The 54,226-nt window shown below is 63.6% G+C and carries 57 protein-coding genes and 8 pseudogenes; 20 read left to right on the top strand and 45 right to left on the bottom strand.

Annotated features, from left to right (window positions below):
- Positions 1 to 262: 262 nt before the first annotated feature.
- Genes BW967_RS17260 through BW967_RS17220 form a run of 10 tightly spaced genes read right to left on the bottom strand, consistent with a single transcriptional unit; the run spans position 263 to position 11,887 of the window.
- Positions 263 to 2,188: a DUF2793 domain-containing protein gene (locus BW967_RS17260; RefSeq protein ID WP_076486342.1), complete on the bottom strand. Its 1,926-nt coding sequence runs from the start codon at positions 2,186 to 2,188 to the stop codon at positions 263 to 265.
- 21 nt (positions 2,189 to 2,209) lie between these two features.
- Entirely contained in the window at positions 2,210 to 6,175 is a 3,966-nt protein-coding gene (locus BW967_RS17255; protein WP_076486341.1) for a baseplate multidomain protein megatron, read from the bottom strand.
- A 9-nt stretch (positions 6,176 to 6,184) separates the two neighbouring features.
- Complete coding sequence (locus BW967_RS17250; RefSeq protein WP_076486340.1) at positions 6,185 to 6,631, bottom strand: NlpC/P60 family protein; 447 nt, start codon at positions 6,629 to 6,631, stop codon at positions 6,185 to 6,187.
- On the bottom strand, positions 6,628 to 7,512 hold the full coding sequence (locus tag BW967_RS17245) for a DUF2163 domain-containing protein (protein WP_076486339.1): 885 nt from the start codon (positions 7,510 to 7,512) through the stop codon (positions 6,628 to 6,630). Before BW967_RS17245 ends, BW967_RS17250 begins: the two co-directional genes overlap by 4 nt.
- Positions 7,509 to 7,742, bottom strand: coding sequence for a hypothetical protein (locus BW967_RS17240; RefSeq protein ID WP_076486338.1), 234 nt, complete (start codon positions 7,740 to 7,742; stop codon positions 7,509 to 7,511). Before BW967_RS17240 ends, BW967_RS17245 begins: the two co-directional genes overlap by 4 nt.
- 32 nt (positions 7,743 to 7,774) lie before the next feature.
- Entirely contained in the window at positions 7,775 to 8,344 is a 570-nt protein-coding gene (locus BW967_RS17235) for a lysozyme (RefSeq protein WP_076486337.1), read from the bottom strand.
- Between the two features lie 4 nt (positions 8,345 to 8,348).
- The gene (locus BW967_RS19050) at positions 8,349 to 8,480 is read right to left on the bottom strand and encodes a hypothetical protein (protein ID WP_258223578.1); all 132 of its coding nucleotides are present in this window, start codon (positions 8,478 to 8,480) and stop codon (positions 8,349 to 8,351) included.
- Positions 8,473 to 8,823 carry a hypothetical protein gene (locus BW967_RS17230; protein ID WP_076486336.1) on the bottom strand — a complete coding sequence of 117 codons (351 nt, stop codon included), beginning with the start codon at positions 8,821 to 8,823 and terminating at the stop codon, positions 8,473 to 8,475. The genes BW967_RS19050 and BW967_RS17230 overlap by 8 nt, the downstream gene beginning before the upstream one ends.
- Positions 8,820 to 9,446, bottom strand: coding sequence for a DUF2460 domain-containing protein (locus BW967_RS17225; protein WP_076486335.1), 627 nt, complete (start codon positions 9,444 to 9,446; stop codon positions 8,820 to 8,822). Before BW967_RS17225 ends, BW967_RS17230 begins: the two co-directional genes overlap by 4 nt.
- On the bottom strand, positions 9,446 to 11,887 hold the full coding sequence (locus tag BW967_RS17220) for a phage tail tape measure C-terminal domain-containing protein (RefSeq protein WP_076486334.1): 2,442 nt from the start codon (positions 11,885 to 11,887) through the stop codon (positions 9,446 to 9,448). Before BW967_RS17220 ends, BW967_RS17225 begins: the two co-directional genes overlap by 1 nt.
- A 61-nt stretch (positions 11,888 to 11,948) precedes the next feature.
- Between BW967_RS17220 and BW967_RS17215 the strand changes: the two genes are divergently transcribed.
- A complete protein-coding gene (locus BW967_RS17215) occupies positions 11,949 to 12,290 on the top strand; it encodes a type II toxin-antitoxin system RelE/ParE family toxin (protein ID WP_076486349.1) in 342 nt (113 codons plus the stop codon).
- Complete coding sequence (locus BW967_RS17210) at positions 12,287 to 12,577, top strand: helix-turn-helix domain-containing protein (RefSeq protein ID WP_076486333.1); 291 nt, start codon at positions 12,287 to 12,289, stop codon at positions 12,575 to 12,577. The genes BW967_RS17215 and BW967_RS17210 overlap by 4 nt, the downstream gene beginning before the upstream one ends.
- A gap of 21 nt (positions 12,578 to 12,598) precedes the next feature.
- Here the strand turns inward: BW967_RS17210 and BW967_RS17205 are convergent, their stop codons facing one another.
- From BW967_RS17205 to BW967_RS17135, 15 genes and pseudogenes are all read right to left on the bottom strand, one after another.
- On the bottom strand, positions 12,599 to 12,787 hold the full coding sequence (locus BW967_RS17205; RefSeq protein WP_245826608.1) for a DUF7697 family protein: 189 nt from the start codon (positions 12,785 to 12,787) through the stop codon (positions 12,599 to 12,601).
- Between the two features lie 41 nt (positions 12,788 to 12,828).
- The gene (locus BW967_RS17200; protein ID WP_076486332.1) at positions 12,829 to 13,266 is read right to left on the bottom strand and encodes a hypothetical protein; all 438 of its coding nucleotides are present in this window, start codon (positions 13,264 to 13,266) and stop codon (positions 12,829 to 12,831) included.
- 83 nt (positions 13,267 to 13,349) lie between these two features.
- Complete coding sequence (locus BW967_RS17195) at positions 13,350 to 14,249, bottom strand: DUF1186 domain-containing protein (protein ID WP_076486331.1); 900 nt, start codon at positions 14,247 to 14,249, stop codon at positions 13,350 to 13,352.
- Between the two features lie 75 nt (positions 14,250 to 14,324).
- Complete coding sequence (locus BW967_RS17190; protein ID WP_076486347.1) at positions 14,325 to 15,263, bottom strand: phage tail tube protein; 939 nt, start codon at positions 15,261 to 15,263, stop codon at positions 14,325 to 14,327.
- A 24-nt stretch (positions 15,264 to 15,287) separates the two neighbouring features.
- Positions 15,288 to 15,710: an acyl-CoA transferase gene (locus BW967_RS17185; protein ID WP_076486330.1), complete on the bottom strand. Its 423-nt coding sequence runs from the start codon at positions 15,708 to 15,710 to the stop codon at positions 15,288 to 15,290.
- A gap of 21 nt (positions 15,711 to 15,731) precedes the next feature.
- The gene (locus BW967_RS17180; RefSeq protein WP_139327859.1) at positions 15,732 to 16,925 is read right to left on the bottom strand and encodes a hypothetical protein; all 1,194 of its coding nucleotides are present in this window, start codon (positions 16,923 to 16,925) and stop codon (positions 15,732 to 15,734) included.
- Between the two features lie 116 nt (positions 16,926 to 17,041).
- Positions 17,042 to 17,659, bottom strand: a complete 618-nt coding sequence (locus BW967_RS17175) for a DUF6441 family protein (protein ID WP_076486328.1) — start codon at positions 17,657 to 17,659, stop codon at positions 17,042 to 17,044.
- A complete protein-coding gene (locus tag BW967_RS17170; RefSeq protein ID WP_076486327.1) occupies positions 17,659 to 17,979 on the bottom strand; it encodes a head-tail joining protein in 321 nt (106 codons plus the stop codon). The genes BW967_RS17175 and BW967_RS17170 overlap by 1 nt, the downstream gene beginning before the upstream one ends.
- 6 nt (positions 17,980 to 17,985) lie before the next feature.
- Positions 17,986 to 19,008 (bottom strand): major capsid protein, encoded by a 1,023-nt coding sequence (locus BW967_RS17165; RefSeq protein WP_076486326.1) that lies wholly within the window; start codon positions 19,006 to 19,008, stop codon positions 17,986 to 17,988.
- A 25-nt stretch (positions 19,009 to 19,033) separates the two neighbouring features.
- Positions 19,034 to 19,414: a head decoration protein gene (locus tag BW967_RS17160; RefSeq protein WP_076486325.1), complete on the bottom strand. Its 381-nt coding sequence runs from the start codon at positions 19,412 to 19,414 to the stop codon at positions 19,034 to 19,036.
- A 73-nt stretch (positions 19,415 to 19,487) separates the two neighbouring features.
- Positions 19,488 to 20,810 (bottom strand): S49 family peptidase, encoded by a 1,323-nt coding sequence (locus BW967_RS17155; RefSeq protein ID WP_076486324.1) that lies wholly within the window; start codon positions 20,808 to 20,810, stop codon positions 19,488 to 19,490.
- Positions 20,810 to 22,320: pseudogene (locus tag BW967_RS17150) on the bottom strand (phage portal protein). Before BW967_RS17150 ends, BW967_RS17155 begins: the two are co-directional and overlap by 1 nt.
- Before the next feature lie 2 nt (positions 22,321 to 22,322).
- Positions 22,323 to 22,538, bottom strand: a complete 216-nt coding sequence (locus BW967_RS17145) for a phage head-tail joining protein (RefSeq protein WP_076486323.1) — start codon at positions 22,536 to 22,538, stop codon at positions 22,323 to 22,325.
- The gene (locus BW967_RS17140) at positions 22,538 to 24,580 is read right to left on the bottom strand and encodes a phage terminase large subunit family protein (RefSeq protein WP_076486322.1); all 2,043 of its coding nucleotides are present in this window, start codon (positions 24,578 to 24,580) and stop codon (positions 22,538 to 22,540) included. The genes BW967_RS17145 and BW967_RS17140 overlap by 1 nt, the downstream gene beginning before the upstream one ends.
- Positions 24,528 to 25,064 carry a hypothetical protein gene (locus BW967_RS17135; RefSeq protein ID WP_076486321.1) on the bottom strand — a complete coding sequence of 179 codons (537 nt, stop codon included), beginning with the start codon at positions 25,062 to 25,064 and terminating at the stop codon, positions 24,528 to 24,530. Before BW967_RS17135 ends, BW967_RS17140 begins: the two co-directional genes overlap by 53 nt.
- A 123-nt stretch (positions 25,065 to 25,187) precedes the next feature.
- Here BW967_RS17135 and BW967_RS17130 point away from each other — a divergent pair, with 123 nt between their 5' ends.
- The 4 genes from BW967_RS17130 to BW967_RS17115 all read left to right on the top strand — a co-directional run bounded on the left by BW967_RS17130 (position 25,188) and on the right by BW967_RS17115 (position 27,454).
- Positions 25,188 to 25,376, top strand: a complete 189-nt coding sequence (locus BW967_RS17130) for a DUF6900 domain-containing protein (RefSeq protein ID WP_076486320.1) — start codon at positions 25,188 to 25,190, stop codon at positions 25,374 to 25,376.
- Positions 25,377 to 25,390: 14 nt separating this feature from the next.
- Positions 25,391 to 25,612: a hypothetical protein gene (locus BW967_RS17125; RefSeq protein ID WP_076486319.1), complete on the top strand. Its 222-nt coding sequence runs from the start codon at positions 25,391 to 25,393 to the stop codon at positions 25,610 to 25,612.
- Between the two features lie 135 nt (positions 25,613 to 25,747).
- Positions 25,748 to 26,311 carry a DUF3489 domain-containing protein gene (locus tag BW967_RS17120; RefSeq protein ID WP_076486318.1) on the top strand — a complete coding sequence of 188 codons (564 nt, stop codon included), beginning with the start codon at positions 25,748 to 25,750 and terminating at the stop codon, positions 26,309 to 26,311.
- A gap of 102 nt (positions 26,312 to 26,413) precedes the next feature.
- On the top strand, positions 26,414 to 27,454 hold the full coding sequence (locus BW967_RS17115; protein ID WP_139327858.1) for a hypothetical protein: 1,041 nt from the start codon (positions 26,414 to 26,416) through the stop codon (positions 27,452 to 27,454).
- Here the strand turns inward: BW967_RS17115 and BW967_RS17110 are convergent.
- The gene (locus BW967_RS17110) at positions 27,432 to 27,695 is read right to left on the bottom strand and encodes a DNA methyltransferase (protein ID WP_373455196.1); all 264 of its coding nucleotides are present in this window, start codon (positions 27,693 to 27,695) and stop codon (positions 27,432 to 27,434) included. The two genes, BW967_RS17115 and BW967_RS17110, sit on opposite strands and share 23 nt — an antisense overlap.
- A gap of 267 nt (positions 27,696 to 27,962) precedes the next feature.
- On the opposite strand from BW967_RS17110, the gene BW967_RS17105 reads away from it, so the two are divergent.
- Entirely contained in the window at positions 27,963 to 28,352 is a 390-nt protein-coding gene (locus tag BW967_RS17105) for a hypothetical protein (RefSeq protein WP_076486346.1), read from the top strand.
- 155 nt (positions 28,353 to 28,507) lie between these two features.
- Here the strand turns inward: BW967_RS17105 and BW967_RS17100 are convergent, their stop codons facing one another.
- The 11 genes from BW967_RS17100 to BW967_RS17050 all read right to left on the bottom strand — a co-directional run bounded on the left by BW967_RS17100 (position 28,508) and on the right by BW967_RS17050 (position 39,470).
- Positions 28,508 to 29,770, bottom strand: a complete 1,263-nt coding sequence (locus tag BW967_RS17100; protein ID WP_076486316.1) for a site-specific DNA-methyltransferase — start codon at positions 29,768 to 29,770, stop codon at positions 28,508 to 28,510.
- 533 nt (positions 29,771 to 30,303) lie between these two features.
- Entirely contained in the window at positions 30,304 to 31,593 is a 1,290-nt protein-coding gene (locus tag BW967_RS17095; RefSeq protein ID WP_076486315.1) for a 5-methylcytosine restriction system specificity protein McrC, read from the bottom strand.
- A gap of 5 nt (positions 31,594 to 31,598) precedes the next feature.
- Complete coding sequence (locus BW967_RS17090) at positions 31,599 to 32,717, bottom strand: AAA family ATPase (RefSeq protein WP_076486314.1); 1,119 nt, start codon at positions 32,715 to 32,717, stop codon at positions 31,599 to 31,601.
- Positions 32,710 to 33,276, bottom strand: coding sequence for a hypothetical protein (locus BW967_RS17085; protein WP_076486313.1), 567 nt, complete (start codon positions 33,274 to 33,276; stop codon positions 32,710 to 32,712). The genes BW967_RS17090 and BW967_RS17085 overlap by 8 nt, the downstream gene beginning before the upstream one ends.
- Positions 33,273 to 35,504, bottom strand: coding sequence for an N-6 DNA methylase (locus BW967_RS17080; RefSeq protein WP_076486312.1), 2,232 nt, complete (start codon positions 35,502 to 35,504; stop codon positions 33,273 to 33,275). The genes BW967_RS17085 and BW967_RS17080 overlap by 4 nt, the downstream gene beginning before the upstream one ends.
- Positions 35,501 to 36,544: a DNA adenine methylase gene (locus tag BW967_RS17075; RefSeq protein ID WP_076486311.1), complete on the bottom strand. Its 1,044-nt coding sequence runs from the start codon at positions 36,542 to 36,544 to the stop codon at positions 35,501 to 35,503. Before BW967_RS17075 ends, BW967_RS17080 begins: the two co-directional genes overlap by 4 nt.
- 362 nt (positions 36,545 to 36,906) lie before the next feature.
- Complete coding sequence (locus BW967_RS17070) at positions 36,907 to 37,581, bottom strand: hypothetical protein (RefSeq protein WP_076486310.1); 675 nt, start codon at positions 37,579 to 37,581, stop codon at positions 36,907 to 36,909.
- Positions 37,578 to 38,585, bottom strand: coding sequence for a helix-turn-helix domain-containing protein (locus BW967_RS17065; RefSeq protein ID WP_076486309.1), 1,008 nt, complete (start codon positions 38,583 to 38,585; stop codon positions 37,578 to 37,580). The genes BW967_RS17070 and BW967_RS17065 overlap by 4 nt, the downstream gene beginning before the upstream one ends.
- Complete coding sequence (locus BW967_RS17060) at positions 38,582 to 38,977, bottom strand: VRR-NUC domain-containing protein (RefSeq protein ID WP_076486308.1); 396 nt, start codon at positions 38,975 to 38,977, stop codon at positions 38,582 to 38,584. Before BW967_RS17060 ends, BW967_RS17065 begins: the two co-directional genes overlap by 4 nt.
- Positions 38,974 to 39,213, bottom strand: coding sequence for a hypothetical protein (locus tag BW967_RS17055; protein ID WP_076486307.1), 240 nt, complete (start codon positions 39,211 to 39,213; stop codon positions 38,974 to 38,976). Before BW967_RS17055 ends, BW967_RS17060 begins: the two co-directional genes overlap by 4 nt.
- Positions 39,213 to 39,470 (bottom strand): helix-turn-helix transcriptional regulator, encoded by a 258-nt coding sequence (locus BW967_RS17050; RefSeq protein ID WP_076486306.1) that lies wholly within the window; start codon positions 39,468 to 39,470, stop codon positions 39,213 to 39,215. The genes BW967_RS17055 and BW967_RS17050 overlap by 1 nt, the downstream gene beginning before the upstream one ends.
- 572 nt (positions 39,471 to 40,042) lie before the next feature.
- Here BW967_RS17050 and BW967_RS17040 point away from each other — a divergent pair.
- The 3 genes from BW967_RS17040 to BW967_RS17030 all read left to right on the top strand — a co-directional run bounded on the left by BW967_RS17040 (position 40,043) and on the right by BW967_RS17030 (position 42,228).
- Positions 40,043 to 41,308, top strand: a complete 1,266-nt coding sequence (locus BW967_RS17040; protein WP_076486304.1) for a tyrosine-type recombinase/integrase — start codon at positions 40,043 to 40,045, stop codon at positions 41,306 to 41,308.
- Between the two features lie 129 nt (positions 41,309 to 41,437).
- Entirely contained in the window at positions 41,438 to 41,818 is a 381-nt protein-coding gene (locus BW967_RS17035) for a hypothetical protein (RefSeq protein WP_076486303.1), read from the top strand.
- Between the two features lie 38 nt (positions 41,819 to 41,856).
- On the top strand, positions 41,857 to 42,228 hold the full coding sequence (locus BW967_RS17030; RefSeq protein WP_076486302.1) for a hypothetical protein: 372 nt from the start codon (positions 41,857 to 41,859) through the stop codon (positions 42,226 to 42,228).
- A gap of 175 nt (positions 42,229 to 42,403) precedes the next feature.
- Here BW967_RS17030 and BW967_RS17025 read toward each other — a convergent pair whose 3' ends face one another.
- Positions 42,404 to 43,003 carry a hypothetical protein gene (locus BW967_RS17025; protein ID WP_076486301.1) on the bottom strand — a complete coding sequence of 200 codons (600 nt, stop codon included), beginning with the start codon at positions 43,001 to 43,003 and terminating at the stop codon, positions 42,404 to 42,406.
- 666 nt (positions 43,004 to 43,669) lie between these two features.
- On the opposite strand from BW967_RS17025, the gene BW967_RS17015 reads away from it, so the two are divergent.
- Together BW967_RS17015 and BW967_RS17010 are read left to right on the top strand one after the other, a co-directional pair.
- Positions 43,670 to 44,656 carry a hypothetical protein gene (locus BW967_RS17015; RefSeq protein ID WP_245826606.1) on the top strand — a complete coding sequence of 329 codons (987 nt, stop codon included), beginning with the start codon at positions 43,670 to 43,672 and terminating at the stop codon, positions 44,654 to 44,656.
- 2 nt (positions 44,657 to 44,658) lie between these two features.
- Positions 44,659 to 46,257 (top strand): 3'-5' exonuclease, encoded by a 1,599-nt coding sequence (locus tag BW967_RS17010; protein ID WP_076486299.1) that lies wholly within the window; start codon positions 44,659 to 44,661, stop codon positions 46,255 to 46,257.
- 488 nt (positions 46,258 to 46,745) lie between these two features.
- Here BW967_RS17010 and BW967_RS17000 read toward each other — a convergent pair whose 3' ends face one another.
- The 4 genes and pseudogenes from BW967_RS17000 to BW967_RS18590 all read right to left on the bottom strand — a co-directional run.
- The gene (locus tag BW967_RS17000; RefSeq protein ID WP_245826604.1) at positions 46,746 to 47,420 is read right to left on the bottom strand and encodes a zinc ribbon domain-containing protein; all 675 of its coding nucleotides are present in this window, start codon (positions 47,418 to 47,420) and stop codon (positions 46,746 to 46,748) included.
- A complete protein-coding gene (locus BW967_RS18795; protein WP_175610477.1) occupies positions 47,420 to 48,199 on the bottom strand; it encodes a relaxase/mobilization nuclease domain-containing protein in 780 nt (259 codons plus the stop codon). The genes BW967_RS17000 and BW967_RS18795 overlap by 1 nt, the downstream gene beginning before the upstream one ends.
- Before the next feature lie 3 nt (positions 48,200 to 48,202).
- Positions 48,203 to 48,481 carry a hypothetical protein gene (locus BW967_RS18595; protein ID WP_139327856.1) on the bottom strand — a complete coding sequence of 93 codons (279 nt, stop codon included), beginning with the start codon at positions 48,479 to 48,481 and terminating at the stop codon, positions 48,203 to 48,205.
- Positions 48,482 to 48,938: 457 nt separating this feature from the next.
- Positions 48,939 to 49,079, bottom strand: a pseudogene (locus tag BW967_RS18590) (transposase); the annotation flags it as partial.
- On the opposite strand from BW967_RS18590, the pseudogene BW967_RS16985 reads away from it, so the two are divergent.
- From BW967_RS16985 to BW967_RS16970, 5 genes and pseudogenes are all read left to right on the top strand, one after another.
- Positions 49,035 to 49,298 (top strand): annotated as a pseudogene (locus BW967_RS16985) (ATP-binding protein); the annotation flags it as partial. The pseudogenes BW967_RS18590 and BW967_RS16985 sit on opposite strands and share 45 nt — an antisense overlap.
- A gap of 265 nt (positions 49,299 to 49,563) precedes the next feature.
- A complete protein-coding gene (locus BW967_RS18585; RefSeq protein WP_139327855.1) occupies positions 49,564 to 49,983 on the top strand; it encodes a hypothetical protein in 420 nt (139 codons plus the stop codon).
- A 354-nt stretch (positions 49,984 to 50,337) separates the two neighbouring features.
- A pseudogene (locus BW967_RS16980) lies at positions 50,338 to 50,640 on the top strand (helix-turn-helix domain-containing protein); the annotation flags it as partial.
- Positions 50,639 to 50,776 (top strand): annotated as a pseudogene (locus tag BW967_RS18870) (ATP-binding protein); the annotation flags it as partial. The pseudogenes BW967_RS16980 and BW967_RS18870, both read left to right, overlap by 2 nt.
- Positions 50,777 to 51,081: 305 nt before the next feature.
- Positions 51,082 to 51,237 (top strand): annotated as a pseudogene (locus tag BW967_RS16970) (IS5/IS1182 family transposase); the annotation flags it as partial.
- Here BW967_RS16970 and BW967_RS18790 read toward each other — a convergent pair.
- Positions 51,214 to 51,372 (bottom strand): annotated as a pseudogene (locus BW967_RS18790) (ATP-binding protein); the annotation flags it as partial. The pseudogenes BW967_RS16970 and BW967_RS18790 sit on opposite strands and share 24 nt — an antisense overlap.
- Positions 51,370 to 51,600 (bottom strand): annotated as a pseudogene (locus tag BW967_RS18990) (IS21 family transposase); the annotation flags it as partial. The pseudogenes BW967_RS18790 and BW967_RS18990, both read right to left, overlap by 3 nt.
- On the opposite strand from BW967_RS18990, the gene BW967_RS18865 reads away from it, so the two are divergent.
- The 3 genes from BW967_RS18865 to BW967_RS16950 are packed head-to-tail and all read left to right on the top strand — an operon-like array spanning position 51,556 to position 53,891.
- Complete coding sequence (locus tag BW967_RS18865) at positions 51,556 to 51,759, top strand: hypothetical protein (protein WP_076486295.1); 204 nt, start codon at positions 51,556 to 51,558, stop codon at positions 51,757 to 51,759. The pseudogene BW967_RS18990 and the gene BW967_RS18865 overlap by 45 nt on opposite strands.
- 38 nt (positions 51,760 to 51,797) lie before the next feature.
- Complete coding sequence (locus BW967_RS16955) at positions 51,798 to 52,685, top strand: tyrosine-type recombinase/integrase (RefSeq protein ID WP_076486294.1); 888 nt, start codon at positions 51,798 to 51,800, stop codon at positions 52,683 to 52,685.
- A 12-nt stretch (positions 52,686 to 52,697) separates the two neighbouring features.
- Positions 52,698 to 53,891, top strand: a complete 1,194-nt coding sequence (locus BW967_RS16950; RefSeq protein WP_076486293.1) for an IS91 family transposase — start codon at positions 52,698 to 52,700, stop codon at positions 53,889 to 53,891.
- Positions 53,892 to 53,989: 98 nt separating this feature from the next.
- Here BW967_RS16950 and BW967_RS18860 read toward each other — a convergent pair.
- A partial coding sequence (locus BW967_RS18860) for a hypothetical protein (RefSeq protein WP_217696395.1) occupies positions 53,990 to 54,226 on the bottom strand: 237 nt, incomplete at its 5' end.

Raw genomic sequence — 54,226 nt, 5'->3', positions numbered from 1 at the left:
GCACCGGGAAGGCCAAGGTTCCAGGTGGTGACCGACCAAGGATATCCAGGCCACGACGTCGCACGAGGGCCTGATCGCAGGTGCACATTTGTGCCCATTTCGGCGTGCGACAGCGGCGGTGGTCCTGTGTCAACGTATTCGGGCAGCGATTCCCTGCGGCTCATTGAAACCGTGAACCAGCGAAGCGGGCCGGGGGTGCCGGTCGGTCGAGGCGTTGGCGCTTCCTGACCGGCGCTGCCCGGCCCGTCTCGCAAGACGGCCCTCAATAGTCCGTCTCCACATAGACCCCGGAGCAGTCGTAGGCGACGGCCGCGGCGGTGGTGCTGTTGTTGAGGTAGTTGCGCGGGCTCAGAAGTTGGGCCGACGCGGGCATGTCGGTGGTGATCGTGGCCTCGGCCGCCGTGCCGGAGACCTCTTCCACGACCCGGATCCCGACCTCGGTCCCGTTTGGCGCCGCGACGATGGTGAGGGTCAGGACGTTCGTCGTGCTTGCCACCGGAAAACCCGCGCCGAGATCGATCAAGGTCGGTGCCCCCGCGCCATCGTTGTGGACGATCTGCCAGTTGTCATGGGTGCCGCGCTCGAAGCCGATGCCCAGCGCGTTGACGACGGCCGAAAGCGTCAGGGTCGTGGACAGCGCCGAGACCGACCCGATCAGGCCGAAGAACCCCGTGCCGGTGGGTTGCAGGGTGACGAGCGAGAGCCGGTTCACATAGGTGAAGCCGCCGAGCCCATCCGCATTGCCGCGCCAGCAGACCCAGCCTGCCGAGCGTTCCTCGGCCGCAGCCCCGGCGGTGGCGGCCGACGTCATGCGCCAGCGCCGCATCGATGTGGAGAGGTTCGTGGTGGCGAGCGTCGGCGTGGCAGCGGTGCCAACGGCGCTGCGCGGCATGCCGTTGGTGTTGATCGTCGTGCCGCTGGAAGGGGCCCATGTCGCGATGCGGTTCACCCCGAAATGCGGCTGCAGCGGGAAGAACCGCCCCGACGGTCTCTGGACATCGAGCCATCCCGCCCCGGCGCGGTTGCGGGCATAAAGCGCAAGCTTGCCGGAAGGCGGCGGCGTGGGCACGGCATCGAGCGCGGGGAGCACGAGGGGTTCGGGCATCTCGACCCGACCACTCGCGCGGTCGATCTTTATCGCGTCGTAGAAGGAGGAGCCATCCGGGCTGACCTTGATGCTGAAATCGTCGCTCCCGAGAAGCCCGATCAGGGCCCGCGCCGACCAATTGGTCTTGAAGGCGAAGCTGGCGTCATTGGCGGGTGCGGCCTTGTTGACGGTCGCCTCGATGCCCGCGCCCGCGTTGTTCAGCAGCACCGCGGGGGTGTTGACCGAGAGCCGGTTGTAGCTGTCGGCCGCCGCCCCGCCGAGGCCCAAGAGCTGGGCGGTCAGGTTGGCCTGCGGCATGCCGACCTGCGTGACGGCATTGGCGAAGGTGACGGTGGGCGTGTTGACGACGGTCGTGCCGCCAGCACCTGCCGTGGCCGAGCCGATGTTGATGACGGTGGTCGACCCCGACGCGCCGCCGGTGCCAAGGTTCACGGTCTTGGTGACGCCCGTTGTCGTCGCCCCGGTGCCCATCCCATAGGTGGCGGTCGTGGTCGCCGTGCCGACGCTGGCGGAAGCTGCTGAGACAGTGACCGTGCCCGAGGCAGTCAGCGTGCCCGAAAACGTCTTGTTGCCGGTGAAGGTCTGGGTGCCCGCCAAGATCGCGAGTTCCGAGGAGGTGTTCGGCAGGGTGAAGCTGCGCGTGCTGCCCGCGCTGATCCCCGCCAGCGAGAAGGTCGCCTTCTTCGTCGGATCGGCATCGTTCACCAGGCAGAAGACGGCATCCGAGACGTCGCGCGGCTCACCCACCACCTCCCAGGCACTGCCGGTCCAGACCAGAAACAGCCCCTCGGCCGCGACCCAAGTGAGCCATCCGGGGCGCGGCACGAGGCGGATCCACGCGCCGTCGATCCAGAAGGCGATGTTCATGTCCCACCCGGCCCAGAGACCCGTTGCGCCCGAGGCCACCAGATGGCGGTTGCCGTCGGCCGGGCTGGCCGGGGGAGTGGTGTGCGTGCGGTCGAGGACCGAAAGCTGCACCATGGCATCGAGCAGACGGAGCGCTTCGTTGTGGGTGACATGCTTCTGGGCTTGGGCTGCCAGAAGGTAGGGCAGGCCCAGATGGGTCGTGGTGTCGGACATGGAGGTTCCGGTGGGTTGGGGTCAGAAGTGCAGCGTGACCTCGGCAGGCGTGCCGCGGCCGAGGCGGTTCGAAAGCTGGTAGATGCGGAGCGCCAGCGTCTGATCAGGGCCGAGCAGCGCGCCCCAGTCGGTGAGCTGCTGGGCGGCGGTGTAAAGGACGGAGGTCGTGCTGCTGGTCAGCGTGCGCTTGACGGTCGTCCCGTCGAGGATCTGCACATCGTAGCTCTCCAGGTCTTCGGTCAGCGGCACCTCGACCTGTTCCCAGGCATCGGCGACCAGCGCGCGGGATCGCCGCGTCCAGCGGATCGTCAGATCGCCCGGGTTACGCCCCGTTCGCCAGGGCTCTTCGACATGCACCGGCGCGAAGGGCACGAGGCCGCGCCCGGTCGGCGTGAAGCCCAGCGCGGCGAAGCTGTCGTCGTTGACGGCGCGCGCGGCTGGCCCCACACGCCAGTTCCAAGGCAGACCAAGGTCAGTCTCGGCAATGGGCAGCGAGGCCAGCGTGGTGTCCAGTACCACGACCCGCGCCCCGGCAAGGGTGGGATTGCCCATCGCGTGTTCCGTCCCGCGCTGGCCGCGCAGAAGGCGGGTCAGGCGATAGCGGCCCGGGGCGACAAGTTCAGCTCCGCCTGCCTGGACGATCTCCCAGACCCCGGCCGCTGTCTCTACGGCAAGTGCATTGGCCCCGCCGAAGAGGGAGACATCCGTCACGCTCTCCAGCGTCCCGGACAGAAGATCGACCACCAGCGCGTTGCCCAGATCGAAGCGCGAGGTCGGCCCTGGAAAGAAATCGAAGGCCAAGGTGCCAATCCGTGCCCGACTGCCGAAGGTCGTCAGGAGGTTGAACCCGTCGGTGGATGCGCTGCGGAACACTGCGATCTCGCCCGGCCAGGGGCTGGCATGGGCCGCGATCCAGGGGCGATGCGCGGCAACCTCCTCGCTGATCTGCGGCAGATCCAGCATCACCACCTCGGGCGTGCCGAAAACGACGGGGCTCGCAACATTCGCGGGCCGGGGATCGCCGGGCGGCAGGTCGTAAGCGGCGCGGTCCTGGCGCACCGCCTCGATCCCGCGCGCTTCAGCATCGGCAATGGAAACGAGGCGGAACTCGACCTCGCGGCCGTCATGCGCCAGCCGGATCACGTCGGCCGGATCGAGGGCCAGCATAGAGGGCGGCAGGCGGACGGTGGCGCTTTCCCGGCCGATCCAGGCCTCCATCAGCGCGCGGCGGCAGCGCCGTTCCGCCTCCTCGGGCGGGATCGCGATGGGGAAGCTCTCCGAGGCGATGCGCGTCGTATCGACGGTGATGCGCCGGGCCTCGACCTGCGCCGCGTCGTAATCTTCGTCGGCGCGCGCGACCTGCCACTTCAGGGCCTGCGGCAGTTCGGTTTCTTGGCCGCGCGTCAGTTCGAAGGCCTCGCCCTCGCGACTTGAGACCAGATCATCAATGGCCAGCGTCGCGACCGAGGCGCGGCCGCGCATGATGAAACGGATCACGCCCTCGGTCTCGATGGCGTCGAAGCCGAAATGTCGGGCCAGCGTGGAAATCGACGTGCGGGGGGACTCAATGGCCCCGATCACATAGCCCTCGACCGCGCCCCAGAGACCCGAGACGTCGATCAGGCTTTCCGCGAGCCCAGCGCGCAGGCACAGGTGGCGCACGAGGGCGGCGAGCGAGACCGCGCCGAGCCGTCCGGTGAGCCAGTGACCGAGCCGCCAGTTCGCGCCATCGGTCCAGACGCCAGTCAGTTCGGGGAAGAACGGATAGGGCCGCGCGTCCCAGGTCCAGGCGGCGCATTCCGGCACATGCACCATGCGGCCGCCATAGACGGACGAGGTCGGGTTATTGGCCGGAGTTCCCCACCAAAGGTAGCTGGCTTCGAGAGAAGCGCGCTGGATCGCATCGTCGCGCCAGCCCCGCGAAAAATGCGGCGTGGCGCTCTCGGATGACTTCGGATCGAAGAAGACATTGGGCTGGTTCGTGCCCCGATCGATGGAGGGACAGCCGAGTTCGGTGAACCAGATCGGCTTCGATTGCGGCACCCATGCGGTGGGCGGGCCGCTCTCGACCCCGCCCGGGCGGTTGACATGCGAGTTCGACCACCAGGCGCGGAGATCCTTGAAGCGGAAGACCCACGGCTTGCCCGCGGCTCCATCGGTGATCGGGGTCCGAACTTGCGCCGACCGGTCGGCGGCCGAGGCATAGAACCACTCAAAACCCTCGCCACCGGCGATGTTCGCTTGCAGATAACCGCGGTCATAGATCGCTGGCCAGCCTTGGAGGGCATCGGCATGGTCAAACCCATCGCGCCAGTCGGAAAGCGGCATGTAATTGTCGATGCCGATGAAATCGATGTTCGCATCTGACCAGAGCGGGTCGAGGTGGAAATACACGTCCCCCGTGCCGTCAGAGGGCTGGTGGCCGAAATACTCCGACCAGTCGGCCGCGTAGCCGATCTTGGTGCCCGCCCCGAGGACGGAGCGCACATCGGCCGCGAGCGCCTTGAACGCGGTTACCGCCGGATAAGCGTTGGCGCCCGAGCGGATCGTCGTGAGGCCGCGCATCTCGGAGCCGATCAGGAAGGCATCGACCCCGCCTGCGACGGCGCAGAGATGGGCGTAATGCAGCACCATGCGGCGGAGGCCCCAATCGCTCGGCGCGCCGGTGAAGGTGACGGTGTCGCCAGACGGCGAAAACTGCGCCGGGGTGGCTGTGCCAAAGAAGCTTGAGACCTGCGTGGCCGCGGCGGCGGTCTTGTCCACGGTGCCCGCGGAACCTGCGGCCGGGGAGCAGGTGATCCGTCCGCGCCACGGGAAGCTCGGCTGGCCGAGCGTCGCGGCATTGTCGGAATAGGGATCGGGCAGCGTGTTGCCAGGCGGCACATCCATCAGCAGGAATGGGTAGAACGTCACCCGCAGCCCGCGCGCCTTCATCTCCCGGATCGCCTCAACCACCGCGAAATCCGCAGGCGTGCCGCCATAGACGGGCCGATCCTCGGCGTCGCGGCTGACCAGATGGGCCGCCGCGCGGGAGACCCCATTGACCGTCCAGACCTTGGGGCTGGTCGTCTTGGTCGCCACCTCGACGCCCGGCTTGATCGCGCAATCGCCCGCGCGCAGGTCATTGCCGAACCAGGCGACGACGAGGCTGACGCTTTCGACCGCAGGCGCCAGAGCCTGCAGCCGGTCGAGCGCCACCACCATGTCGGCGGTGTCGGAAACCGCGTTCAGGTTCTCGGCCACTTGCGCCCCGGTCTCGCCCTTGCGGATCGCCTCGGTCGCATAGGTGAACTCGCCCGAGGCCGGGATCATCGTCACCGCCTTGATCAGCCCCTCGGCGGTGTCCGGGTCGGCCAATGGCCGGAACACCTCGAAGCTGAGCTGTGGCAGGCGGTTGCCGAAGCTGGCAAGCGGCAGTTCCTCGAAGACGACGTAAGCCGTGCCGCGGTAGGCGGGGGTGTTGGCGGCCCCCATCTTGGTCGCAATGAAGGGATCGGCGGTCTGCGTCTCGCTGCCCGGATACCAGCGCCAGGGGATGCCGGTCATGTCGAGCGGTTTGCCGTCGGCCCAGATGCGGCCGATGCCGGTGATCGGCCCCTCGCAAAGAGCGACGGCAAAGGACGCATAGTAGAGATATTCGGTGGTCTTGACCTTGCCGCCGCCCCCGCCCTTGCCGCCGCCTTGCGTCGTGGTCTTCGTCTCTTCGCGGAAATCTGTGGCCCAGAGGATGTTGCCGCCGATGCGCATGCGCCCGTAAAGGCGCGGGATCACCGCGCCTTCGGTCGAGGAGGTGATGCGCAGCGTGTCGAGCCGCTGACCCTCGATCCGTTGCGCAGGCGCGAGCGACGACACGATCCAGCTGTCGACGACCGAGCCCACGGTCGAACCGACAAAGCCGCCAATGACGGCGCCGGAAAGGCCAAGGATCGTGCCGCCGAAAGCCCCGCCGATGGCGGAGCCGACGGCGCCGAGGACAAGCGTTGCCATTTGGGATTCTCAGCGTGCCGGGAACAGGAAAGCGAAAGCGATGCGCCGCCGCCATGTCGGTGTCAGCGGTTCCTCGATCACGCCCAACCGTTCATAGGCGTGGAGGAAGGGGTCCGGGCCGGTGAGGATGCCGACATGCTTGGCGATGGCGCGGGGCCTCATGCGGAAGAGGATAAGCGCGCCGGGCAGGGCATCGTCCGGGGCAATCTCGGGCATCATGCGGCGAGCGCCCTCGGCCAGCACCTCGCGCGGGCCCATCTCGCCCCAATCCCGGCTGTAGGGCGGGATCGGGAACGGTTCCGGCCCGACGACCTCGCGCCAGACGCCGCGCGCAAGGCCGAGGCAATCGCAGCCCACGCCCTTGAGGCTCGCCTGGTCGTGGTAGGGCGTGCCGAGCCAAGAGCGCGCCACGGCGATGACGCGGGAGGGATCGGCGGTTGGTGCTGTCGCGGTCATAGCACCGTCCCCTCATGGCCGCCGTCCTTCGTCGCGTAACGCAGAACGGCGTCCTGGCCGGGGATATGCGGAAAACCCCGAAAGTTCGCGACATTGGCGAACTTCGCCCGGCAGGTCGCAAAGCTCTTGTCGCAGCCCGCGCGGATCGTGAAGGCATCACCCTCGCTGATGGCCCGCACCGGCGCTTCGAGCAGGGTCAGGACCGCCACGCCATCGAGAAGGACATGCGAGAGCACTTCGGCCTGCCGCCCGGCATTGGCGCCGCTCGTCCATTGGATCCGTCCATAGGAAAACCAGCCCGCAGCATAGGCTTGCAGCCCTTCGGTCGTGAAGGCGCGATCACGCTGCAGCGCGACCACCGTGCCGGTGCCGGTGTAGATCGGCGCCTCGGCATTGATGCCGCAGCGCGCATCGCCCAGCGCCGCGTCGCAGGTTGCCTGAAACGTGCGTCCGACAGTCTGGCCCAAAACATGGGCGAGGCTGCGCACCTCGGCCACGAAGGCGAGCCGCCCGCGCCGGATCTGCCCGATGGCGCCGCGCCGCAACAGTGCGCGCTGCGCCGGGGCCGACCAGTTCACCCGCCAGACCTCGACCGTGCCATTGTCCCAGCGGCCATCGAGAATGTCGGTCTCGGTGATCCGGTCGGAGGTCAACACGCCCTCGGCGTCCTGCGCATCTACCGAGAGATCGGAGCCCGACCGCACCTCGGAGGCGGTCAGCCCGCTCTCCGGCTCGAAGTCGGTCCCATCGAACGACAATGTCCTGTCGTGATCGGTGAAGCCGAAACTCACGCCGTCAGCGCGGGTGATGCGCCAGCACCAGGCGAGCGTTGTCGTGCCCTCGTCGAGGTGGGCCTGAAGGTCTGGCGGGAGGGACTTCATTTGTCCTGCCCGGCAAAGCCGCGCTCGATGCGGTCGCGCAGGCCGATGAGGCCGAGCCCGAGGCTGATCAGCGTCATCGGTGCGGCGTCGCCCGAGCCCGAGAGCAGCGCGACAAGGTGGGCCAGCGCGGCGAGTTGGCCCTGATCGGGCAGGAAGAGCGCGCCGGTGCCGGTGGTGAGGGCAAGGCACCCGGCCCACCAGGTCAGGGATTTGGGGCGAAGGTAACGCATCGAATGTCTCCTTGGGTCAGAAGGGGAAGGGTTCACAGTGTGTTGGGCGGAGAGAGCAGCGCGAGGGCGTCCGCCTCGCTCAGCCGCCGCAGCGGGCGGGCGAACCCCACCCTTCCGTTGCGATCGACCGACCAGACGGTGAGCGGGCCGGTGGGATAGTGGCCGTCGCGGAAGAGATCGCGCTCGGCCTCGCGCCGGGGCCGGATCGCTGCGGGGCGCAGCCAGCCCATGAAGGCTTCGGCCGCGGCGCGGCGATTGCCCGCGTTCAGGTGGCGGGTGAGGGCCGCCTTGGCGATGCCCCCGGTGTTGTAGTGAAAGCTGACCAGCGCATCGAACTCGTGCGGGGCAAGCGGCACCTTCACGGCGCGCAGCACGGCTGCCTCGTAGCTTGCGATGTCAGCGCGAAAGAGCCGAAACGCCTCGCGGATCGCGGCGGAGACATCCGTGGGCAGGCCGCGCGGCATCTTCGCGGGATCAGGCGGCCCCGCCGCCGCGGTGTGGCCGATACCGAAGGTCCAGATCTTGCGCAGATCGAGATAGGGCCCGGGCACGATGCCTTCGTGCCGGGCGAGGGCCAGAAGGCCCCGGTTGGTCATGTGCATGGGATCACCCGAATGTGGAGACGAGAAAAATCAGCGCCGCGACGATCACGCCGATGCGCAGGCGATGGCGGAACGCTTTGACTGGATTGGCAGAATCGCAGCGGATCGTGCGCGCGAGGCGGATGAGCTCATGCATCGGGGTTGCCTCCTTTCTTCGCGTGCAGCCGGGCGAGGGCGACCTCGATGAAGGCCGGGCCAAAGACACCGACGAGATAAGCGGCCGAGCCCGCCGCGCCCCCGGCCGCGATCGCCTCGGGCGGCAGGTTGAGCCAGCGCGCGACGAGCGCCATCGAGAGGCTCCCCATCCCCGCGGCGATCAGCCCGCCGAGAAGCACATGGCGCAGCGCGTCGCGTAGCCGCATCTTTGTGGTCAGCGCATTGGTGGCGCCGCCGAGCGCGCCCCAGGCGGCGAGGATCACCGCTGTCGAGGTGAGCAGATCGCGCAGCACTGCGCCGACAAAACTTGTGTCGTCATTCATGGCCGGATCTCCGTGAGGGGGATGGAGGGGATCGAGCCGAGCCGTTCGAGATCGAGGGTGATGTCGAGCGTGTCGGTGTCGAAACGGACGGGGACGTCGAAGTCGAAGCCTGCGGTGAGGGCGATGCCTGCGGCGGGCGCGGTGGCGAAGGTGATGAGGCCGGTCGTGTTTGAGACCGACCAGCCGGAGGGCTGCGGGGCGCCATTCAGGGCGATGGTAACGGTCCCGGCGACAGGCTTTGTGATCGCGCGCGTCCAGCTTTGCGCTCCGGAGCTGTAGCGCTTCGTCAGCTGAAACTGCGTCGTGGTGCCATCGCCGGTGCCGATGGCCTGATCGGTCGGGCCCGGAATTTGTGAGGGCAGGCAGGATTTGAAATCGGCCCAGTCCTTGAAGCGAAAGCCGTAAAGACGGCCGTTGCGCGCTTCGAAGAAGGCGACGACCGCCGCCAGATCGTCGGCGCGGCGGATGCCATAAGCGACGTCATAGCGGCGGCGCGAATTGGCCCAGCTGGCATTGCGCTCCTCGGCGCCCGAGGCCAGTTCGACGATCTGGGTGCGCCGCTCCGGGCCGCCGCGCGCCCCGCGGCTGATCGCATCGGGGAAACGGATCTCGTGAAAGGCCATCACATCCCTCTTCGGCCGAGCGAGACCGCCCGGGCGATATCGGCGGCGACTTGGGTGCGGGATTGCCGGAAGCTCTCCGCGTCGCGCGCCATGATCGTGACGTTGACGGTTGGTGGCGTTGCGCCGCCGGTCGTCGCCTCCTCGCGCTTCGAGAGCACCCGCTCGCCGCGCTGCAAGATCGCGGGCACTTCGTCGGGACGCAGACCGGCCCAGCCGCCGGAATGCATCCGAGGGGCATTGGCAAAGGCTAAGGCAGGGACCATCCGACCCGGACCCGCGGCGCCGACGGTGCCGCCCGCGTGCAGGATGCTCGCGAAGATCCCTCCGGCGCCGCCCAGCGCACCGGCAAGCACATTGGCGAGGGGGCCCAGAACAAAGCGCCGCGCCGCGAGTTTGGCGAGATCGGCGATCATCGAGGTGACCAGATCGCGGAAGTCGAGCTTGCCGGTCTTCACGAAGCTGCCCACGGCCTCCTCGGCCGAGGAAAAGGCGCCGACGAGGGCGTTGCCGATATCGCCGCCGATGTCGCGCGCCTTGGCGGCATAATCGGCCAGCGCATCGCTCGCGGCACGCCAGAGCGGCACCGCGCGCTCCGCCCCTTCGGCGGCTGCAGTGCCTGCCGCACGCGCGGCGCCACCGGCGCCCCGCGCTGCCTCGGCGGTCTCGTCGAGTTCCGCACCTAGCCCGTCAGCGGCACCGGTCGCGCCGGTCAGAGCCGTTTCCGCATCGGTGCCGGTGCGCGTCACCGCATCCTTCAGCGCCTGCCAGGAGGCGAGCGGGCGCCCGGCCGCGTCAGAAAGCATGCCCGAGGCCTCGCGATAGGCTGCGGCCCGGGAGCGGGCCTCATCGGCCATGGTGCCGAGGCCCAGATCGGGCGCTTCGATATATTTGCGCCCGAGTGCTGCCGAGAAGGCATCGGCGGCCGCCGTGCCCGCGGCCGATGCCGCGCCATCGAACGGATTACCGATGCGCCCCAATTCCACCGGATCGAGCGTGCCGATCTTCACCCCGCCTTCGCCCACGGCCCAGTCGGGCAGAAGGTCCAGGGCGGCGTTGAGCGCGGTGATGAAGCGGTTGATGCGGGTGACGACGCCGTTCAGCATCGCCTCGACCCCCGAGATCAGCCCGTTCGCCGCCTGAAACGCAAAATCACCGATCGCCCCCGGCAGCTTGCCCCAGATCGCCACCGCCGCGTCATAGGCGCCTTGAAACACCGCCGCCGTGCGGTCGCCAAAGCTCACGACCCCTGCGATGGTTCCTTCAAGTGCCGAAAGGGCATCGGCCTTCACCCCCTGCCAGCCCGCCGCCATCCGCGCCAGCGCCGCATCGAGCGCGAGGCCAATGCGCGACCAGACCTCGCGCGCGAGATCTGAAAGCAACCGGAACGCCTCGCCCACGCCCCCAACCCGGGCCGCGAATTCGGAGACCTGATAGACGAGCTCGCCCACGACGACGATCAGCGCCCCGATCCCGGTGCGAATGAGCGCGCCGCGCAAGACGACGAGCGCGGTGGCAAGGCCGCGCACGGAAAGCGCCGCCGCAGCAAGGCCTGCTACCCAGCGTGCCCCCAGGAAGGCGGCGAAGGTCGCGGCAGTGGCGGCGAGCCGCCCGAGGTTCTCGAAGACGAGGCTGATCGCGCGTCCGAGTGGGCCGCTCGCGCGCGCCACATCGGCCAATGCATTGGCCGCCGCCTCGAGCGCGGGGGCGACCGCCACGGTGAGGCGGTTGGTAAGCCCGGTCCAGATCAGGCTCAGCCGCGCGATTGCGTCACCGGTGCGCTCGATCTGCGCCGAGTCCGCAGCGCTCACCGCCACCCCGAAATCTTGCACATCTTTGGCCGCATCGCGCAGCGTGGCGGTGTCGATGCGCAGGAAGGCGAGCGCGGCGCGATCGCCAAAGAGGTCCGAAGCCACGGCCGCGCGCTCGGCCTCGGGCACGAAACGGTTGAGCGCGTCCTGAATGGCGATGATGCGCTGATCGAGCGGCAGCGCCTGCAAACCGGCGGCTGTCAGGTGCAGCTTCTCGAGCGCGCCGACCGCCGTGCCCGAGCCGCTCGCGGCCTCGGAAAGCCGGGTCGTGAGCTTCTTCGTCGCCTGCTCGATCTCGCCCATCGAGACCCCGGCAAGCTCGCCCGCCCATGTCAGCACCTGCACGCTCTCGGTCGTGGTCTGCATCGACTGCGCGAGTTTGGCCTGCGCATCGACATTGGCAAGCCCCGCGCGCACCATCGCCACGCCCGCCGCCGCGGCGGCCACGGTCACCGCCGCGAGCGCAACCCCGGCCTTGCGCGCGAACCCAGCCATGCGCGTGTTGGCAAGCTCCATTTCCGACGAGAGACGCCCGAAGCCACGCGCCCCGGCCGCGCCGATGCCTTCCAGCTCGGCGCGCACCTGCCGCCCGCCCTCCGCCACAAGGCGGACAGACACTCGTTTCTCTGCCATCGTGAGGCTCCCTAAGATGATGCGTCATTGACTTATGCGCCATTGGCGCACATATTGCGCCATGGCCATCGTTACAGTCGTCGAAACCCCGGAATTCGAGCGTCGTGCCCGCAGCCTCATGTCGGAGGCGGAGCGGCTCGAAGTGATCGACTTTGTTGCCCGCAATCCGATGACCGGCGTTGCGATTGGCGGCGGGGTGCGGAAATTCCGCTTCGCCCGCCCCGGCGGTGGCAAGAGCGGCGGCTATCGCGTGATCCATTTCTACAGCCCCGATGACGGGACGCCGATTTTCCTGATCACCGTCTTTGCCAAGAACGAGAAGGCAAACCTGACGGCTTCGGAAACGGCGATGGTGCGCGAACTCGGGGCCGCGCTGGCGGCCAGTTACAGGAGGACAAGATGACCGAGGCATTTGCGAGCATCGAACAGGGGTTGAAGGAGGCGCTGGCCCATGCCCATGGCGAAGGGCGAGGACGGGTGCATGAGATCGACTTGCCTGAGCCCGATGTGCAAGCGATCCGGTCGCGCACGGGGCTATCGCAAACCGATTTTGCGCGCAGCATCGGGGTAAAGAAGGGCACACTCCTGAACTGGGAGCAGCGCCGCCGCAGCCCGGAAGGTCCGGCGCGGGTGCTGCTTGCGCTGATCGACAAAGATCCAGACATCGTTCAGCGGACGCTGGCGCGCTGAGCCCTGCGCGAGGCGCGGCATTCAGGGGGCCGCCTGCGCGGCGATCTGTTCGTTGAGCCTGCGCACCATCACCGCCTCGATCTCGGGCAGGGTTTCGGCGGCGATGAGGCTGTTCACGCCCAGCGCCTCGGCGAGTGCGAGTGCCGCGCCCATGTCCCAGCCGATCACCGCGCCGGGGACGAGCCGCAGCTGCCCTCCAAGGCGTTGCACCAGATCCCAGATCTGTGAGCCCTCGACCGTCTGCGGCTGGTTCAGTCTTGCGGGACAATCGGGGCAGGGGCCTTGGCAGGCCGCGCAATAGCCTTCGCCCCCGCCGAAGGACCAGTCGGCGAGGGCGCGGAAGCGTTTTTTTCGGCATCCAGCATCAGGCCGCGCGCGACGTAGCGGGTCTGAAACGCCTCGAACACCGGCCAGATGTCGAGAAGCGCCTCGATGCCCTCGGGCGTCACCGCCGTCGGGGCGCCAGCTTCGTCGCCCACCCCCTCCCAGTCGAGAATGGCCAGACGCGCCACGGCTTTCGCCATGGCCAGCGCCAGTTCCTCCTGCGTCGCGCCCTCGGGCAGAGCGGCAAGGTCGGGATCGGCGCGCGCCGCCACCATCAGAGCGGTCGTGAGCGGCGCAAGCTTCAGCCGCAGGCCCGGGGCAAGGTCCAGCCATTCGGGCTGGTTCGAGAGGTTCAGACGGATCATGGGACGGCCTTTCTCCAAAACAAAAGCGACGTGCCGGGGCACGTCGCTCAAAGGGCAGGGTAGGAATTCTGCCGCGGGTCAGTTCATTGCAGGCAGCATTTCTTGAACTTCTTGCCGCTGCCGCAGGGGCAGGGATCATTGCGGCCGGTCTTGCCGGTGACGATGTCCTCGAACGGATCCTCGCTCCGCGGCATCAGCGACGACACCACCTTCAGCCCCTGATCGGCCTGCCGCGCCATAAACTCGGGCGAGAAGCAATACCACGAGGACAGTTCGGCGATGGTATCGGTGATCAGCTGGTTGCTGGGCATCTGGGTGAACCAGTCGGGATGCCCGGTTGCAATCGTCTTGCCGAGAAACTCGGTGAAATCCTCGTAGCGGGCATAATCGGGCGTGATCAGCCCGCTGTCGAAGACCGCGCGCACCGCAGTGTCCATCTTGGTCAGCCCAAGTGCCGCGATGCATTCCGCCCAGGGCCACCAGATCTCCTCGCCCGTCACCGTCGCGGTCAGATCGAAGAACTCCGTCAGAAACACTTCGATCTGCGGCCGCAGGCCCGGGGTCTCAAGCGCCAGGATCACCAGCGTGTCGAACATCTCGCCGCGGACGTAAATATCGCTCGCATCGTCGAGCAGGATCTCGAAGATCGGTTGCAAATCGCCATCGAAGACCCCGGCCATGACACGGGCCGAGGCTTCGGTGATCGAATCCCCCAAAAGCGCCTCCAGAAAATCCGGCTCGCGCCGCAAGAGCCGCGCCAAAGGCCGATAGGCGCGGGTTTCGCGCCATTCCGCGAGCAGGAAAAAAGCGAAGAGAAACGCGTCCATGCCGTCGAGGTCGCGCGTGCGCGCCTGCTGTAGCCGGTCGATATAGTCGAGAAACACCGGCACCATGGCCTCGCGCTCGTCTCGCGCCGCCTCGATCGCTGCGCGCGGCAAGGGCCCCTGGCGCTCGAATGTGGCCATGATTTCGGCGGGTGTCATCGGCAGCTCCTCTGGATCGGGACTCAACTGGAGGAATATCGCCAAATTCTGTCCGCCTCCACCGCTTGATGCGCTTCAATAGCTCGTAACGGTGTTCACAAGGGTGGCGGTGCACATGCGCGCGGGGCTGGTGGCCTTCGCCGCCTGCCAGTCGAAGCTCGCCTGAATGCCCTGCGGGCCGGGGATCTCGATGCGGGGCCGCGGCAGATAAACGGCATGGGCGGTAAAGGTGAAGCTTGCGTTGGCGCCAAGGCTCCAGGCGAATTCGAGCTCGCAAGGGGTGCCGTCGATGGCTTGGGTCACCAGCGTGCTGTCGGCAAAACGCACCTCGATCTTGCCTGTCAGCGCCGCCATGCCGGGATCGGCGCCCTCGATCTTGCCGTCGTTGCGGATCGTCTCGATCCGGTCGAGGCCGTTGGCATAGGTGACCTCGGCCGAGACGACATTGCCAAGCGCCGCCCCGTTGCGTTTGACCGCGCCGTTGAAATGGCCAAACCGTTGCAGCGCGAGCGTGGTCGGCGTGCCCGCGGCGGTGACCGTATCGATGGCCTCGCCCTGCGCGATCAGCCGCGCGGTTGCCGTGAGCAGCCCCGATCGGCTCATCTGCCAGCTCAGCTGATCGACCATGCAGCCGGTGTACATCGCATAGCGCGGCACCTCCGGCATCGCCACTTCGATCGCCATCGAGGGCAGGGTCCAGTTCCCCGACTGAAACGTGTGGGTCTTGGGCGTGGTGCCGGTGGTGGTCGGCGCGCCGAAGGTGCCTTTCAGCCAAAGACCGAAGTTCTCGACGTCGATCGGCACCACGACATCGCCATCGGCGGTCAGCGCATCTTTGATCGGCGCCGTCGGGTCACGCCCCTGGCCCAGCAACTCCGAGGCAATGAGCGGCTGCTCGGAGCCGAGCGAAGTGCTGGCGAAGGGCAGCGTGCGAAATCCCGAGGCCGGGGCGGTGCCGTAGACGGATTCGAACGCAAGCGCCATCTGCGCCCGCGCCCCTTGGGCTCTTGCCATCATTCTCTCCTTGAGGTCAGGGGTTTAGCCGAGCGGATCGGCCGTGGTGTACTGCAGAACGACAGCGATCACCGCCGCCTTCAGCGCCGCGGCCCCCTCGATGGTCAGATCGACCGGGCTTGGGGCCTCCGGTTCGACCCAGTCGCACAGGCCGCCGAGCGTCCGGTCTGCGGCGAGCGCCGCGCCGATGGCGGTGATCAGATCGTCAAAGGCGCTGGCCCGGCCGGGGCCCGCCTGCACGACGACCTCCAGCTCGGCCCGGTGCTGGTAGTGATAGCGCAGAGGCGACAGCGTCACTTCCGGCTCGCCCGGCTGGCCGTCGCGCAGGATGATAAGCCCGGCCGCAGGGATCCGCTCGGGCAGCACCTCGTCGCGCAGGGTGAGGGCGGCAAGCGGCTGCAGCCGCGCGTGCAGCGCGGCGAGGACGGTTTCGCGGGTGGTGGGCATGTTTTCTGGTGAGGTGGACGCTTATTCCTTGGAAATCACGTCCCACATTGCGAGCATTTCCCGCATGATCCGTTTGTCGGCGTCAGACACGACATAGTCGTCATAAAACTGCTGCCCATTAAAACGAACGACAGCACGCTTCGACTCCGCAATCTTGCGCGCCAAGGTCTCGGCAATCGGGCCTCTGATGCCCGCGAATTCCCAGATCTCAGTGTCGTTGTCTCGGAGCCACTGTCCCGCGGGTATCTGGCTCGTCTCGCCATCAATGTTGATCGATGCGCTCTCAACGAAAAGCCACCCGTTGCGAGATGTGTAGTTGAAGAACAACTCCATCGTTTGCTGTCCCGACGCGGTTTCAAGCAGATAGAGTGTCACGTAGTTTCGAATGTCTTGGTAGCGCGGCGAAGATGGGTGGCGGGCCCATGACGACCCATCAAATTCAGCGGTCGTACGCACGAGACGGCTCTTGAGTTGGCGAGCCGTTTTCGCCAGTTGTTCACGTTCCGCGGCGATCGCTTGCTCGTAACGGGCGGCCCTTTCCTTGTAGGTCGGATTTTCAGGATTTATTCTTGCAAGAGCTTCATATGCGCGAAGGTTGCGTTCCGCCTGTGACGCGGGGATCGGTCGGGCATAGTTGCTGATCGCTGTTTCGAGCGCATCGCGGTCAGGCCCCGAAGCTGGAGTGAATGCACTATCCGAGACAATATCGCTCACGATCTTGTCCATGTCCGCGTTCTCCTCGCCAACGCGGGCAAGGTATTTCGTCAGTTGCGTGTCCGTTTCGGCGGTGGGTGTCGCTGTATCTGCTTTCTCTTCGCCCGATATCGGCGACAGGCTTCCGCCGCCGACCATCGACGCCGCCCGGGTGCGAGCAACGCTCAGGTCGGCCCCCTCAATCGCTCCCGCGAAAGCCAAGCACAATTCGACTTCTTTGGACCAATCAGGGTTCTGCAAAGGCCCCCAAGCAATCATTGATGCGGCGGCGGAAGTATAGGCGTCGGCATCTCGGGCAAGAAACGCGTCGCGGCAAGCAGAGCGAGCCGCATCAACATCCCCTTGAGATGGCTCTGCAGCTGCTGGAGGGGTGATGAGGGCCAGCAGAGGGGCAGCGAAGAAGAAATTGCGCATCACCTTGATATCTTTCTTACAAATCAGCCAGGAACTTAATCTAACAGGCTCGGCGGCGTTGAGTAAATCTCCGCTTTCTGTTGCCATCGCTGAGGAATCGGCTCCGATGCTATGCGGGGATCGGGCACTGTGTCTCGTTTGTTTGATTCTCCGCTCTATACTGCCGGTTCGCTGATCATTTGAGGATGCTATATCCGCTTGGTCTATTCCCACCCCGCGACGATCCGCCCTTCCACCCCATCCATCACCCGTTCGGCATCCCTCGCCAGATCGAGTCGCTTGCGTAGCTTGACCTGCGGCACCAGCAGGAACACCGGCATCGTCGTCAGCCCCCGGCCGGTCTTCGCGCGGGACGCCACAGCCCGCCCCTTTGAGTTCAACCGCCCCTCGGCCACCAGCAGGCTCGGACCCCTGCGCCGGTAGATGAAGCGGAGCCTCAACCCGGTGCGGCGTTCCCATTCGCCGGGGGTGATCCGCCCGCCACGGGTGGATTTGCCTGCGGCCGGGGTGGGGATGGCGAGCCAGAAGCCGTCTTTCGAACGGATGAGGGGCCCCGTGTCATGCGCGCCGACGATTACCGGGGCGTTCGACCAGACGAGCGCCGCCGCGTTCAGGCTCTCGCCGCCCTTGGGATAGGTCGCAAGCCGGATCGAATTGCCAAGCCTTGTGCCGAGCCCCGATTGCACGATCTGCCCGCGCCAGGCGGATTTCAGGCCCGCGCCTGCCGCGTGCAGCGCGGTGGTGACGGCCTTTTCGCCCGCGCGGATTTCCTCCTGCATCAGGGCCGCCAGATCGGTGCTGATCTCGAGTTTCAGCTTCATCAGGCCCCCTCCGGCCGCAGGTCCAGCGTCCAGATCAGCCGCTCGCGGTCGCGCAGCGGCTCGCCCTGGATCCCGAACCGCTCGGCGCCGATGACGATCAGATCGCCTGGGCGCGGTGCGGGAAGGTCGGCAACCCGCACGTCCACCACAGTCGTGTCGCTGACAAAGCGCCCCGCGCCGAAGTCGGTGATGCGGTCGGGCGCGCGACGGATGATGCGGACCCTGCGTTCCTCGGAGGTGGTGGCCGAGATCCAGAGGGCCGGGGCCGCCATGTCAGCCTGGGTGAAGATGCGGTCCATGGCGGCGGCAAAGACGGACATGACAACTCAGTTCGAACTGTGGATCCGGACGGCGAGGCGGGGCCGCTTGTTCACCGGCAGGATCGAGGCCTCGGTCATCACGTCGATCCAGCGGCCCTTCTCGTCGAGATGCTGGCGGGCGTAAAGCGGCAGGCCGATGGTGTTGGCGGTTTCCAGGAGGTTCGCCGGGCCGCCATAAGTGGTGAAGGTGTCCATCGTGCCCAAGGGGAAGGCGATTCCCTCGTTCGCCGGGACCAGCCGCTCGGTGGCTTTGGTCGAGAGAGTGACGGTGCCGGAATATTCCTCGAAGAGGATCCCGCCGAAAGGGAAGTTGCGCCGCACATCCTCGCGTAGCGGCTGGGCGCCGGTGGCGGCGTAGAACTTGTAGGCCTCTTCCGTCTTCGGATGCGCGATCAGCTTGTCGAAGAACTCGCGGCTGACGAGGGCATGGACCGAGGTCATGGCCTCGCCCAGCAGATTGTCCTCAATGGCGCGCAGCACCTCGCGCACCTTGCCCTGCACGTTCGTGCCTGCCGTTCCCAGCACGAAGTCGACCGAGATCTGCGCCAGGCCGAATTCGGTGAAGTAGTTGTAGAGGGTGGTGCCCGCGCCGTCCTTCACGATGCCGCGCAGCGCGTTCATCTCCATGTATTCCCGCGTCTGGGCATGCTTGCGCCGCATCAGCAAGAGCTTGCGGTTCATCACCTCGACCAGCGGATCGGCCGCGTCGAAGGCGCCGAGCGCAGGTTGCCCCTGGATGTCGGCGGGCAGGATCACGTCATCATGCGGGATCCAGGGCATGGCAAAGCTGCGCATGGACCGGCCTTCCCGGGTGCCGACCGTGGCGGGGCCGCCGAGGGGGACGGAGGGCAGAAGGCTGAGGACGCCCTCGTATTGCTCGATGATCACGGACCGCTGGCTGACGCCTTCAAAGCGGAAGAGGCCGATCTGGGCGAGGCGGGTGTAGAGGTTGGGCAGGATGTTGATGGCCTGCGTCATCTCGGCCAGCGAATAGCCGCCAGCGTCGAAGGGATTGCGGACGAGGGTCATGATGGGGCTCCGAGGGTGAAGGGGGTCAGACGCCGTCGCGGGCGATGATGCCGACGGCGGCCAGCTGGCCAATCTTGGTGGTGATCTTTGCGGCATCATCGACGGTGGCGTCATAGGCGAGCCCCGCGCGCGAGACGATGGCGGGGCCGCGGGCAACGACAATGCCGGTGGCATCGGCGAGAGTTGCATCGACGGCGTAGAGAAGGACGGCCGTCGCGGTTTGCGCGCCATCGGTGCCGCCGCTGGTCGCCAGCTTGTATTTGCCGCTGGCGGTGATTTTGCCCAGCACCGAGCCGACGGGATAAGGCATGCCCGCGAGCAGCGTCACCACTTCGCGGGTGTAGTTCGGGTTGACCTCGTATTTGAGGACGTCGCCCATGCTGGGCGGTTCCGTCAGGACGGGCATGGTTCAGTCTCCACGGTTTCGGGGGATGGGGCGCTGCGCGGTTGGGCGGGCGCGGAAGAGATCGGCTTCGGTATCAGCGCGAGGCAGCGGCCGATTTCTTCGCGGCCGCGACGATGGGGCTGTCCTTGGCGCCCGCGGCCGGGGCGGTGGCGATGATGCCCGCGGCATCGCTGCGCGCGGCGAGATCGGCCAGCAATTTGGCGCGCAGGGCTTCGGGTTTCACGCCCTTGGCCACGGCATCTGCGGCATCAATCTGGATGCCGAGGCGCGCGGCTTGCGCACAGACCTGTGCGACCTCGGCCGCCTCGGCACGGATGGTTTCGGGCGACATGACGGCCGCCGTGGTTTGTGGCGGTGTGATCGCCGCGGGCGAGGCCGGTTCCGGCGGGGTGGTGGCAGCAGGCGCAGTCGCAGGCTGCGCATCGTCTTCAGGGGTGGTGGTCATCATCGGGCCCTTTCCCTTGGGGTTGGATTTGAGGGTGGCTGTGCCGCGGGGTGCGGCGGCGAAAGCGCGGAAGGCGGTGACGGGATCGGCCACCTCATCGGCGAGACCGGCAAAGACCGCCGCCTCGCCTCGAAAGACCGCGGCCTCGGTGCCCAGCGCCCGTAGGGTGTCCAGGCGACTGCCGCGCCCTTCGGCGACGGTTTCGGCGAAGAGCTGACGCAGGTCCTCAAGCTCGCCCGCGATCCGGGCGCGGACGGCCTCGGGCAGAGGCTGGTAGGGGTTCGCATCGACCTTGCGCGCGCCTGCGTGGATCAGCGTGACGGCGATCCCCTTCTGGTCGAGCGCCCCGCTCATGTCGCTGTGCATGGCCACGACGCCGATGCTGCCGACAGCGCCGGTTCGGGGCAGGACGATCCGGTGGGCCTGGGAGGCCAGCGCATAGGCGGCCGAGAGCGCATGATCGGCGACGAAGGCGTGGACCGGCTTCTGCGCCCGTGCTGCCCGGATCCGATCCGCTAGATCAAAGGCCCCCGCGACCTCGCCGCCGAAGCTGTCGATATCGAGGGCGATGCCGCGGATCGCCGGATCGGCCAGCGCCGCCTGCAGCTGCGCGGCGATGCCCTCGTAGGAGGTGAGCCCGGAGGACTGCCCGATCCATGCCCCGCGATGCACCAGCGTGCCTGCGATCTCGATCACAGCAATCCCATCCACGACTGCGAAGGGCTGGCCGCCATTCCTTGCCTGGCGGTTGGTCAGGTCGTCGCCAAAGAGCGAGGCCCGGGCGGGCAGGGTGGCGGCATCCCGATCTTCGGCGGCGATTTCCAGCCCTTCGATGCGGATGTCTCGCCCGGTGATCCGGGGCCCCAGCCCGGTCAGGAAAGCCAGCGCCTTGGCGGGATCGACCATCAGCGGTGTATTGAAGACGCGCTGCGCGATCTGAGTGTGGTGCATCATGCGTCCTCCGCGGGCCGGGGTTCCCGGTCCTCGCCATCCTCTTCCTGATTTCCGTCGTCCTGCTGATCCTGCCGCTGACCTTCGGCATCACTCGGCGCAGAGCTGCCACCCGCCGCCTGCGCGGGCGATCCCGGCCGCCGGAAGTCGAGGCCCAGTTTCGCCTCGCGCTTCCGCTCCGCCGCGATTTCCCGGTCGACCTGTTCGGCGTCGTAGCCGCGCTCGGCGATGGCCTGCGTGCGGGACTTGAGCCCCCCTCGATCTGCAGGATCTCGGCCGCGGCATCTTTGGCCGGATCGATCCAGTCCCACTTCGTGGGGAGCCAGTCGCAGGCAAGGTATGCACGCCGGTCGGTGGCATAGCCCGGCAGGTCGATAGCCCCCGCCAGCACCGCCATGTCCATCCAGCGCGTCCAGACGGCGCGGCAGAGCTGATAGACGATCACCGAATGCTGGAAGGCCGAGATGCGGCGGCGGAAGTCGACCAAGGCGATGCGGGTGTTCGAGAAGTTGCCCTTCGCGGTGTCGCCGGTGAGATAGCCATAGGGCACGCCCAGCGCCGCGCCGATCTGGAGGAGCGTGCGATACTGGAAGGGTTCATAGGTGCTGCCGGAATCTGGCGTCGAAGGCGTGGTGACGTCTTCTCCGGGATCCAGCCGCACCACCTGACCGGGTTCGACCTCCAGATCGTCCTCGGCCGGATCGAGGGCGGTTTCTGGCGCGGGGGAGGTGATGAACATCGCGAACATCGCCGCGGTCTTCTTCCGCTCGAGTTCCGCGTCGTCGTAGAGATCGAGGGTGAAGAGCTTCACCACGGCCGCGGCGAAGCGCGACACCCCGCGCAGCTGGCCCGCCTCGACCGGGTCGAGGATGTGGATCACCTCGGACGCAGGCACGCGCACCGTTTCTCCGGCCAGCCCGGGATCGGTACTGTCGCCCGGATGGCGGCGCAGGAAGTGATAGGCCACGCGGCGGCCGATGCCGTCGAATTCGATGCCCTGCCGGATCGATCCCGCCCCAGGCAGCACGCGGGTCATGTCCTGCGGCAGCATCTCCGAGGGCAACATCTGCAGCTGCAGCGGCACGGTCAGTCCGTCTTCCGCGCGCCGCGTACGAATGCGCAGGAAGACCTCACCCGCGAGGAATACCTCCCGCGCGGCCCGGCGCTGCAGGCCGAAGAAGTCGGTCAGCCCCTCGGCATCGGCCTCGTCCGTCCAGGCGAGCCAGAGCTTTTGCTGCTCCTCCTTCTTTGCCGCATCCGCGACCTTCGACGAGGGCTTGATGCCGTCGCCGACGACATGGTTCGCGAAGGCATCGACCGCGTTCGCGGCATAGCCGTTGTTGCGGACCAGCCAGCGCGCTCTGGCGGTGATGGTTTCGCCCGAGGCGGCGATCAGGGTGTTCACATGTGCGCGGGTGGCGCGGAAGCCGCGCATGCGGCGGTGGGATTGCGCAGCATCAAACCCACCGATGATCGAGCCAAGGCGGGCGCGGAAGGCGTCGAGCACCATGGTCAAAGCCCCTTCGTGGCAATGGTGCCCCAGCGACGACGGCGGGCAGACGTGCCGCTGGCCGAGGCAATTCGCCCCTCCAGATCCCGGATCGCGGCGGCAAGTTCGGCATCCGAGGCATAGGTCACGGTCTTGCCGTCGTAGCTGACGCTGCGCAGCCCGGCGAAGCGGGCTTCCTGCAGCGCCGTCAGCAGGGCCTGCATACGTTCCAGGTCCATCAGTCCCTCATGAAGTTCGGGGTGTAAGCCCGCCGTTTCCGGCGCGGCGTGCTCAGGTTTCCGGCCTTGGGTGCGGCCGATGCCGCCGTTTCCGTCGCCGTGGGCACGGCCACCGGCAGGCGCGTTTCCACGCCCGCCTGCGCTTCCAGCCGCCGCCAGGTCGCCTCGTCCCATCGGTCGGCGCCGAGGATCCACGCCGCGGCGCGGGCATAGACCCGGCAGTCGAGCGCCTCGTTCCGCTCGCGCATCTTCTGCCATTCCTGATGGGCATAACCGCGCTTGTTGCGGATGGTCACCAGCTGTTCGGCCACAAGCTGCTTCAGCCATTCGGTGTCGGCCCAGCCGGGAAGGTGGATGGTGCCGGGGGCATCGAGGACGCCCGAGCCGCGCGCATCATCTGACGGTCGCTCGATCCGCAGGAAGCGGTAGGTCTCCGCCTTGAAGGTCGCCGTGGCGACCGACCATAGCCGCGCGCCCCGGCGCAGGCGTTTGCCGCCGATGGTCGCATCGACGAAGGTCGGGCCGGAGACCGGTGCGGCGCGGTTGAACCCTTCGAGGCCCTTCAGCGGTGCGACCTGTTCGAAGCCCACCTTGCGCGACCAGGCATAGACAGCCGCGGCCTCATAGCCTGTGTCGATGGCGAACTGCGCCACGGTCATGAAAGCGCCGTTCGCATGCTGCCACGACCGGCCGAGCAGGGACGTCAGCTTGTCCCATGCGGCGGGATCGTCGGGCCCGCCCGGAATCACGATGTGATCGATGAGCCAGCTTTCCAAGCCTCGCCCCCAGGCCCAGATGTCGACCTCGATGCGGTCCTTCTGCACGTCGGCCCCGGCGGTCAGGAACAGCCCCGCCATCGGCACCGTGCCCACCTTCCAGGCCTCGCGCCGATCTGCCAGACGCTGCCATTCCGGCGCATCGCCCGACTCGACCCATGTCTCGCCCAGAAGCGTGTTGCGCGCCGCGCGCAGCATTTCCTCCGAGCCCTGCGCCGCCAGCCATTCCCGCGCGACATCGGCCCAGGTCTTCCAGCCAAGCGGCGAATAGAGCGCCGAGAGGTGGAAGCCGATGGCCTTCGGGTCCGCGGACACGGCGGTGGCCCGCCATTCGCCCTTGGCCAGCATCTCGGTCTTGTGGTGCTCGGCGATGGGGCGTTCGCAGCCCTCGCAGTAATAAGCCGCGGTTTCTGGCTTCCCTTTTGCCCAGCGCAGCCGGTCGAACTGCAGCCATTGCATTGCCCCGCAGTGCGGGCAGGGCACGAAGTAACGCCGCTGGTCCGATGCCGCGAATTCCCGTTCGATCCGGCTCAGCCCCCGGATCGTCGGCGTCGAGACCATGAACACCTTGCGCCGGTGCGAAAAGGTGGTCGTCCGCGCCTCGGCCAGCGTGACTGGGTCGCCTTCCTCGTCGGCCGAGGCGGGATAGGCGTCGACCTCGTCGAGGAAGACATAGCGCGCGGGCATCGAGCGCAGCCCGGTCGCTGAATTCGCGCCGGTCAGCACCAGAATGCCGCCGGGGAACTCTTTTGAGAGCATCGAGTTCCCGGCGTCCCGCGACCGGGCCGGGCTCACGCGTTCCCGCAGCGCCGGGCTTTCCGCGATCAGCGGGTCGATCCGGCCGCGCGAGGACCGCTTTGCCATCTCGACCGTGGGCAACACCGCCAGCATCGGCCCCGGTGCATGGTGGATGACGAAGCCGATCCAGTTGTTGCCCGCTTCCGTGGCGCCCACCTGCGCCGCCTTCATGAAGCTGATGCGCTGCGCCGGATGGCCGGGCGAGAGCGCATCCATGATGGCGCGCAGATAGGGCGTGCGCGCGGTGCGATACCGCCCCGGCTCGGCCGAGGCGCGCGAGCCAAGCCAGCGATGCGCATCCGCCCATTCCGACACCGTCAGGTTCGGATCAGGGCGCAACCCCTGCCGCCAGACCCGGAGCAGATCCTCGGCGCCGTCGAAGCCGAGGTCGAGACCCTCTGTCAGATCGTTGTCATCATCCGAGCGAGACCCGAAGATCGGCGAGGGCGTCGAGCTGCTCTCTGACATGGGCTTCCAGCACCCTCTGCAGGATCGCGGTCTCGATCGTCACCGATGCCCCGGATTGCCGTTCCACCTCCGCCATGATCTGCGCCGCCATCAGCGCCGCCACCCGTCCGGGCCAGGTCACCCAGGCATCGCGTTCCTGCCGCGCGAGGCGAAACACCAGCGTTTCCGCCCGCGCCCGATCGACCAGCGCGCCCTTCTTCTTCTGGACGGCCAGCTGACGTTCCTGCGCCGCATAGACCGTGAGCGCCGTGCGCGCCTTGATATACGAAGTCGTGTCGCCGGGGCCGCTGGCCAGCCCTTCGCCACCAAGCGACCGGCGCTGCTGGTCGGGGTCCGTCATCTCCGCCCGCCGCACATCCGAGGCCGCGGCATTGATCGACCCATCGTCAAAGACCACCAGCCGCCCGTTCTTGCGCGCCTTCTGCACCCCGCCGCGCGAGAGGCCGGAATGGGCCGCATACTCGCGTTCGCTCATGCCTTTCATGGTGCTGTTGCTCGGATCAAGTCGTTGAATATAAACGGGAAAGGGGCGATGTTTTCGTTGATTATACTTTCCGCAAGAGCGACTCTGAGATCAGGAACTCACCCCCGGATCGGAGACCGGATCATGACCAAGACCACCTCCCACAACGCCCCCGAAACGCTGCTCCTCGAGATCGCGCAGCGCCATTTCTTCATTGAGACGCTCGAGCCCCAGAACAGCGACGGGCTCGATTTCCACGAGGTCGCCGTCTGGGCGATGCGCGCCGCCCTTGAAGAAGCCTATGCTGCGGGCCTCGCCGCAGCCCGCCGCTGAGGGGGGGCTGCGCGATGACCTGCCGCCGCAATAACGACAAGGCCCTCGACGCCTTCATCGCCGCCAAGGCCGAGATCGACACCATCCTGGAGCGCCTGAACGCTCTGAGCGCCGATCACTTCGAGACACACCCCGACGAGATCCATTGGGGGCATGTGGGCACGCTCAAGCACTACGCGGGCCTGCTGCGCCAGATCACCGACAGCGCCTTCAAGGAAGGCGAACACGCCGCCTGACGCGCCACGCGGCGCGACGGCCGCCCCGTCCGATGCGGGGGTGAGCCCGGACCGTGGCCCCAGTGGGGCCGCGTAAGCCGGGCGAACGTCCGTAGAAGGCGCGCACAGCGCGCGCCCAGAGCCACGGAGGCCCCGATGACCACCCCGTCCGACACCCAATCCCGGATCCTGTCCCGTGCCGCGACCCGGCCGGGGAACCTCGCCCTGCCGCTGCCCGAGGGTTTGGTCGGCGCCGCCGCCAAGATGGTCGTCGGCAAGATGATCGCCCGCGGCTGGCTCGACGAGGTCGAGGTCAACCTGCGGCGCGGCGAACCGATGTGGCGCGAGACCGGTGAAGGCCACGGCACCACGCTGATTGCCACCGAGGCCGGGCTCGAGGCCATCGGGATCGAGCCGCTGGTGGCCAGCGCCGTCGCCAGCGCGCGGAAGGCGAAGCCGAAGCCGGAACCGCTTCAGGCGCCCAGCGACACCGGCACAGTGAAACCCGTCGCCATCCGCGCTGGCACCAAGCAGGCCCAGATCATCGCCATGCTCCAGCGTCCCGAGGGCGCGTCCATCGCCGAGATGGTCGAGGCCACCGGATGGCTGGCCCATACCGTCCGCGGTTCGATCTCGGGTGCTCTGAAGAAGAAGCTGGGCCTGTCCATCACCGCCGAAAAGGCCGAGGGTAGGGGGACGGTCTATAAGAGCGTGCGGTGACAAAGAGGACCTTATTCCTGAACATCGGCATCGATGCGGCTTGCGATCCGAGGCCAAAGTCTGACAGGTGCCAATCGAAGCGCCAGAAAAAGGATCACTTTCGTGTTCGTTCACTACTCCGATGTTATTCTCACCGCAGCCGACCTCGCAGCTTTCACGTCGCGCTTTCCGGACTTGAAGATCAAAACGGACGCGCCCTTGAAAGTACACGTGTTGGGTCGAGATGACGTCGAATTCGGCGAACATGCGGATGTGCTCTCGCAGGAGGCAAAAGATGCACTCACACAGGTGGTATTGTCCTTCGTGGAAGCCCGGAGGATTCCTGACTGGCTAAAGGAGGCGCAAAGGGCGTTCTCCAACGCCGTCCTGTCTGTGCTGAAAGCGCAGGACAGCGTTTTGCTTTGGCACAACCTGAACGGAATTTCTCTGCATGATGAAGATTTTGACGCGACCGTGGCCAGAGTTGAAGGTTCTATTGGACAGGTCCGCAAAATCGATCTTTCGGTGTTTTCGGCACCCTATTCAGATCAGGATTTGGAGGGGGTGATCGAGATCAACCCCGATTGGTTCGAAGTAGCGATACGTAGCTTTGGGAGCGGTGGGTCGAAGATCGCCAAGCTCCGGGTAGATCTAGAAACGCTGTTCCGCGATCCACAAGATCGGTGGAGTGGCGAAATTCGCAATTTCGAACTTGGCTCGGAAAAGAAGAATTTCTACAGGCTCTGTGTCTATCGGTTAGAGGGGGCATCAAACTTTCTGAAGAGTCTGGTCGATGACTTGAATGCGCCATCGGTTGTGACGGGTGACATCGCTCGGAACATGCTCGTCCGCTCTCTGGCGGGAACAGAGCCACAAGCCGCATTAGATATGCTTGGTGCGCTCGGCCTCAAAACCCTTACAGCACCCCCCTTTCAGGATCGGAACCGGGTCGACAGACTCTGCTATGCTTCCGGAATCACTGGCGGCCAGCTCGAAGAGGTGCGCCTCGAGATGAAAGAGGCTTCGATCAGAAAGCCGGACCTGTTTGCCAAACTCGGAAGCCTGGGGCGAAAGCAGGCCCGGAGGGACAAAGAGATCACGGCGTCCTGGCCCTCAAGCGAATACTCCAGACTATGCCAGGCTATCGGCTTACGCTGGCCTTGAGTCCCGTCGACATCTCCCACCGCCGCACCGCGACGTCGCAATAGACCGGGTCCAGTTCCACAGCTAAGCAGCGCCGCCCGGTGCGTTCGGCTGCGATCAGCTGGGTGCCGGAGCCGCAGAAGGGCTCGAACACCAGGTCGCCGGAATCGGTGAAGGCCTCCAGCACCGCCTCGACCAGCGCCACCGGGAACACGGCCGGGTGCGATCCGGCCGCGCCCAGCCCGCCTTTGTGGCGCATGATGCGGAAGACGCTGTCTGGGATGCGGTGGCTCTGGATCGCGTTGCCGGAATCGGTCTTGCGGTGAACCGTGCCGTCGGCCCCGCGCAGGCCGCCGCCGCCGAGGGTCTCGCCCGCGTGTTTGGACAGGGAAGATCAGGTTGCGCGTGCCGTTGCTCGGATGCAACATGGGATCTGTCATGGCAAGGATTGCCGCCCTTGTCGTTGACCAAAGATTGGGGGGGGGGGATAGCCATTTTCAACGAATTTTGTTGCAAAGGTATCCCGCCCATGTCCTTGACCAAGATTACCACCGTTTTCGCCACCACCTTTGCCCTTGCCACTCCTGCACTGGCCGACCCTACCTTGGGTCTGGGCCTGTCTTTCTCTTTTGGGGGCGGCAAGCCGCAGACGGGCATTGGCTTGCGGGTGTTTTCGGATGACGAGCGCGACAGTTTTGTCGGCTCAGTGGGCGTTGATTACATGTTCGGCACGCAATCCTTCCGGGGCACGGTGGGCGGGGCCTATCTGGGCAACGATACCTACCTTGGGTTGGACATGGGGTTTGACTTCAACGGCGGCGGGTTTGGCTTCGGCTTTGGCGCGGGTGGGGTGGGGACGAAGGCTGGGGCGGCGGGTAGTGGCTGCACCCTGTCTGGAGGTGCTGGCTGCTTGGACTGATAGCGTGAAAAGAGCGCCCCGTTCTTTGGCGTTCTAGTTCCCTTAGAAGAGCCCGAGCTGGCGGGGGGCGAACTCCAGATCGCCGGGATCGCCGAATGCCTCAAGGTGCACAGGGAACACGGCCGACTGCGCTTCGGCCACGGAACGGGGCGCATTCATGCAGCGAGCCGCTTGGCCTTGAGGGCGGCGAAGGTCTCGCCGGTTTCCGCCAGCATCGCCTCTTGGCCGCTGAAGGACTGCCAACGTTCGATGGCCACATCCACATATGCCGGGTTCAACTCGACCCCGAAGCAGACCCGCCCCGTCGTTTCGGCCGCGATCAGCGTGGTGCCGGATCCCATGAAGGGCTCGTAGACCACCTGGCCGGGGCTCGAGTTGTTCAGGATCGGACGGCGCATGCATTCCACCGGCTTCTGCGTGCCATGCACGGTGTCAGCGTCCTGATCCCTGTTGGCGATCTGCCACAGCGTGGTCTGCTTTCGGTCCCCGGCCCAATGGCCCTTGCCCTTCGCGCGCACCGCATACCAGCAGGGTTCGTGCTGCCAGTGGTAATCGCCGCGGCTGAGGACCAGCCGGTCCTTCGCCCAGATGATCTGCGACCGGATAGCGAAACCCGCGGCCGCCAAGCTTTCCGCCACGGTCGCCGCGTGCAGCGCCCCATGCCAGACATAGGCGACGTCACCGGGGAACAGAGCCCATGCCTCGCGCCAGTCGGCGCGGTCGTCGTTCAGCACCTTGCCGGTGCGTTTCGTCTTCGCGGCCCCCGCCTGGTTGCGCCAGGAGGGATCGTACTCCACGCCGTAGGGCGGGTCGGTGACCATCAGCAGGGGGCGCACATCACCCAGCAGCCGCCCCACGACATAGGCCGCAGTGCTGTCGCCGCAGATCAGCCGGTGCGCACCTAGCTGCCAGAGATCGCCCGGCACCGACACCGGCGTGACTGGCACCTCGGGAACATCGTCCTCGCCCTCGACCGGACCATCCCCGCCCAGCGCCTCGGGATCCCGCAACAGGGCGTCCAGATCCTCGTCGCTGATGCCAAGTAGCGTCAGGTCGAAATCCTCGGCCAAGAGCCCCGCGATCTCGTCGCGCAGCATCGCCTCGTCCCATTCGCCCAGTTCCGTCAGCTTGTTGTCGGCGATCCGGTAGGCTCGGCGCTCGGCCTCGTCGAGATGGCTGAGCCGGATCACCGGCACCTCGGTCAGCCCAAGCATTGTCGCGGCCAGAACGCGGCCATGGCCCGCGATTAGCTCGCCGTCGTCGGTCACCATGCAGGGAACGGTCCAGCCGAACTTGGCCATGCTGGCGGCGATCTTCGCCACCTGTTCGTCGCCGTGCATCTTGGCATTGCGGGCATAGGGGCGCAGCCGGGCAATCGGCCAGGACTCAACCTGGCTCGGCGCGAAGACGAGGTGCATGGGAGGGGGCTCGGATGTGGGGACAGAAAATAAAAACGCCCGCGAGGGGATCCTCCGGGCGCAATTCTTCGATGATCCAAGGGTAGGTCAAGGAGGGCAGATCTGTCAATCCGAAAAGTGAAGCGGATTCAACGGCTTCTCAGAAATTGGCTTTCGGCGGTGGCTTCTGGCAACCTGGCTTCCCCGGAGGTGGCTTCCCTGGCTTCCCGCCGGGAATCCACCCCGGCCAGATCGTGATTCCGCAAGCCGCTGATCTGACTCAAGAATTCCGGCATCAGCACGCAAGGTGGCTTCCGCCTGGCTTCCCCGGTGAAAATGCCTCACGCTAGCGAACCGCCGCGCTGCGCCCCCCCGCATACGTTCAGGGCCGGGGAGGAACCAGAGGAGGGGGGCGAGCCTGTAGTTCTTGACAGGCGCAGTAGACCCAGAGCATAAAATAACAAGGAAATCAGTAGCAGTGACGCGGTGCTCCGTATAGGTGCCTGCTCTGATCACAACTCGCGCCACACGCCAGTTGAAACACTAGACGCGCATCATAAAACGCGGCGGAGAGCTTCGGTAAAATTTTTTAGGCCACTTCGGCCCGAAATGCCACGCACGCCAACTTCCACCGCTCTAATCAAAATACTATCTGCTTCAACTCTCGAAAATTCGGCAGCGTGGCCGACCTCATCCCTAAAGTGAACCGCCTCCTTGACCGGCCTTGGATAAACAAGCACCACCTCAGAAATTCCAGTCGCGCGAGAGAAGGCCAGAGATTCATAAATGTCCGCATTGGAAATCGATGTGGCGGAGCGATCTACGTGCCCCTTATACTTTGCGTCTACGATGATCCGACGTTGCCCAGAACAATCAGCAACGGTAGCGATAGCGTCAGGAACGACGTTAAGCACTCTGACTGCGCCATCCTGCGTGCGCGTCCCAAGCCTATTTGGTGACTGGAGTAGCACATTCTTGGGCATAAGCGCATTGCGGAGCGATAGCGAAACGAGCTGCTCCCAAACTTGCCATGTCTGCATGACGTAGCCTGGCGCAAGAGCGTTCTTCGGATCATATGCCCCGCCAAGCCCCCGCAGGATGTCGAGAGAAAGATCAAATGTTGGTTGCCAAGCGCGCGAACGGCTCGGCATTCGCCTATCCTGAAGACGTGATGGCCTTTGCTGATGCGGAAGATGTTGCGCAAGACGCTCAAGACGTACGCGGGTTTCGACGTCGGGTACAATGGGCGCAAGACCTGCCGCAGCCGCCCTGATTACAGCATTGTAGGGGTTTTCGCGGGTGAAGGAGGTCACCGATTGCGAAAAGCCTTCCTCCGTTGGAACAGACAGATCCTCGGGATCAAAATCCCCTTCAATGGCAAACTCGCTGTGGGGCAAACGGCGATAGGTTCGCAGTGGTCTACGCTGGTTTTTCCAGTACATTTCGATGAGAGAGCGACCGATCAGTGTCGCAAGATCTGAAGTCGCGGATGCCGATGATTTCAATCCCTCGTTGTCGAGTAGCCGCCCATGGTGTGAAAGCGTGGCTAGAAAGAAGAAGTCCTCACGCCAACCGGGTGCACTGCCGAGAAATTTCGGCGCAATCTCGAGCTCAAGACCTGACGCAAGGACAAGCAAACCTGCCACATTCTGAAACTGAAAGCGGTCGGCATTAATGGATAGCGGAACACTCTCAAGTCCGAGGATCCCGCGTACACGGTCTCCTGCACGGAGCAAAAGCTCGCGCGCGGCCGACGCGGAAACATCGCCACGCTTGGCAATTTCCTCGTGGAGAGCCGAAGGCTTCGCATACTCAATAGCTGTAAAGCGCTGCCATTGGCGCATGACGACTAAACCGCCTTTTGGGACAAGGCGACCAACAGATCATAAACCTGCGAAGCATCAATGCTCACCGGACCATTGATCATGGCACGGGGCGCATCCCCGAAGGACGTCTCTTCCAAGCTGTAGGGGTTTCCGGCAATGCCGCGATCTGCGTTCAAGACGATCGCGGTTCCGCGTACGTCACCGAAAAACGCTTCATCGATGTGATTTTTAACCGTCCGCCATGCTGTCGCAAAATGAGCAAGAGCGTCAGCCACGTTTGAGGGTTTGGCATTGTTGGCCATCAGCACGCCATGACCAATCCTAAATTCCGGTCCTCGTCCAAGCGCAATTCTTTGGTTTATCGCATCGAACGCTTGGATAGCAGCCTCGCTCACATCGTGTGCCGAGCTTGGGCTCAGTGGCAAACTTGCCATCGGTGTCGCGGCAACACCGAAATGCGCTCGCAAGACCGAAGATTTGGGTTCCAGATTGAACGGAGCCCAACGACGAAGGAAGGCTACATCCAGCGGCTCGACCGAGACATCCGCCTGGTTCATTGCTGCAAGAATGTAGAGCCGCGATGGAAAAGCATACTCGATCAGATCACCGTCCACCGGATTGATCAGATCGAAGAACTGTGTTGCAGCCGTCCGCTTGCCGTCCGGCGCAAGGCGCTTGTCGGATTCGATAGCCACGATAGCTCCGCCGAATACTTGTACGGTCGGGCCGCGGTTAATCTCATCGATAATGAGGAGCGCCGCGCTATCCGGCTGCTTTGCATACTCACTGGCACGGTAGAGAATGCCTTCGGTAATTCTGAACGTGCCCGGCGGCGTGCCGACGCGGACGTCAGGCATCACGCCTGTCAGGAAATCCCGGTACTTGCTGGACTGATGAAGAACGCAGCGAAAAACTTTCCGGTTGGCGGACGTCCCGATTGCACCCGGCAGCGTTGTCGTGGGCGTTGGCGGGATGGGGACTGGTGCACCTGGTTGATGCGTCGGCGTGCTGGAGTACCCCTTGGCTTCAAAGAGGCTCGCAACCTCGCTCAGCAGCATGGACTTGCCCGTGCCCGGCGGCCCCGCAATCAGGACGTTGCGGCGGTTCTCAAGCAGGTCCAGAATATCGTTGGCGTCAGCCATGTGGGTATTGCTCTTTTGTTACCAAGTCTAGAAAGGCTGACTTGCACCCGTCGTCGAACCAATCCTGCGCAAACTTCTTGATCTTCGGGTCCCAGTTTTGGGTAAGAAGGCTCGTCTCGGTCGTGAAATACAGCCAAATATCTCGATTGGCTTGCTGGAACATCATGAACACCGAACGACCGCCATTGGGATCGTTTTGGATCAAGCCATCAAGAGCAAACTCGGAGATGCGTGCTATTCGGCATTCATTCGGGCGCGCGTATGTGGCAGGCCATATCTCCATCGTGGCGCTCTTATCGCCAGTCGGTTCATGCCAAGTGACCGTGCCACTCAGAACCTCAATTTGAGAAGTGACCCCTTTTGCCTTGCGGGTCTTGGTTGTCTTGTTCGGGAACATGCGCCGAAAAAAAGGCAAGAACTCGGTTTCCGGTCGAAAACGCAGATCGCGAGCGCCGCCCCCGCTGTCCGCGTCATTTGACTTGGCGATAAACTTCCGGCGATCTCCGTCTTCGATATTTTGAAGGAGAACCCGCTCAATGGTCTGCGAACTACTGCTCACCGCACAACCTCGTTGAATTTTTCTCGAATATTGCTGACGAACTCGGAGCTGACATAGGGTATTGCGCCGAGTTTGCGCGCGGGCTCTACCCGCTGGGCGATTTGTTCATTTTGTTCATTTCCCGCTTCTGCGTTCCGGAGCCAGGCCGAAAGCAGGACGTCTTCTGTGATGGTGGACGATGTCTCGCCATGTATTGCGGGTTGGCCGCGATCCAACAGAGGAAAGTCCTGCAAAATGAGCCTTAGGTCATCCTCGGAACAACCATATGCGCGTGCGACCAGAACGTCCGCTTCGCAGCGCAGTTCGGCAATGCGCCAGACATTCTCGAAGCTCGAATTTTTTGACTGATCAAGCTCATGCAATTTTCGGGCGACGCTAATCAGGCGCTGCGCAGGTAGTGAATTGATATCAAGGTTGGGGAGTCGAAGGGAGAGCAGGACAAAGTAATTTACCGTCGTCGTGACGATGCGCCGAAGAAGCCAATCAAAGGGAAGAGAGTTGACAATGGCCAGCCAAAGGAAAAGTCGATCATCCGATGGGTCATTGGGAAAAGAAATCGTCGGGACCTTGTTTCCGCAGATAACTCCTGGCGGGATCAACGCAGCCATCATAGACCGTTCATTAGTTTGCCCTGTGATATCACAAAAGCCCACGCGCATGCGCCGAGAGCGCCGCGTGGCTTCTGCGGATGCTGCGCTTAACGGCAGCCAGAACTGTGGAGCGACCCGGCTTTGTCCTGGTTGAATATTTTGCCAAACGGCGCTTCGTCCTTCACCAGAGACGTAAGATTTGCACCCTAGACGGTGCGGTTGGACCATTCTGCCCTCAATGACCGGAAGGCATCCTTTTTCTGGCCGTTTAACAAAGTAACGGCGGCCATGCGTCATATCGATCTCACGGCAAAACTCGGGATACCAAGACGAATCCTCTGATGAGATCACCAACCCGCCATTCTGCATTTTCTTGAACAGATACCATTCCTCTGCCGAGCGCACCTCGGGAAGAGTAAGGTCGGAGCGCAAATGCTCGATATCCTTGAGCGCAAGACGTACCTGCGGGGCGGGTTTCACGCGCTCGCTATCGGCGGTTGCATGGCCAATCTTCACTGCCGCGAGCGCCTTGCTGGAACTCGCCTTGCGGCGGTAATTCACGACTAGAAACTTAAACCGCGTGTCGATGGCGAAATGCCGTGCACGATTTTCCATTATGGTGAAGGCAAGATCATCCGTACCCTCTACGAGTGCCCGCCGCAGAGTTTCAGTGCTGAGCGAGCGGATCAGACCCGCCGGAACCAAGAGAGCACCGTGTCCGCCTACCCGCGTCAGCTTGTAAAGAAGCTCGACAAAGGCGACGTAGAGATCAGGCTCGCCCTTTGCCAGGACAGGGTAGCGATCAATAAGTGATCCCGCCATTGCGGCGCGCTCGGTTTTGGCTTCTTCGTACCCAGCAAGCGATTGCAGGCGGTAGCTCGTTCCGTAGTCGCGGGTTTCGCCGTTCGCTTTGGCGTATTCATGCCTTGTAAGCTTGACCTTTTCCCAAGGAGGGTTCGCGATCACAACGTCAAAACCGTCCTCGCTTAACTCAAGCCAACGGGCGTCTGGGGCAAGCAGGCTGTCCTGTGCTCGCCAGTGGGCGTACATCGCTGCAATGGCATCCAGGTCATCAGTGAGCGATGCAAGTGAAAGCCGAGTGCCACGTAGAGCGAACGCTGAAAGATCGGCGGCATAAACGGACTCGCGAAGCCATTCGCTGGCTAGTAGACGATCCGGTCCACAGGCTACGATGGAAACGGCTGTCAGCAATATCCCGGCACCGCAGGCCGGATCGAGAACCTTTGCCCCTTTCGTGAAATGCGCCTCAACGCTGTGAGCGAGATGCAGGGCTAGCCGAAAGTCCGTGTGATACGCACCGCTATTTCGCTGCTCACTGTGATCAAGGGCTTCCCGAGCCAGTGCGCTCAAGCAAAGTGAGGGGTGGATTCCGGTATCATCCAACAGCTGAACAAGCGTTTTCGCATCGTTAAGCAGGCGCTCGGGAGCCATCAAAGGTTTGATCGCGAACTTTGAGCAAAATGCGTGAAAATCAAAGCCACCAAGGCGGGAGGATGCCGCTTCCAAGAGTTGGAAGCGCAACTCATCGCTATTCCCGCGATAACGTTTCAGGCATTGAGAAATGTAGGCATCGGCCTTTGCGAGGCGCTTACCTTCAGCTGTACTCGATGGTTTCATGCGGCGGCGCGCTTTGCTTCCTTGGTCTTTTCGATGCAGAAAAGCAGCTCTACGACGTCGGAGGCGGCTTTGCTGGCGGTTTTGTTGGGGCGATAGCGACCGATATTCTGGAGCGAGTGAACGCTGAGTTCTCCGATGCCAGCTAGAGAATCGGAAAGCGATTTGATCGGGACGTGACCTTCGGTGCTATAGGAAAGAAAAATACGGCGAGCCGGGAGTTCAGAAATAAGACGCTCAATAGCCTTCGCGGCTCTGACTTTATAGCAAAAGTCAGATGCTTTTTCTCGCCATGGACGAATGCCGCAGACCCCTTCAACTTGAGGCTCATCACCAAGGGCGATGGTTTCAAGAATGTGATAATAGGCTGCGTATTGGCGTTTGGTGTAGGGAGGGTCTAGATAGACCGTATCCTCCGGCCTGCACGGCACCTGATGAACGTCTCGCGTGCTCATGGTCGCATGCGGAGAGACCTCGAGATATTCACCAGGCTCGATCACCAAGGCATCTAGCGATTGCCTCTGCCATTTGGATAGGAAGCAGCCATAGGTTCCGGCAGTATTTGCGACACGGTTTGAAGCGCGCATCAAATCGGCAATGAGAACGCGCTCTTCATCTGGCGTAATTATATCGCCTTGCCGCCAGGCGCGAATATTCTGCCGCATGCCATCAATTTTTTGGGCGTTCTCTTCGGTGAAATACATCCGGGAGACGTCGCAATGACCTGATGATGCTGGGCTGTACTCGCGCCAAATGAAGCCGCGCACGGGCACTGCTTCATTAAGAGCGGCAATCGCGTTTTTGTAGCCCGAAAGCCCCTTAAAAGGGATATCGGCTTTGGACGTCACGCGCGCGTAGGACATGATGGCCGAGGAAGCCAAATGATCGTTAACGTGAACGGGCCAGCCAGCGCGGGACGCTGCTTCGGCAACTGCTCCTGTCCCCGAGAAGGCATCTACGAACACACCGCCGTCAGGCGCGCCGATGTGATCGATGATGGCTTCAACGATGCGCGCCTTGGAGCCAATATACCGGAATGACATGGGCTCAGCTTCCTTCTCTCTCTTAATCTCGCAGCCACGTCAGAACGCAAGCAAAACGGTGGCTATTTTTATTAGCTTGCTCAGACTGAAAACGCCTTACCTCTTGTAGACTGCTCGCATGAGTGGTGCGCTGATTGAAGGAGATCATCGGCCGCCAGCATGCCACAAGGTAGCAGGATAGGGCAATATCTCGTGGGCACAAGGCTTACACATAGGCGTCTGGGTCGGTGGCTTTTCTCTTGTGATCGTGAACAGGGCTTGAGCTCCCTATAAGGGGGTCTTTGCGGCGCAGGCGCAAGCTTGTTAGGCGGTGCATCCCAGCCCTTAGCACACGATACATCGGACAGCAGCTCCATCGGCACTCAACGTTGATCACATCGCTTTTTCCAAGGCCGCACCTTCGGCATCACCGCCGTCACCTCGACCTCCCGCAGCATCCCGCCCGCGATCAGCCCCTCGCGAACCCAGCCCAGCGCCTGCCACCAGTCCTCATAGGCCCGCCGCGCTGAGGCGATCCGCTGCGGGTGGGGCGAGAAAGTAACGGGGCAGGCCAGAACCTCGACGGTGCGCCATTTGCCGTCGCGGGTCAGGATACGCTCAATGCCCACGACGATTGTCGTCGCGCGCTCTCCATGTTGATTGCGCTTCATTTCGACCGGCACGCAACGGGGCACGGCGCCGGGCATCCAGTCGGGCGTCAACCCCGCGCGGGCCAGTTCGGCGACGCGGATCGCCATGCGCTTGCCGCCGAGCGTGTCGGGGATCCCGGCGACGGTGGCGGCGATGACCTCTGCGTCCTCGTGGGTGTAGCCGCCGATCTTGTGCTGGCCACCGTCGATCTTGCAGCCCAGAGCGGCGCGTTGGAGGAGGACGTATTCGAGGCCGAAGCCAAAGCCCTCCTCGGTGACGTCCTTGGGCAGGGGAAGCTCCAATTGGGCTTTCTCGATCCTGAACGCCCATTCCAACGCCGCCTGCACGCCCAGCGCGCGTTTCGCGCGTTTGCCGCCTGTGTGGCTGACCGGTCGATGCAGACTCATCGCACGCCCCGTTCGCGCAGGCGTTCGGCCGTGACCAGCCCCCGGGCCAGCATGGCGTCGCGCATGGTGTTGCTGATCGCGCTGACCGGCAGGTAGCGGTCGGAGTTGATCAGATCGGCGTAGAAGGCGGCAGGATCGGAAATCGGGGGCGCGGGCGGGGCAGGGGGCGCCTTGGGCTTGCCGCGCTTCCCACCGGTATGCTCGGACTTGCGCCCTGCTGCGCGCTGCATCGCACGGTCGAGCGCCTTCGGCCCATCGGGCGGTTCGGGGTGTTCCTGGCGGGATGCCTCCGCGGCGGCGATGATCTCGGACTCTGTCAGCCCCAACTCGTCGCGCCAGCGTTGAACGTGTAGCCGGGGCGGCCAGCCTTGCCACCAGCCGGGCAGGGCGGCGGGATCGAGGCCCAGCGCGTCGAGCAGCGCCCCGAACACCTCATCGGAAATCGCCTCGCGCGCCTGCGCGCCCTCCTCCTCCTTTACTGGTTCTCTTAAAGGTTCCCTTACAGGGTTAGTGTCCGAAATCCGGACACGGCTTTCGGCATTTTCCGGACACGGGGTCCCCGAAAAATCGGACACGGCTCCGGCACAATCCCCGTGTCCGAAATCCGGACACGGCAGGGTGTCGGTCTGGCCTTCCATGGCCGAAGCGTCTGTGCTGTCGGGGCTTTCTGCGCGCGGGGTTTCTCCGTGTCCGATTTCCGGACACGGCACCACATCCACAGGTGTGAAGCCCGGCTCAAACCCCAGAATGTAGCGGGTGGGCAGCTGGCGCTTGGTCACTGGATCGAGCCGCGGCACGCGCCGCAGCAGGCCCAGGGTTTCGAGCTGGCCAAGGTGATCGTTCAGGGTCGATCGGCTGATCTCGCAGTCATGCGCCAGCCGGTCTTGCGAGGGGAAGCAGCCGTAATCAGGGTTGAACCGATCGCAGAGGTGCCAGAGCACGATCTTCGTCGTCGGCTTCAACCCGCGCTGCTTGATCGCCCAGTTGGTGGCCTCGTGGCTCATGGCGCGGGCCTCCGCTGCGGAGGGACGACGCGTGTGGTGAACCCAAACTCGGCCGCCGCGCGCAGCGCATCCTCGAGGCTGCGCACCAACGCCCAACCGAAGCTCTGCGCCCGCACCGCATCGCGAAACGCCTCCTGCTCTGGCCGCAGTCGCCCCTTGGGCGCCTTCAGCTCGAGAAACAGGATGCGGCCTTCGCACAGGATCATCAGATCGGCGAACCCGGCATGAACGCCCATACCGACGAGGATCGCCTGGCGCTTCGCCCCGCGGGGCCCGGCCTCGGTCACCTCGTTGGCGCAGTGGTGAATGATGGCCGAACGGGGCAGGGCGACGCGTAGGGCTTGCACCACGGCGCGCTGCAGATCGGCCTCGGGGGTGCCGCGGCGATTCATTGCGCGGCCCTCCCCTGATCTTCGCGCTGGGCGCGGGCGATGGCGCGGCGCGCATCGAGCACCAGCAGCAGGCGCTGGGCATCGGCCCGTTCGGCTGCGCTCTCGCCATGTGTGGCGAGGACAGTGCAGGCGAGGCGAAGCAGATGGTCGCTATGATGCGCGGCATCGGCGATCACGGCACGGGCCTCCGCTATGCGATCGGCGGGCCAGGCGGAATTGCGGGGCAGGGCGGTCATCACCGGCGCCCCCCGATACGACGGCGGCGCGGGGTGGCCTGTTCCTGCTCCTCCAGCCATTCCTCGACTGCGGCGCGGCGATAATAGACCTTGCGCCCGGCGCGCACGCAGGGTGGACCCGTCCGCATCGCTTCCCAGCGGCGCAGAGTGTCGACCGAAAGGCCGAGTTCCAGTGCAAGGTCGAGGCGGCTGATCCAGCCGACCAGGAGTGTTCGGGGTTTTTCCTGCGGCTCTGGCATTGATCCGAGGTTCGGCATCGGGCTCTCCCATTTCTGGCTCCCGGGGTGGGAGCCGGTTGCGAGAACCATCAGGGCAGAGCCGGAAGGGTGGCGCATAGGCGCTGACCGGCGCAGAGAGCGCCGGAGGCATGCCACCCCTTGTTTTATTGGCAAAAACGCGATTTTACCGAAGGCGCGGCGGAAGCCGGTGAAGAGGGGCGGCCGGGCGCACGCGGCCCCGAAACTGCATCCGGCTGCGAACAGTCGGATTTACAGATGATTTACCGGCATTGGCGGGCAAAGGGGGGGTGGCATCCGGCGCGCGCACCTTGCCACCCTCTGATTTCCTTGGTGATTTACAGAATTGCGGCGGTGAAAACCGGCGTTATTCCACGCCGCTCTGGTTCCTTCCGTGGAGATTCGGGCCTCAAACGCTGAAGGGGCTCTGCGCTGGGCGGCGAGGCGATGCGAAAACACCAATAAAACAAGGGGTGGCACGCCTCTGGCAATCTTTTTGCCGGTCAGCGCCTGTGCGCCGCCCCGGCCCGCGTGCTTGGCTTGCAATTCAAGCGAAACCACGCCTCATGTCGGATGCCAGAAGGACCAGAACCATGCCCGAACGCATCAAGCTGACCGAGAAAGTGCTCCGCGAGGCCGAGCCTGCGCCCGGCCGCGATTACCAGATCTTCGATACCGATCTGCGCGGTTTTGCCGTCTGCATCTACCGTGGCGGTGGGCGCGCCTTCACCATCGACTACCGCCATGCCGGGCGGCAACGGCGCATGACCTTCGCGCGCTGGCCGGAATGGTCGGTGGCCGCCGCGCGCGAGCGGGCCAAGGAGCTGCGGCGCGAAATCGATGCCGGGGGCGATCCCTTGGGGCAGCGCGAGGCCAAACGTCAAGCTCCGCGCATTGCCGATCTGATCGAGCGCTACTGCGCCGAACATCTGCCGAAACTCTCGGCCCATAATGCGGCGGACCAGCGCTCGTCACTGATGAAGTTGGTGGCCCCGTTCTGGGCGCGCAAACTGGTGACTGAAATCACGCCGAGCGACGTTGACAAGCTGCTGGCGCAAATTGCCGAAGGCCGGGCGCGCCCGCACAAGGAAAAGCCCAACAACCGCGCGCGCAAATTGCAGGGGCCGAAGCCCACGCCGGTGCGCGCCAACCGGGTCGGGGAGATGCTGCGCAAGATGTTCACGCTGGCCGTCCAGTGGGGCTGGCGCGAGGACAATCCCGCCCAGCGCTTCTACCGCCGCACCGAAACCCCGCGCGAACGCTTCCTCTCCAAAGACGAAATCGCCAGCCTCGCCGCGGCGCTGGACGCCGCCGAGGATCGGCGCGCGGCCGATATCATCCGGATGTGCATGCTGACCGGAGCGCGGCTCGGCGAGGTGCGGCAGGCCCGGTTTGAACAGTTCAACCTCGAACACCTGAGTTGGTCAAAGCCGCCGACCATGACGAAACAGCGCCGCGCCCACCGCGTGCCAATCTCGGACGAAACCGCCGCGATCGTGCGCCAGCGGCTGCTGCTGGTGCCGAAGGGCTCGCCGTGGCTCTTCCCCGGCGACACGCCCGGCCAGCCGGTGCAGGAGCTGCGCCGGTTCTGGGCGCGGGTGCAGAAGCAATGCGGGCTAGAAGATGTCCGCATCCATGACCTGCGCCACACCTTTGCCTCGCTCCTGGTCAGCGGCGGTGCCTCGCTGGAAATGATCGGCAAGCTCTTGGGGCACAGCCAAATGCAGACCACCTTGCGCTATGCCCATCTGATGGACTCACCCCTGCGCGCCGGGGTCGATGCCGTGGCCAACGCCTTCCGGCCGAAGCCCCAGTTGGTTCACGACAGGAATGATCGGGGCGACCGAAAGACCGCATGATCCGCACCAGCGTTGCGCGGCGGGCACAGGTCTTGCACGGTGCGAGGGAGCCGTTTGCGGCTTGATTGACGAAAGCTCGGGGGGGGGGGGTAGCGTTTCTGGGCATTTGTTTCCAAAGGTATCCCGCTCATGTCTCTTGCCAAATCCCTCTTTGCCCTCGCAGCCGCCCTTTCCCTCGCCGCCCCGGCCTCGGCCGATCCGACCTTGGGGCTTGGCCTTTCCTTCGCCTTTGGCGCGGGCAAGGTCGACACCGGGATCGGGGTCCGTGTTTTTTCCGATGACGCGGAAGACAAATTCGTCGGCAGCGCGGGGGTGGATTATATGTTCGGTTCCCGCACATGGCGCCCGACTGTCGGCGCGGCCTGGCTGGGCAACAACAGCTACATCGGCGCGGACGTGGGCTTTGGCCTGAACGGCGGTGGCATCACCTTCGGACTGGGTGCAGGTGGGGTGGATACAACCCCGCAGGCTGCAATTAGCGCCTGCACTAATCCCGCAGGCTGCGCCTGAAATACTCACGTTTTTTCGAACCGAACACGAGTAATCCCATGACCAAACCCCTTCTTGCCCTTACCACCGCCCTTTCCCTCGCCACCCCCGCCTTGGCCGATCCGAGTTTGGGGCTTGGCCTTTCCTTCGCCTTTGGCGCGGGCAAGGTCGACACCGGGATCGGGCTGCGCGTTTTTTCAAACGACAAGCAGGACAGTTTTGTCGGCTCGGTGGGCCTGGATTACATGTTTGGCACCCAATCGTTCCGGGGCACCGCAGGCGGGGCCTATCTGGGCAACGACACCTACCTTGGGCTTGAAGGTGGGATCAACTTCAACTCGGGCACATTCGACTTTGGAATTGGTGGCGGTGGAGTAGGGACGAAGGCCCCGGTGGCACCATCTGACCAAGGCCCGGTGGAAATCGTTTGACCGGCATAAAAGAGTTTGGGGTTTCATCTTTCCCCGCATGTATCCCCCCCTTGGCTTCAAGAACTGCGCTTGTTGTCGTCGCGAACAGATTTTGACCCATTCGGGAAATTTGGGATGAAACACCGGGACTGATGCGTTTGCATCAATAGGGTTCCGTCCGGCGGTGATGAATCCCTCACCCACCGTCCCGCCGCAAAGCGCGCCAGATCGGCGTGACCTTGCGGCGGATGCTGCGCTCATCGGGCATCTTCTTGCCGTCCGACCGATCCGCGAACCAGTCCTGCATCTCGGCGACCAACTCGGCTTGCGTGGCAGGCAGGCCGCGATCATGGATGCGCAGGATCAGGGCGACGGTCATGCCCTCCCAGTCGTAATTGGTCGAGGCGCCCGCAGTTGTTGTGACGCGCCGCACCATGTCGTTTTCTTCCTCGAAGGCGTGCACCTCCTCCGCGAGGATCATCATGTCGGCGATCGCGACCGGGATGCCACCGGCGGGATCGGTGATCAGCAGCCAATCCACCCGGTCGAGGGGCAGAATACGCCGAACAATACCCTCTGTCGGCCCGGTTCCGCAGCGGCGGAACAAGGGGAGAAGGTCCATGGGTGATAGCACGACTTTGCCTGCGATGACCTCCTGACCGCAGCGCACCGGGAAGATGCCCGTGAGAATCCGGAACCGGCCTGAATCTGCCCAGCCTGCAATGTCCGCGATGTTACAGCCCCAGCGAGCTGAGACTTCATGCAGGGTAAAATAGACACGCGGCGGCAAGGCCATAATGCACCATCCTCGATCAGATCAAGGGAGGGGATCAGCTCCAAACCGTCTGGCAACCTTTGTTCTGGGCGGGAGGGTCACCAATACGGCGGAATTAAGCCGATCGCGCCCCTGCTGGGTGGTGTGTCATGAATGCCGTATCGATGGTTTTTTTGCTTTTGGCTGAGGGCTGCTCACCTCGGACGGACAAGCTGCATGGACTTCCGATTCGGCGCAAGAGGGGGGCGCAAAGGAAGCTGTGGATAACGCGTGGCGCGGGGACAAGCTTCATGATCACGATGTATCCTTGCTCCCCGGTATGCCCCTTCCCTTAATAATTGTTATAAAAACAAACGCTTGGGCCGCACTGCTGCATGACGTTATTGACGAAGGTAAAATGGGTGAAAGGTGAAATCACACTATTTACATCGCCTCATTGAGGCGATATGGGTGTTGAGGTAAAGTGAAAATCACGGAATTTACCTCAATGCGGAAAGTCGTCAGAGAGTATCAGCAGCTATGCCGTGCTGAAGGTGTCGAGCTTCTCAATATCGAGCCGCGCGGCTGTCACTACGCCCTCCACTTTGAAAGAGGGTTCCTCATCGCGGCTTCCACGCCCTCCGATCATCGCGCGCGACACAATCTCCGCGCGGCGATCCGCCGCCTGAACGCTTGAAAGAAACGATCATGAATATGCCCAACCTTACCCCGGAAACGATGACTGCCGACGAACGCCGTGAGGCGTGGTTTCAGCGCGAACTGATTGGCTATGCGCTGGCTGCCAACAGCGACTACACCGCAAACTGGGACTATGGACATGAGTTGCTTGAGTTGCTCGCCTCGCGTTTTCGCGTGATCGAGTTGATCCTCGGCGCAGACGAAGTTGCACCGCATCTGTTTGCCTTGCTGCACGGTCCCGACGTTGAAGGTGAGACTTGGCGCGAAGCTTTCGAGACTTATGACCCCGTACTTACGCCCCATTGGACTGGTACCAAGCTTATCGATAATGCCGGAATTTATGGTCTCTACGGCGTCACGCCGAAGGAGGTTCGGTTCGACGAGCGTGACGGGTGGCTCGAGGAACTTGCCAGGCATCTGGAGCAGTTCCGGCAGTTTGCGCAGCCCGAGCCGCAGGGGGTAATCGCGCGGATCATCAATCTCGCATTGTCGCGGCGCGCCATCGACACCGGTGTCGGTGAAGTGGATCTTCAGTCACTCGCTCTTTTCGGCGGTGTAACCGAAGGCCGGATCCGGAACATCCTCTCGAGTAACGATGGTGGGCTTGAAAAGGTCGGTTCGCGTGTAACCGCCACCAGCGCAGCGGCGTGGCTCAAGGGGCGGAAGGAGTTCTTTGCCTCGATCTGGCCGCAGCCCGATGAAACGCCGCCCGAAGCGCCGAGCCCAGATTTTGCCGATGATGTCGTTTTCGTGCCGGTTGCCGCAGATGGAAGTCATTTCCATCCCGGCCTCGCGCGCGGCGGCAAGTTCATGGTCGGTGCGAAGGGTGAAGAGGTACAGTATGCCTCCTTTGACGAGGCGCTGATCGCTTTGCACAAGATGGCGACCCCGCGCTGGCGCCGCCCGAACGAGGCAGGTAACTGGGGTATTGTCTCCGGGCGGGACTGGAAGCGCATCGAGCGCCGCCAGTTGATGTCTATGTGCGCGGGAGTTTGATGATGTGTTTCTCCGCCAATGACCTGCTTTCTGCCCTGCTCGAAGCAGCGCCCCGCCCGACAGTTCAGGCGCCGCGTGATGCGCGGGGCCTTTACGGCCTCGTCGATCACCATGGTGATCTGCGCTACATTGGATCGACCAGTTCGACGGAACAGACTTTTTACGAGCGGATTCATCAGCGCCATCGCACCGGATCAGAAGGAATGAGCCACTACTTCTCGGCCATGTACAACACCGGTCGTATGTGGCGCGACCGCAAGGATGCGCTGACCAAGGCGGATGGCGACATTGCCAAGGCGTTGCGCAACGAATTCGTCGTCGATCACTGCCGCGCGGTCTGGCTTCCCTTGCCCGACACGGTGGACATCACCCGGCTGGAGGCCGAGGTCATCGCTCTCGCGCCCGACCACGCCATCGCCTGGAACCGGCGCAGGATGCAGGTCTATGACGAGCCGGTCGATCTGGTTGAGGCGACGCTGCGCCGCCTTGGCTGGGGGGCGCGGGAATTGGCCGCAATCGAGCGGCAGCGCCTGCGTTTTCTTTCCTCGATGGTTGGTACCGTCGCGACGCCTGCGCCGAAGCCCGCGGCCATCCGGCAGACGCGTGTCACGCCCTTTCCTGAGGGCCCGTTCCGCTTCTTTGCTTTGGACGTCGAGACGGCGAATAACGACCGTGGCAGTATTTGCCAGATCGGTGTTGCCTGCGTGCGCCCCGACAATTCTATCGAGACCTGGGTAACTTACGTCGACCCGCAGGTGGAGCGCTGGGTGTTCACCTACCTCCATGGGATCAGTGCCCGTACGGTGCAGGGCGCCCCGACCTTTGCCGAGGTGCTTTCGGTCTTGCGGGAGGCGCTGAATGGCGGGACGGTCTATCAGCACTCCGGCTTTGATCGCAGCGCCATTGCTGCCGCCTGTGGCAACTGCGGCCTGCCGACCCCTCAGTGGGACTGGCGCGACAGCGTCCATGTTGCCCGCGCCGCTTGGCCCGAGTTGCGGGGCAACGGTGGCCATGGCCTCGCAAGCCTCAAGCAGCACCTTGGTCTCGTGTTCGAGCATCATGACGCAGGCGAGGATGCCCGCGCAGCGGCAGAGGTGGTCCTGCGCGCCGAAGGCGTTCAGCCTGTTCGCACGGGGCCTCGAGTTCAGACAGGCCAGATCACGATTGCAGACGACGAGGAATTCGACCTGATTGAGGACGGAAACGAAACCGTGATGCGCGTCCGCGAAACCGCGGCCGCATCAATGCCGTCAAACGCCGTTCCGCGTCAGCATGCTGCGCGCCACATCGGCACGACCGAGATCACGCAGGGCAACATCGACAACAACCACATCTACCTCAGGAGTTTCTTCGAGAAGTTTCCGGCGGACGCAATCGGTGGATCAAACCGTGCTTCGGCCGCCCAGCGCGAAATTGCCGTCGACTGGGGCGGTGGTACTGTGGTCATGACCGACCTCGACGGCGCCAAGCGGTTCTTCCGCAAGCGTAGCTGGATCCGGGAGTTCTTCGAGCGGCATGGGGTTCGCGCCGGGGATATGGTGACGGTCGAGGAAGTGGCACCCTACAGTTACCGTGTGGCGCTCCAGCGGCGTAATCCCTAGAAATGGACGCAAAGCTGCGGGATTCCCGACTTAGGCAGTGTCCCGCGGCTTCGCTCCAGGCGATCAGGTGAGTGAAGGGCAATGGCCGAGCGCAACGATATTTCCAGCCTTCTGGCCTTCATCCGCCGGGAAGGTGGCTGCGGGGCGTGAAAAGGTGATCGACTGGCTGAAGATGCTAGAGAAACGCAGCGCCGGGCATGGCGAGGGACCCATCGCCGAGTACGATTTTGGCTGGATGTGGGGCGAACTCGGGCTCTAGGATCATCGGCAATGAAGGCCGACAACACGGTCTGCGATGATGAACAGCGGGGGAAGGCGCGCAGGCTACATCAACGCCACATCAACCTGCGACTGCGCGCATGACGCTGCGTTTGCTTGTGAATTCGTGTGAACATTGTTGCGTGCGCAGATGAAAATCGCGCCAAAACAAGCGTTTGCGGCGCAACGTGTTGGTTTTTATAAGTTATTGGAATCGCAGGAATTTTGGCTCATAACCTGAAGGTCGTAGGTTCAAATCCTACCCCCGCAACCAAAAAATCCGACACCCCGCCTACGCCAAGGCGGGGTTTTGCTTTTGAAGCATCCCCCAAAGACAAAATCGATCCCAACTCCCCATAAAGTTCAATCACATGACCGCCCGGCGCTCCCGCGTCAGGATGAAGGCGGATCTCCGAAATCAGACCGCGGAGAAGAGCGATCGCCTCCGGACGCGTCGCGTCATCGGACAGGCTCGCAGCAAGGGTCGAGACTTTCTGGCGATAGACATCCGCCAGGCCCGGATGCAGGGTGATGGGATCCGGGGCAGGGGTGGCCGCAAGCTGTGCTTCAAGTTGCGTGCGCTCTGCTTCCAGCCCGTCCATCTTCTCCTTCATGCTCGGGTGGAACATGCCCGCAGTGATCGCCGTGACGATGTTGTCGATCTCTTTCGTCACCTTTGTCAGTTTGCGCTCTGCGTCGCCTCTGGCCGAGAGGGCGGCCAAGCGTTCTTTTTGAACTTCTCGCTGAAACTCCGCGATGAATTCCGCCAGAAGAGCGGGATGCAAAAGCTTGTCGCGCAAACCTGTCAGTACCCGCTCTTCGATTTGTTCGCGGTGGATCAATTGGCGGTTCTCGCAGGTGCCCCGATTGCGCGCCGCAGAGCATCCATATTTGACTTTATTCATCAGCGTGTAGCCAGCGCCACAGCACCCGCATTTGAGTAAGCCCGAGAACAGATGCGTCGGTCGGCGCCCGACGCCAAACGCGTTATGAGCCAACGACTCTGAAGCACGTGCTTCGAAGATATCTTCGCGGATCGCACCTTGGCGCTGTTTGACCCGGGTCCATTGGTCGTCGCTGATGATCCGCAGATGGCGGGGGATTGATGTGCCAGGGCACGATCGAGGTCGCCGAGGGTTCTTGGCCGTTCGGTTGTGAAGATGTTTCTGAGGGCCTCGCTCAGCCTTATCTTGGGTGCAGTCGTCAGCCGACGGGTGATGACCGGCGGGTCGAAGCGCGGGATCTGGGGGTTGAAGTAGTCTGGTAACGGCAAGCCGAGGCGCCGAGCCAGCATTTGGTGATTGCGACTCGTCCGAATGTCTCCGGTCTCGGGGCGCAGGCGGGATCCGTCAAAGCCACGCAGTGCGATGGCGACATGCACATGGTCGCAGTTGGCATCGGTATGACGGGCTGCGACCCACGGAGTGCGCAGGGCGGGCAGGCCCATCAGATCGAGCTGCGCCATGACAATCGCATGCCATGTTTCGCGACTGGCTCGCAGACCCTCTGGCAGCGACAGTGTCATGTGGATCACTCCCGCACCATCCGCCAGGCGATCCAAGCGGTTGCGCATGGACACGGGATCTGCGCGGAGGATGGTGCCACCGATGAACTCCGCACCGTCACGGAGGTCATAGTCGGGCAATACGCCGGCCGTTTTGTGGTAGGTGTTATGCGCGCGCATCGATCAGCTTTTCTTAATCCTGCGGAGCTCCAGCGTGACCCCGTCGAGGAGAAGCGCCAGGTGGTCGAGCTGTTTGGGATCGATATCTTCGGTGTTCAGCGTCACACCGACCTGACCGACAAGATCCGCGATCGCCTGTGTGCCGATTTCGGGTTCCAAAGCCCGTCTGCGGATGAACACAGTGCGGCTCTCTGATCCGGCAGACTGGCGTAGCGTTTCCAGCAGCGAGAGCTCCTCCTCAAAGAAGCGGACCTTGACGTACTTTTCCCGTCGCGCGCTCATGCCCGCCCACCGTCGGAGTGACCGATAATCTGGGGGCACGTAGAGCGGGTGCGGGCGCAGATGTTGGCCTGGTTGTTAGTCAACGTGGTTGTTCCTTTAGCAGTTTTTCTGGCCAACATTGTAACTGCTGCAGGATGCCACATCGCGCCAGAATGGCGGCTCGAGGCCGTCTCACGTCGCTATTATGTGGATAACCGCGCTGACCTGGTGAGCCGAGTGGCTGGTGAATCGCCCAGCAAGTGCCGGCTGAGTTGACCTTGGCGGGAATTCCGTAATTTCCGCCCAAGGGGCTCACAGACCAGACTGGCCATGTCTAATACGTTTATCGGATCGCAATTGTCGCTTCGGGCCGAGCAAGGGGCACTTGCGCGCGAAAGAACCTAAGGGGGAGGGCCCTCGGGCGGGCAATCACGAGCCGAAGCATCCGATATGTCGAAAATTATTTTCTGAACCTGGCCATCATCCTCGCGAAGAGGCCCTTTTCGCTCCAACGCATCCAGCGGCTGTAAAGTGTTTTGTGAGGGCCATACTCCTTCGGCGCATCACGCCAACGCAAGCCGCGCGCTTCCCGGCCCACAAGGACCTGTCGGGCTTCGACTTCGCGGCCAGCGAGATCAACGAGGCCCTCGTCCGCCAGCTTCATCGATGCGAGTTCCTCGATGGCTCCGAGAACGTGGTCCTGATTGGCGGGCCCGGCACCGGGAAAAGCCATGTCGCGACCGCCCTCGGTGTCCAGGCGATCGAGCATCACCGCAAACGTGTGCGCTTCTTCTCCACGGTCGAGCTGGTGAATGCGCTGGAGCAGGAAAAGGTAAGCCGAACGAGACCGGGAGCGTGATCAGCTCGTTGATCAGATCGAAGACTTGCGCACTCGCCTAGACGGAGCCGAGGCCGAGCGGGTGCGCCTGAATGCGCTTTTGACCGATCAACGAAATACAGAGAAGATGCCGAGGCGACGTGGGTTGTGGGCATCCTTTTGGAGATGAGGTGAAAAATGGTTCATGACTTCAAACCTAATGATCCAGTCGTTCGAAAAGACGACCCGACCGGTACGATCTTGTTTGTAGACCGAGTTTTTGGTGATGCAATTACCTGCACAAATCCCCTCGACGAGCGACAAAAAATATATTTGGACGCATGTCAAATTGACCACAAGAAATATTTCAAACAAGACGATGGAAAGGAATAAAACAATGGGTGATCGAGACCTTCCGATATACAACCCTGATAGCCCAGGTGATCTTGATGATTATTGGGAGTCCAGCGCTTCTTATGAAGAAGCGAGAAAAAACCGAGAAAAATCAATTGATGATAAAATTGGCAATATAGAATCTGCGTCGGACTGGCTGCGCGCTCTGTCCATATCTTTGGCAGATGAAGATGATTATATATTTGATAGGCTAATAGAGATCGCACATAACTGGAAGCATGACGCGAAGGCTCAACAATGTATGATCAATATTTACGGAAACATCGTTGAGCTTCGAAATAGTTTTTGGTAGTGGCACCAGTGGTATGGCTCACTACTTTTCATTACATTCCTTCCTTATCTTATTGATTCTGCTTATAATGCCTCCTGGTTGTCGGGCGAGATCTTCGGAGATCTCGCCGATGGATCGACCTTCAATCAGCAGGGCCATAAGTCTTTCTTCTTCGCGTGGGGACCATGCTCTATAGGCATTCCTGTGTGTTTTCCTGATGTCCGCTATGACATAACTTTTTTCTTCATGAGAGGCGTCTAGCTATTGATTGTCACTGAGAACTGACCCGGTATGGGCATAAATTGTCACTGAGAACTGACCCATGTGAACACACTGCCCCGACATTTTTGGCTCGGGGGATATGGAGTGATCGACATGGGATTTTTGAGTGTTATTCGACGCTGGGCATTGCGTGACAAAATGCCAATCAGAGAGATTGCCCGCCGCACGGGTCTATCTCGGAACACGGTGAAGAAGTATCTGCGCGAGGGCGCTGTTGAGCCGCAGTTCAAGACGCCGCCGCGACCGACCAAGCTGGACCCCTATGCGGATCGGTTGTCTGCGTGGTTGCTGACGCAGACGCGCAAAGCGCGCAAGGAGCGTCGAACCGTCAAACAGATGCACGCGGACCTGGTGCATTTGGGGTATAATGGTTCCTACGAGCGTGTGGCGGCTTTTGACCACCGCTCTACTCGACCGTCTCACGCAACGCTGCCACATCTTGGAAACGGGCAACGACAGCTACCGTTTCAAGGCCAGTTCCAAAGCTACCAAAAAAACGCGAAAGGAGACCGCAACATTGACCGCGTCATAGACCACGACGCATAACTGAAGGTGGGTCAATTCTCGGTGAAAATACCGGGTCAGTTCTCAGTGACAATCAACACCCGGACCAACTCGCGCTGTTCTAGCTTTGTCCACGCATTTCGGCGCGCCAGATGCACTGCTTTTTACCTTTACTTCAAGGGCTTGGCAGCGCATCCAGCTTAGCCGTTCAGAAACCGCGGGCCAACCGCAACGGCGGGTTCGACATAGCGATAGGCAAAGCTAGCTTGGGGTCAGGATGCATTGATTTCAGTTGCGCTGCGTGTTTCACGCCTCCGAAAACGGGGCGATGACATGAGCGATCTCTTCTGGCTGACCGACGCGCAGATGGCGCGTCTGGCTCCCTTCTTTCCCAAGTCACACGGGAAGCCTCGGGTTGATGACAAGCGGGTGTTGAGCGGGATTATCTTCATCAATCGCAATGGCTTTCATATGATACGATATGGACCGCACTTCACGTTCTGCCATTTCGGCCTTCAGCAGCTGCGATAGGATGGGGATCGCCGCGTCGAACGCTGGCGCGCCCTGTTCCATGAGGTCATGCACAGCCTGCGCCATGCCTGGCATCTTCAGACTGCGGAGCATGATGACGAAGCGCGCATTCACGTCGCGCTTCTTGCCAGCGCCCACACGGTCCACTGCCGTGCGCATGTTGTCGTAGATCCCGCGACCCGGCACGCCTTCGAACACCCTGAACGCATGCCAATGCGCATCGAACAGCATCTCGTGTGTCTGCAGCAAATACGCCCTGACCAGGAACGCGCGGCTATGCGACAGCTTGATGTGTGCGACCTGCAGCTTGGTCCGTTCTCCTCGTTTCCCGAGCTGCAGCTATCCGCTGCGCATGCCCAGAACCCGACGGCCGGCAACGGCCCAAGGACGAAGCCGCTCCGCGGCATTGGTGCCCTTGGCGGGTGTTCGTTCGGCAATGATATGAACGTGGTGCATTTGGCTGCGGGCCTTTCTGCCTGACGATCGGGGTCTTCCCCTTCATCAGACAGGAGGTTCCCATGACGGAGGAAAGAACCACCCCGCTGCGCCAACGGATGGTCGAAGACATGCGCATCCGGGGCATGGGCGAGAAAGCCCAGAAATCGCACATCCGCGCCATCAAGGATTTCGCCCGCTTCCTGAACCGCTCCCCCGACACCGCCACGCCGGAGGAATTGCGCGCGTATCAACTGCACATGACCGATGCAGGGGTCACGCCGTCGACCTTCAACACCCGCATCGTGGCGCTGCGGTTCTTCTTTGGCATGACCTGCGGGCGCGAGGAGATGAAGCGGTTCATGCAGTTCCGGCCGGAGCCGCGTCGATTGCCGGTGGTGTTCAGCGTGGAGGAGGTCTCCGACATCCTGATGGCGGCCCCCGGGCCGGGGCTTAAGTATCGGGCGGCGCTCAGCATCGCCTATGGTGCCGGGCTGCGCGCCGCCGAGGTCTGCAACCTCAAGGTCGGGGACATCGACAGTGACCGGATGCTGATCCATGTCGAACAGGGCAAGGGTAAGAAAGACCGCAAGGTCATGCTGTCGCCCAGCCTGCTGAAGCTTCTACGCACTTACTGGCGCGAAGCGCGGCCCCAAGGATGGTTGTTCCCGGGCAAACCCCGGATCAACCCTATTTCTCCGCGCCAGTTGAGCCGCGCCTTCCATGAGGCGAAGACCCTGGCCGGGGTGAAGAAGGCCGCCACGTTACACACCCTGCGCCACAGCTTCGCGACCCATCTTCTGGAGGCAAACACAGATGTCCGGGTGATCCAGGTGCTGCTGGGGCACGCAAAGCTCAGCACCACCGCCCAGTACACCCATGTCGCCACCAAGACGATCCGCAGCACGGTCAGCCCCTTCGAGGCTCTCTCGAAGCTGCACGATGAAAGCGTGCAACGAAGTCCGCAATAGCCCCAACCGGGGGTGCCCCGGCCAAAGCTGGAATTGGCTGACATCTTCCGCACCCATGGCCCGGCGTGGCGACGGGCCAATGCGGGGCATGTCAGACTGACCCAGCTGAAGGTGATGTCGGCCATCGAAGCCTGCCGAACCGAGGCGCTTGGCGGGCATGTGGCCGGTTGCGCCAACTGCGGCCACCAGCACATCGCCTATAACTCCTGCAAGAACCGGCATTGCCCCAAATGCCAGGGGCCGGCGGCGCGCGACTGGATGGCCGCGCGCGCCGAGGACCTGCTGCCGGTCGAATATTTCCACGTCGTCTTCACCCTGCCGGCCGAGATCGCGCAGATTGCCTATTGGAACAAGAAGGCGGTCTATGACCTGTTGTTCCGCGCCTCGGCCGAAACGGTCATGACCATCGCGGCCGACCCCAAACGCCTCGGCGCACGGCTCGGCATGACGGCGGTGCTGCACACTTGGGGTTCGGCGCTGACCCACCATCCCCACATCCACATGATCGTTCCGGGCGGCGGCCTGTCGCCCGACGGCACCCGCTGGATTGCCTGCAAGCCCGGATTCTTCCTTCATGTGCGGGTGCTGTCGCGCTTGTTCCGGCGCCTCTGTCTTGAAGGGCTGATCGCCTTGCACCGCGCGGGGGATCTCGCCTTCTTCGGCGATCTGGCGGGGCTCGCAGAGAGCGCCGCCTTTGCCGCCTGGCTGGCCCCGTTCCGCAAATCCGAATGGGTGGTCTACGCCAAGCCCCCCTTCGGCGGCCCCGAGGCGGTGCTGGCCTATCTCAGCCGTTACACCCACCGCATCGCGATCTCGAACAGCCGCCTGCTCAGCGCCGACGCCGGAACCGTGGCGTTTCGCTGGAAGGACTACCGCATCAAGCAGGGCGACCGGCAAAAGGTGATGCGCCTCGCCACCGACGAATTCATCCGCCGGTTCTTGATCCATGTCCTGCCCGACGGCTTTCACCGCATCCGGCATTACGGCTTGCTGGCAAGCGCCAATCGCAAGGCCAATATCGCGAAGATCCGCGCCCTGCTCGGGGTGCCGCAACCTGCGGCAGCGCCCAAAACTGCGGCTGAACCCGCCCCCCTGTCCCTGCGCGAACCATGCCCCTGTTGTGGCGCGCAGATGCGGATCATCGAGATCTTCCGGCACGGACAGACGCCGCGTTCACGGGCACCACCGCGGGAGCAGGCCGCATGATGAAACGCCCATCCCTTTGCCTGATCCGCCGCCGGTGCTTGCCTGGGCTCCGAACTCAAACCAATTGTGCCGCGCCCCAAGATCCGCGACCAGCCCGGTCAAAACGCCCGCGCAAGGCGTTGCGTACACAGCCTTCTCGTCGGAAAAGTCCTGTTCGGCGAAGAGACCCAGGCCCCTGTCGCTGGTCTCAAACGCATCAGGTCTTCGCCGGCAGCGATCTTTCCCCATAGATCCCCCTTAGCGAGATGGCGCAGCGCAGCATTCATCTCGGAGATGCTGGCATCTGTAGCTTCACCAATCTGGTTTAGCCCACGGCAGATCTCGGCAAAAATTCC

Source organism: Rhodobacter aestuarii (assembly GCF_900156655.1).
GTDB lineage: Bacteria > Pseudomonadota > Alphaproteobacteria > Rhodobacterales > Rhodobacteraceae > Rhodobacter > Rhodobacter aestuarii.
Note: the sequence above shows the minus strand (reverse complement) of the source record. Positions and strands in the feature narration are given on the sequence as shown.

Bases quoted from the DNA above. Each gene is read 5' to 3' on its own strand.
- BW967_RS17260 (WP_076486342.1), bottom strand. From the start codon at position 2,188: ATGTCCGACACCACGACCCATCTGGGCCTGCCCTACCTTCTGGCAGCC.
- BW967_RS17255 (WP_076486341.1), bottom strand. From the start codon at position 6,175: ATGGCAACGCTTGTCCTCGGCGCCGTCGGCTCCGCCATCGGCGGGGCT.
- BW967_RS17250 (WP_076486340.1), bottom strand. From the start codon at position 6,631: ATGACCGCGACAGCACCAACCGCCGATCCCTCCCGCGTCATCGCCGTG.
- BW967_RS17245 (WP_076486339.1), bottom strand. From the start codon at position 7,512: ATGAAGTCCCTCCCGCCAGACCTTCAGGCCCACCTCGACGAGGGCACG.
- BW967_RS17240 (WP_076486338.1), bottom strand. From the start codon at position 7,742: ATGCGTTACCTTCGCCCCAAATCCCTGACCTGGTGGGCCGGGTGCCTT.
- BW967_RS17235 (WP_076486337.1), bottom strand. From the start codon at position 8,344: ATGCACATGACCAACCGGGGCCTTCTGGCCCTCGCCCGGCACGAAGGC.
- BW967_RS19050 (WP_258223578.1), bottom strand. From the start codon at position 8,480: ATGCATGAGCTCATCCGCCTCGCGCGCACGATCCGCTGCGATTCTGCC.
- BW967_RS17230 (WP_076486336.1), bottom strand. From the start codon at position 8,823: ATGAATGACGACACAAGTTTTGTCGGCGCAGTGCTGCGCGATCTGCTC.
- BW967_RS17225 (WP_076486335.1), bottom strand. From the start codon at position 9,446: ATGGCCTTTCACGAGATCCGTTTCCCCGATGCGATCAGCCGCGGGGCG.
- BW967_RS17220 (WP_076486334.1), bottom strand. From the start codon at position 11,887: ATGGCAGAGAAACGAGTGTCTGTCCGCCTTGTGGCGGAGGGCGGGCGG.
- BW967_RS17215 (WP_076486349.1), top strand. From the start codon at position 11,949: ATGGCCATCGTTACAGTCGTCGAAACCCCGGAATTCGAGCGTCGTGCC.
- BW967_RS17210 (WP_076486333.1), top strand. From the start codon at position 12,287: ATGACCGAGGCATTTGCGAGCATCGAACAGGGGTTGAAGGAGGCGCTG.
- BW967_RS17200 (WP_076486332.1), bottom strand. From the start codon at position 13,266: ATGATCCGTCTGAACCTCTCGAACCAGCCCGAATGGCTGGACCTTGCC.
- BW967_RS17195 (WP_076486331.1), bottom strand. From the start codon at position 14,249: ATGACACCCGCCGAAATCATGGCCACATTCGAGCGCCAGGGGCCCTTG.
- BW967_RS17190 (WP_076486347.1), bottom strand. From the start codon at position 15,263: ATGGCAAGAGCCCAAGGGGCGCGGGCGCAGATGGCGCTTGCGTTCGAA.
- BW967_RS17185 (WP_076486330.1), bottom strand. From the start codon at position 15,710: ATGCCCACCACCCGCGAAACCGTCCTCGCCGCGCTGCACGCGCGGCTG.
- BW967_RS17180 (WP_139327859.1), bottom strand. From the start codon at position 16,925: ATGGCAACAGAAAGCGGAGATTTACTCAACGCCGCCGAGCCTGTTAGA.
- BW967_RS17175 (WP_076486328.1), bottom strand. From the start codon at position 17,659: ATGAAGCTGAAACTCGAGATCAGCACCGATCTGGCGGCCCTGATGCAG.
- BW967_RS17170 (WP_076486327.1), bottom strand. From the start codon at position 17,979: ATGTCCGTCTTTGCCGCCGCCATGGACCGCATCTTCACCCAGGCTGAC.
- BW967_RS17165 (WP_076486326.1), bottom strand. From the start codon at position 19,008: ATGACCCTCGTCCGCAATCCCTTCGACGCTGGCGGCTATTCGCTGGCC.
- BW967_RS17160 (WP_076486325.1), bottom strand. From the start codon at position 19,414: ATGCCCGTCCTGACGGAACCGCCCAGCATGGGCGACGTCCTCAAATAC.
- BW967_RS17155 (WP_076486324.1), bottom strand. From the start codon at position 20,810: ATGCACCACACTCAGATCGCGCAGCGCGTCTTCAATACACCGCTGATG.
- BW967_RS17145 (WP_076486323.1), bottom strand. From the start codon at position 22,538: ATGGACCTGGAACGTATGCAGGCCCTGCTGACGGCGCTGCAGGAAGCC.
- BW967_RS17140 (WP_076486322.1), bottom strand. From the start codon at position 24,580: ATGTCAGAGAGCAGCTCGACGCCCTCGCCGATCTTCGGGTCTCGCTCG.
- BW967_RS17135 (WP_076486321.1), bottom strand. From the start codon at position 25,064: ATGAAAGGCATGAGCGAACGCGAGTATGCGGCCCATTCCGGCCTCTCG.
- BW967_RS17130 (WP_076486320.1), top strand. From the start codon at position 25,188: ATGACCAAGACCACCTCCCACAACGCCCCCGAAACGCTGCTCCTCGAG.
- BW967_RS17125 (WP_076486319.1), top strand. From the start codon at position 25,391: ATGACCTGCCGCCGCAATAACGACAAGGCCCTCGACGCCTTCATCGCC.
- BW967_RS17120 (WP_076486318.1), top strand. From the start codon at position 25,748: ATGACCACCCCGTCCGACACCCAATCCCGGATCCTGTCCCGTGCCGCG.
- BW967_RS17105 (WP_076486346.1), top strand. From the start codon at position 27,963: ATGTCCTTGACCAAGATTACCACCGTTTTCGCCACCACCTTTGCCCTT.
- BW967_RS17100 (WP_076486316.1), bottom strand. From the start codon at position 29,770: ATGCACCTCGTCTTCGCGCCGAGCCAGGTTGAGTCCTGGCCGATTGCC.
- BW967_RS17095 (WP_076486315.1), bottom strand. From the start codon at position 31,593: ATGCGCCAATGGCAGCGCTTTACAGCTATTGAGTATGCGAAGCCTTCG.
- BW967_RS17090 (WP_076486314.1), bottom strand. From the start codon at position 32,717: ATGGCTGACGCCAACGATATTCTGGACCTGCTTGAGAACCGCCGCAAC.
- BW967_RS17080 (WP_076486312.1), bottom strand. From the start codon at position 35,504: ATGAAACCATCGAGTACAGCTGAAGGTAAGCGCCTCGCAAAGGCCGAT.
- BW967_RS17075 (WP_076486311.1), bottom strand. From the start codon at position 36,544: ATGTCATTCCGGTATATTGGCTCCAAGGCGCGCATCGTTGAAGCCATC.
- BW967_RS17070 (WP_076486310.1), bottom strand. From the start codon at position 37,581: ATGAGTCTGCATCGACCGGTCAGCCACACAGGCGGCAAACGCGCGAAA.
- BW967_RS17065 (WP_076486309.1), bottom strand. From the start codon at position 38,585: ATGAGCCACGAGGCCACCAACTGGGCGATCAAGCAGCGCGGGTTGAAG.
- BW967_RS17060 (WP_076486308.1), bottom strand. From the start codon at position 38,977: ATGAATCGCCGCGGCACCCCCGAGGCCGATCTGCAGCGCGCCGTGGTG.
- BW967_RS17055 (WP_076486307.1), bottom strand. From the start codon at position 39,213: ATGACCGCCCTGCCCCGCAATTCCGCCTGGCCCGCCGATCGCATAGCG.
- BW967_RS17050 (WP_076486306.1), bottom strand. From the start codon at position 39,470: ATGCCGAACCTCGGATCAATGCCAGAGCCGCAGGAAAAACCCCGAACA.
- BW967_RS17040 (WP_076486304.1), top strand. From the start codon at position 40,043: ATGCCCGAACGCATCAAGCTGACCGAGAAAGTGCTCCGCGAGGCCGAG.
- BW967_RS17035 (WP_076486303.1), top strand. From the start codon at position 41,438: ATGTCTCTTGCCAAATCCCTCTTTGCCCTCGCAGCCGCCCTTTCCCTC.
- BW967_RS17030 (WP_076486302.1), top strand. From the start codon at position 41,857: ATGACCAAACCCCTTCTTGCCCTTACCACCGCCCTTTCCCTCGCCACC.
- BW967_RS17025 (WP_076486301.1), bottom strand. From the start codon at position 43,003: ATGGCCTTGCCGCCGCGTGTCTATTTTACCCTGCATGAAGTCTCAGCT.
- BW967_RS17015 (WP_245826606.1), top strand. From the start codon at position 43,670: ATGAATATGCCCAACCTTACCCCGGAAACGATGACTGCCGACGAACGC.
- BW967_RS17010 (WP_076486299.1), top strand. From the start codon at position 44,659: ATGTGTTTCTCCGCCAATGACCTGCTTTCTGCCCTGCTCGAAGCAGCG.
- BW967_RS17000 (WP_245826604.1), bottom strand. From the start codon at position 47,420: ATGAATAAAGTCAAATATGGATGCTCTGCGGCGCGCAATCGGGGCACC.
- BW967_RS18795 (WP_175610477.1), bottom strand. From the start codon at position 48,199: ATGCGCGCGCATAACACCTACCACAAAACGGCCGGCGTATTGCCCGAC.
- BW967_RS18595 (WP_139327856.1), bottom strand. From the start codon at position 48,481: ATGAGCGCGCGACGGGAAAAGTACGTCAAGGTCCGCTTCTTTGAGGAG.
- BW967_RS18585 (WP_139327855.1), top strand. From the start codon at position 49,564: ATGCAATTACCTGCACAAATCCCCTCGACGAGCGACAAAAAATATATT.
- BW967_RS18865 (WP_076486295.1), top strand. From the start codon at position 51,556: ATGCGACAGCTTGATGTGTGCGACCTGCAGCTTGGTCCGTTCTCCTCG.
- BW967_RS16955 (WP_076486294.1), top strand. From the start codon at position 51,798: ATGACGGAGGAAAGAACCACCCCGCTGCGCCAACGGATGGTCGAAGAC.